This window comes from Pauljensenia sp. OF14-1SRA (assembly GCF_027694595.1).
In the GTDB taxonomy this organism is placed as follows: Bacteria; Actinomycetota; Actinomycetes; order Actinomycetales; family Actinomycetaceae; genus Pauljensenia; species Pauljensenia turicensis_B.
In genome coordinates, this window is the sequence record NZ_JAQEVQ010000001.1 from 115,343 (window position 1) to 172,326 (window position 56,984).

Here is a 56,984-nt window from a genome sequence, read left to right on the forward strand (position 1 = left end):
CTCAAGTGCCGTCTCGCAGGTGCTTGCTGATTACGCCGAAGCTGAAGACAACGAATAGCACACCATGCTTTGCGGCTGTGCGTTGAGTGGAAGAACCTCATGCCTGTAGAAGAAGCAGTTGAACTGATTCAACAATGCTCACTGAATCATGTCACCGTCAGCGTTGCTGAATCACTGACCGGCGGAAAACTGTGCTCCACATTGGTTGATGTGCCGGGTGCATCAGCTGTCCTTCTTGGCGGAGTGTGCACCTATGCCACCGAATTAAAAGCTCAAATCCTGGGTGTTGATCCCAGCCTGCTACAGTCATTCGGTCCCGTTGACCGGCGCGTTGCAATTCAAATGGCGCGCGGAGTCTGCGAGCTCACCGGTTCAGACCTTGGCATTGCAACGACGGGGGTTGCTGGTCCTGGGCCGCAGGGACTTCACCCTGCCGGAACCGTGCATATCGCTTGCGTGATGGGCGCTGTTGAGCGCCATCGCCTCTTCCACTTCATGGGGGACAGGGAATCAGTACGCAACCAGAGTGTCAGTGCCGCTCTCAGCCTTGCCCACGATGTTCTTCACTTCGCCCGAAAGCATGGGAATGATTAAACTGTCCGCGATGGAAACGAATGTAGACGAAGAATCTCAGGTAACTCTTCCGCGCACCTATGCGATTAAAACGCTGGGATGCCAGATGAACGTTCACGATTCTGAGCGCATGGCTGGCTTGCTGGAAGAAGCTGGACTCATCCCGGTTGACCGCGTTCCTGCAGCCCAGGCACGAGCAACTGATGCCGGTGACATGGGTGCCGACGTTGTTGTTATCAACACCTGTTCGGTTCGCGAGAACGCTGCAACGAAGCTGTATGGCAACCTCGGTCAGCTCGCGTCGGTGAAACGTGAACGTCCGGGCATGCAGATCGCCGTTGGTGGATGTCTTGCGCAACAGATGCGTGACGGCATTATCGATAAGGCTCCATGGGTTGATGCTGTGTTTGGAACACACAATATTGATGTGCTCCCCGCACTGTTGAAGCGTGCTGAGCACAACCGCAAAGCTGCCGTCGAAATTGAAGAATCTTTGAAGGTCTTCCCGTCGACTCTGCCCACTCACCGCGAATCCGCGTACGCTGCGTGGGTTTCAATCTCCGTGGGATGCAACAACACGTGCACCTTCTGCATCGTTCCTCATCTGCGCGGTAAAGAACGAGATCGTCGTCCCGGAGAGATTCTGTCCGAAGTTCAGGCGGTCGTCTCAGAAGGTGCGATCGAAGTGACGTTACTGGGACAGAACGTCAATTCATACGGTGTCGGTTTCGGTGAACGAGGTGCATTCGCGTCTCTCCTTCGCTCAGTGGGGCAGATTGAGGGCCTCGAACGCGTACGTTTCACATCACCTCACCCGGCTGCCTTCACGGACGATGTGATTGCAGCGATGGCTGAAACTCCCACCGTGATGCCCAGCCTCCATATGCCACTTCAATCTGGCTCCGATGCGGTGCTTCGTCAGATGCGACGCTCGTACAGGCGCGAAAAGTTCATGGGTATTCTCGAAAGAGTCCGCGCCGCGATTCCCGATGCTGCGATCACGACAGACATCATTGTTGGCTTCCCCGGTGAAACCGAAGAAGACTTCCAACAGACGCTGGACGTTGTCGAACAGGCTCGATTCTCATCAGCATTCACGTTCCTCTATTCCCCGCGCCCGGGTACGCCAGCTGCCGATCGTGAAGACCAGGTTCCCGATGATGTCGCACTGGAACGTTACAAGCGCCTCGTTGCTCTTCAAGAGCGAATTTGCGCGGAAGATAATGCTGCATTGGAAGGCACTACGGTCGAGGTCCTGATTTCTGAGGGTGACGGTCGTAAAGATGGTGAAACGCTGCGCGTTACCGGGCGAGCCCGCGATAATCGCTTGGTGCACGTTGCTTTGCCGGAGGGTATCAGCGAAGCAGATAAGCCACGTCCTGGCGACATGATGACCGCTACCGTCACTCACGGCGCCCCGCACCACCTGATCGCAGATTCGGCTCTGACAGCTGGTGGTCTATGGACTATGCGCCGTACGCGCGCAGGCGATGCATGGGAGCGTCGCCAAGCTCATGAGGAAGACGAACGCGTGTCGTTGGGTATTCCTTCGATCCGCGTGGGACGACCTCACTGAAACTGCTCGGTTCCCTATAGACGCATAGCAGGTGTGCTCCGCTCAACGAGCGATGCACACCTGCTATTTCGTTTCGCGAATCGCGCACCCATCGTGTGCGCACTGGTCAAGACTTACGCGTGTGCCAGCAAAGTCGGCATTTCGTTCAATGCCTGCAGTGTCACTCCCAGTCCGCGACGCACCATCGCGTGGATCTGACGGTCTGACATTCCCTTGCCAGCGAAGAAACGGGTCGCCAAGATAACGACCTTGCCATCTTCAGTTTCAAGAGCGAACGTGGTCGGCTGAAGATGGTCGACGTTCCACTTATTGGTGAGTTCGTTCAGGCGAGACATATCGAGCTGAGCTACTCTCTCAGCGTCGAGCTTCATGCGTGCTTCGATCTGAATCCACGGCGAATCTGCTGGTTCGCGGTGAATCTGGATGCGAGCACCCTCAACATCAGTGATAACAACGAACTCGTTTGACCCGTGGGATAGTCCGTCTCCAGCAACAACGTTTTCAATTCGTTCGATGCTCACTTCAGAAACGTCGGTGCCCCACTTTTCAGCGGCTTCATCAGCTTCCATGCCCGGTGCCGGCGTAGCGGTCTGGGACAGGTGCTGGATCGGTGACTCGGTCAGTGGCGAGGTACCGTCACCCATTGAAAATGACTTCCATTCAGGCATTGGAGGCCTCCTTTGTCCACGGGTCAACGTACATCTGGTCAAGACGGTTTTGAACCGCGATGGATGCGAGCACGAACTGCTGGACCTCTTCTGCCAGCTGCTCATCTGTCGCCCCAGCTACCCAGTTGAAGCAGTGGAAGAGGCGGATACCGATCATTCCTTGCTCGCTGGTGTAGGTTGTCGCCTTCGGCACGTATGTTGAAGCGTTCAACGTGCGCATTGTTTCAAGCAGAGCTTGCTGATGTGACGGGTGGAAGAAGCGGGGGTAGTCGACAACGCCCTGTGCTGGAGACGTGGGCGGGACGATGAATCGGATTGTACGGTTTGGAAGCAGAGCAGCAACTTGATCCTTGGACGAAATGAAGGGGAAAACGCCCATGTCTTCAAGTGCTCTTGCAATGCGGTCAATGGTGACCGGATCTGTTGTTGTCACACTCATACTGCTACCTTACGGGGTTTGGTAGACGGCGGGAAATAGGAAGTGCCATTTAAACTGAACCCATGGTTGACATTCATTCTGCAATCCCAAGCGCTGATGCGCGATACACCGTGTCTGATGCTCAAGTGGGGGATTGCGAGAGCCAGGCGATGAGTCTAGCGAATCCGTCGCAACTCATTGTTGCTGTTGTTGGACCGACAGCGTCGGGCAAGTCTGATTTGGCCCTGGATCTTGCCGAAGAATTGGGCAGGCGCTGGGAAGCAAATGGCGGTCAGATCGTGAGTGCCGATGCACTTCAGTTGTATCGGGGCATGGATGTTGGCACGGCGAAGACGCCGATGGAGGAGCGTCGCGGGATTCCTCACCATCAACTCGATGTTCTCGACATCAGTCAGGAAGCCTCGGTTGCCCACTATCAGATGCATGCGCGAGCGGACCTAGAGACGATCCACGGCGAGGGAAGCGTTGCGGTCGTTGCCGGTGGTTCGGGTCTTTATCAACGTGCGTTGCTCGATCATATTGAGTTCCCTGGAACAGATCCGAAAGTGCGCTCTGCACTGGAAGAAGAAGCGGAAGGCCCGCTGGGCAGTCGTGGGCTTCATGGCAAACTCGAGGCCCTCGATCCGGTGTCTGCTTCTCGCATTGATCCGCACAATGTTCGTCGTATTATTCGTGCCCTCGAAGTCATTGAACTGACTGGCAAACCCTATTCGTCGCATATGCCGGTCAAAGAGTTCGTGAAGCCGTCTGTGATGATCGCGATCCGCCGAGACCTCGATGAATTGGATCGACGCATTGTTCTTCGCACGCAGATGATGTTTGATGACGGTCTGATTGAAGAGACTCGCGCCCTGATCGATCAGGGTTTGCGCGATGCGAAGACGGCATCGAAGGCGACGGGGTATGCCCAGGCAATTGCGGTGATTGATGGGCAGATGACCATTGATGAAGCGAAGGAATCGATCGCTATCGCGACCAGACAGTTGGCCAGGCGTCAGATCAAGTGGTTGCGCCCTGACCATCGCGTGATCTGGATCGACGCCGAAGAAGGCACCTCGAAGAACGACCTGCTGGATCGGGCATGTGAAATCGTCCAAAAGACGGCGGACTACTACGCCGGCGCGCAGACCCACTAGCGTTAACGATATGACTCTTCTACGTCCCTCAACTCGTATTGCGAAAGCCCACGGCACCGGGAATTCCTTCGTTGTCTACACAGATGCCGATGACACGAACGATATCGATGCTGTAGAGGTGCGTCGTCTCTGCTCACCTGCGTTCGGTATCGGCGCTGATGGGCTGATGCGTGCCGTCATGAAGGACGGTCGTTGGTTCATGGACTACCGCAATTCCGACGGGTCGATCGCGGAAATGTGTGGCAACGGCATCCGCGTTTTTGTTGATCATCTGCGTCGCGAAGGCCTTATGGCCGATGAGGAAATCGAGGTGGGCACCAGAGGGGGAGTTCGCACTGTCCGCGTTATCGATCAGGGGGACGAGGCCGAGGTTCTGTACCGCGTTGACATGGGGCCAGCTCAATCCAGTGGAACGGCCGACATTGATGTGACGATCCCGGGCATTGAGAGGGCCCTGCGCGGAATATTCGTGGATATGCCGAACCCGCACACGGTTGTCGCGCTTGCGGGCGAAGAGGAACTCCAGGACATTATCTTCCCGACCACTGATGCGTCCGAAGTCCCCGAGGTCATGCGCCCCACCTATACGCCCTCGAATGAGCGCGGTACAAACCTTGAAGCCGTCGTTGACCTGACCGACCCGGAGGATCAGAGTGGCCACATTCGTCTGCGCGTCCTTGAACGCGGAGTTGGTGAGACCCTTGCGTGTGGCACGGGATGTTGTGCGGCGGCCCTTGCAACGGCTATTCGTCGAGGTGAGGGAGCGCCGGCCTCGTGGATCGTTGACGTGCCGGGAGGTCGCGTGTGGGTTGATCTGGACGGTGTCCTGAGCTGGGAGAACGGTCAGCCACATGTCACCGACGCTTCAGTGATTCTGACCGGTCCTGCGACTCGCGTCGCTACATTCGAACTCGTCTGAGCCTGTTTCTCCCGCTAAAAGGTCTGCGTCGCCCGCAAAAAGCGGGGGCGGAAGTTCAGGCGCCCGGGCGAACTTCAATAATGCGGTAGCCCTTCTTTGACGCACACTTTTCAGCGACGTATCCGCGACCGTTCAGCCATGAAATGAGGGAATCGGCGCCAAGGTTTCGCTGCACAACAAGATAGGCGACACCCGTGGGGCTCAGGCGGTCGAGCCACTGCGCCAGCAGAGCATGCAGAGCCTCTTTGCCGATACGGATCGGCGGGTTCGACCATATGACGTCAAAACGAACGTCATCGGTGGCCACGGCTGCAAGGGCCTCGTCTTCGCTCATCGCGCGCACATTGGTGCAACCGTGAGACGCGGCGTTCCGGAGCGTGAGATCAATCGCCCGATCATTCACATCAACAGCCCAGACGGTAGCCTCAGGTGCTTCCTTTGCCATTGCCAGAGCAATCGGACCCCAACCGCACCCCACATCAAGGAAAGTGCCGGTGGCGGGAAGGCAAGGAGCTTCGGCAAGAAGCTGGCGAGTTCCTAAATCCAGACGGCTGGTCGAAAACACCTTCGATGAGACGGACATGTCGAAGTCATGGCCTCGTACGCTGTAGGTCAGCTTCGATACCTCGTCGGCGCGAGCAGGACTGGACTGAGAAAAATACTGTTGATTCACGCTCTTTAGCCTAGCGGGTTGACTGCCTGGCAACGAACGCATCGAGAGGGGCGTAGGTCGCACGCCGACCGAATAGGTGCCACACTTAGAGGACACACATACGCGGAAGGAACTGAATGGGCAATCCCGGATTCTCGGCTGACGACGAATTGGCACAACAGCGCGCGAATGATGTTGTTGCACGCATTCTGGCGCGTCGAGGCACGGCGCTTGAATCCACCGCCGGCCAAGACCACTCCGCAGATGCTGGCGACCTTGAACGAGAGGCGCGTGCCGGTACCCGCCGTATCCAGGGATATGCCAACGATCGTGAGGAAATCTCCGAAGTCGAATACCGCCAGGTTCGCCTCGAAAAGGTTGTCCTTGTCGGTCTGCGGACGACGCAGACTGAAGAAGAAGTCGAGACTTCGCTACGTGAGCTTGCTGCGCTTGCGCAAACCGCCGGATCTCAGGTTCTCGATGCGGTCGTGCAAAAACGGGTGAAGCCGGATCCTGCCACCTATCTGGGGTCAGGTAAAGCGAAAGAGCTCGCGGGGATCGTGCGCGCCGTTGAAGCTGATACCGTCATTGTTGATGAGGAACTGGCCCCTTCCCAGCGACGCGGACTGGAAGATGTTGTCGACGCAAAGGTCGTTGATCGCACCGCTCTCATTCTCGACATTTTCGCTCAGCACGCGAAGTCGCGTGAAGGTAAGGCGCAGGTCGAGTTGGCTCAGCTCGAATACTTGCTTCCCCGTCTTCGCGGCTGGGGCGATTCGATGTCCCGTCAGGCGGGTGGTCGAGTCGCGGGTGGTGCGGGTATCGGTTCACGAGGTCCGGGCGAAACGAAGATCGAATTGGATCGTCGTCGTATTCGCACGCGCATGGCGAAGCTCCGCGAAGAAATACGAAAGATGGAGCCTGCCCGGCGCACTCAGCGTTTATCGCGTCGTCGCGGGACTGTCCCATCCGTCGCTATTGTTGGTTACACGAACGCCGGTAAGTCCACTCTGCTCAACCAACTGACGGGCGCAGGGGTCCTGGTTGAAGACGCTCTGTTCGCCACCCTTGATCCGACGGTGCGTCGGACCCAGACAGTCGATGGTCGCGAATACACGCTGTCAGACACGGTTGGTTTTGTTCGGAGTCTTCCCACCCAGCTGGTTGAAGCATTCCGCTCTACCTTGGAAGAAGCGGGCGAAGCCGATCTGCTCGTTCACGTTGTGGACGCCGCGCACCCCGATCCGGTGGGACAGGTTGAGGCTGTCCACCAGGTGTTGGGTGAAATTGAGGGGGCTCTCGATATCCCCGAAATCATCGTGCTGAACAAAGCTGATCTTGCATCTGCAGAGCAGTTAGCACTGCTTCGCACCTACTTCCCGTCGTCGGTAGCCGTATCCGGATACACGGGCTTTGGAGTCGATGAACTTCGCCATCGCATTGAAGAAGCTCTACCCAGGCCTCGTATTCAGATTGACTGCGTGATTCCATATTCGCGTGGCGATCTGGTCCATCAGATTCACGAGGATGGCGAAGTCGATCACGAAGAATATGTTGCCGAAGGAACGCGCATTCGAGCTCGAGTTGATGAGCACCTTGCGGCGCTCATTCGTGACGTGGCGCTACCGGTCGCTACCGAAGGTGCCCCCTATGCTCGCCAGGACAGTGGCGAATGAGCGAGGAAGTAGAACCGGGAACCTCCGAAGCCCGTAAGGCCATCGAGGTCCTCGATGCGGTGATCGAATCAATGGGGGGCACGCAGCGCGATGGCCAGCGACGAATGGTCACCGATATCAGCGAGGCCCTGAAATCTGACGGTCATATTCTGATCCAGGCGGGCACCGGTACGGGTAAGTCGATTGGCTACCTCGCGCCACTTCTCAGTCACTGCGTTGCAACTGGTGAGCGCGGCGTCGTCACCACCGCGACTCTGGCACTACAGAGGCAGATTCTGACGAAAGACGCACCCACGGTCCAAGACGCAGTCGCGAAAGTGACGGGTATTCGTCCCACTGTCGCCGTGCAAAAGGGCTGGTCAAACTATCTGTGTTTGAACCGCGTCAACGGTGGGTATCCGGACGAGGGCACACTGTTCGACCCGGCACATACCCCGTCGGTACACTCGTCGACCTCCGCGCTTGGCAAAGAGGTCCTGCGTCTTCGTCAATGGGCGAAGGAAACCGATACTGGCGATCGTGATGATCTGATCCCCGGTGTTGATGACCGAGCGTGGAGACACGTCAGCGTCGCCAAACGTGAATGTTTAGGCAAGACCTGCCCCTACATTGATGACTGTTTCGCCCAGCAGGCGCGGGAGACGGCCGCTGAAGCTGACCTGGTGGTCACGAACCATTCTCTGTTTGGCATCCATTGCACGTCGCCGAACGATCTGTTTGAAGACATCGGTCCAGTCGTTGTCGACGAAGCCCACGAACTTGCTGAGCGGGTACGAAGTCAGGCGACGATGACGCTGTCGCAGACCATGATTCATCGCGTATCACGCAGGCTTCGAACCAACGCGAAGCTTGAAACTGATGCTCTGGATGTGGCTGCAGTCGATTTTGTTGCCGCTCTGACCCCGTGCGGACAAGGGCTGATGAGCTCTCGTCCGCAGGCGCTTGTCGGCGCATTAGCGGTGCTCGATAATGTCTCGCGCGAACTTGGAACTCAGCTACAGGCGTCATCTGCTGATCAAGCAGGCAAGGTACTTGCGCGCGGGTCGCTGGACGAATTGCGGGACTTTATCGCCGGATGGAGTGAGGACCCGGCATCGATGGCGACTTTTGTGACGAAAGATGACGCGGGGAATGTGTCGCTGAATCTAGCGCCCCTTGATGTTGCGCTTCCCGTTGGGTCCAAAGGGTTCTCTGGTAGGCCGGCAATCTTGACCTCAGCGACTCTGACGTTGGGTGGTTCTTTCGACCAGATGGCACGCGATTGTGGATTCATGGTGTCGAAGCAGCCGTGGACGTCGCGTGATGTGGGCACCCCCTTCGATCCGGCGCGCCAGGGGATTCTCTATATTGCTTCCGGCTTACCAGATCCTGGGCCGGGTGGGTTGTCTGACGCTGCTACGGATGAATTGGTGGCGCTTGCCCAGGCATCCGGTGGGGGAATGCTGGCGCTGTTCAGTTCGTGGAAGGCAGCGAATCAGGGGTACGAGGCTCTGAAGGATCGGACAGAACTCACCGTGTATCGCCAGGGAGATGAAACTTTGAGCGTGCTGGTTGACCAATTCCGTAGGGAGCGCGATGCCTGTTTGGTTGGCACCTTGTCGTTGTGGCAGGGCGTTGATGTTGTGGGCGACTCGTGTCGACTGGTTGTCATCGACCGAATTCCATTCCCGCACCCCGATAATCCGGTGACGAAGGCGCTGTCCCAGGATGCCGATGCGCGTGGTATTGGAGGGTTTTGGGGTGTTTCTCTTCCCCATGCTGCGCTTCTGATGGCGCAGGGGGCTGGGCGTCTGATTCGATCGAGCTCGGACAGGGGAGTGGTGGCGATCCTTGATCGTCGTGTGGACACGAAGTCCTATGGTGGATACCTGCTGAATTCGTTGCCGAGAATGTGGGTAACACGCGATCAGGAGGTCGTGAAAGGGGCCCTAAGTCGTTTGTTAGAGGTTAGCTGTTAACAATGTTCTGAAATTGGGGCACGCAGTTACCTTGAAGCAATGCGAATTCGAAGAAAATGTGATTCAAGTTTGAGACTATGAGACCACTCAACGAGGAAGGAAGGTATCGTGCCTGGACGTGTGAATAGCTTGTATCCCCCGAAGTCATCGGGTCGTCCGTCAAAGATCGCTGTCGTGGGGGCTGGGGCTGTTGGTACGGCAGTCGCCTACGCGTGCGCAATGCGCGGCGATGCTCGAACAATCGTTCTTCAGGACATTAATAAGGCCAAGGTCGAAGCCGAAGCTCTCGACATGGCACATGGCATTCAATTCACTCCGTGTGGCAGTGTTGAAGGCTCAGACGATGTTGAAATCGTCCGTGGGTCTGACCTTGTGATCGTGACCGCTGGTGCCAAGCAGAAGCCGGGGCAGTCGCGCCTTGAACTTGCTGGTTCAACCGTTGAACTGATGAAGAAGATTGTTCCGAACCTTCAAAACGTTGCGCCCGACGCAATCTTTATGTTCATTACGAACCCCGTGGATGTTGTTACCTATGTGGCGCTGAAGCTGACCGGTCTACCACGCAATCAGGTATTTGGATCTGGCACTGTGCTTGATACGTCGCGTCTGCGCTACCTGGTGTCGCGTGAAACCGGCGTGGCTACTCAGAATATTCACGCCTACATTGCTGGTGAACATGGTGACTCAGAAGTTGCACTGTGGTCCTCCGCTGAGATTGGTAATGTTCCCCTTGAACACTGGGGTCCGACCTTGGAGGGCAAGCCGTTCGATATTGGATTGCGTAAACGCATTGCTCAGGATGTTGTTGAGTCTGCCTACAAGATCATTGAAGGCAAGGGTGCGACAAACTACGCAATTGGTCTTGCCGCATCGAATATTGCGAGTGCCGTCCTTAGAGACGAAAACCGTGTTCTTACCGTCTCTAGCCTGCTGGAGGACTGGGAAGGTATCTCGGATGTTTGCATGGCTGCGCCGACAATCGTTGGTCGTTCGGGTGCGGGTAGGGTCCTGAATCCGCCGTTGACGCTGAATGAACGCGATGGTCTGACTGCCTCTGCGACGCGCCTGCGTCAGGTGGCACGAGACTTGGGCTTCTAAGTTCTGTATCTGTCCAGTGTGGGGAGTGCTCGTTGGGTGCTCCCCACACGTGTGTGCTGTGCGCGCAGGGGGACGAGGCCGGGGCTACGCCCCGGAAATGGCTATGCCAAGGAACGCAGGACGGTGACAACCTTGCCCAAAATGGTGGCTTCATCGCCTGGAATGGGAGCGTAGGATTCGTTGCATGGCAGGAGCCAAATGTGGCCGTCTGTCTTTGAGAACACTTTGACCGTAGCTTCGCCGTCGATCATGGCGGCAACGATTTCTCCCTGGGATGCGTTCGATTGGGAACGAACAACGACGAAGTCGCCGTCTAGAATGCCAGCGTCCACCATGGACTCTCCGCTGACCTCCAGCATGAACATTTGCCCGTGGCCGGTAAGTCGAGTGGGCAGTTCGAAAACATCTTCCACGTACTGCTCTGCTGTGATCGGAGCGCCCGCGGCAATACGACCAACCAGGGGGATTGACGAATTGTCTTCGTCAACGTGTCCGGCTGGCAGGTCAATGGTGACCACGTTCGTGGCTGTTTGGGGTGCCGGAGTAGTTGGCGCGTCCATGCCGAGCTCCTGTTTCGCTGCCACGGAGAGTTCAAGGGCGCGCGGTAAGCCGGGGACTCGTTGGAGGTAGCCGGCGCGTTCCAGTGCATCCAAGTGGTACTTCACGGTTGATGGGGAAGCAAGGTGCGCGCGTTGGGCAATCTCTCTGACAGAGGGAGGAAAACCGTGCGCGCTGACCTCTTCGTGAATGACAAGAAGGATCTCTCGCTGGCGACTAGTCAGCGTTGCTTTGTCTGTCATGAGGCTCTCCGTGAGGTTGCGTGCAATTCGGTTTCTACATGGTTGCTGATGCACTTGTTAGGTCAGATTATCTGATTCTGACGCGAAAATGAAACATTTGTTCGAATAAGTCTCGACTTTCGTTTGAAGACCTGTTATCGTACAAGTGTTCGACGAACATATGTTCGATACGTTGTGAAGGAGATCCTCATGAATGCATGTGCCGGTGCTACTCTTGCCTGCGATGCTCGTCCACACCTGCACCTTGTTCAGGGGATGGCTGATGGCGCCGATGTGGTCTCGATTGATTCTGCTCCTTCCGCTCGTCGGCGTAAGGGTGTTCTTCGTCAAGATGATCCCGCAACGCGTCGTCGTCCAGCTCGTCGCCACCAAGCGGTCGGGGTTCAATCGACCATGTCGATCGGACATGTCGTTCGTGGTGTGTGTGCGACGCTCGCTCTCAGCGTTGTTGCGGGCTTGGCTGGATTCGCCCTGGCTCCCGATGTCTATTCAGGTCCGACCATTGAACATGCTGTGACCGGTGGGGAATCGGTCTGGTCGCTGGCTCAAGGTGTTGATACTGATCGCAGCCTGGAAGATGTTGTGACAGATATTCAGCGTTTGAATGGCATCGAAGGTGGCTTGCAGGTGGGGCAGAAGGTCATCCTTCCGCTGAACTAACACTCAGGTCACCAGCACCTCATGCGCGTTTCTTTTTTGTCTTTCTTATTTGCCGTGTAGCGTTAAAGGCGTGCATTGCCCTTTCTGCCATAACCCAGATTCACGAGTCGTCGATACCCGCATCGCAGATGATGGTGCCTCGATTCGTCGTCGTCGCGCGTGCACATCATGTAAGAAACGTTTCACCACGCTTGAAACATCCTCGTTCCAAGTTGTGAAGCGCGCCGGTGTCGTCGAGCCTTTCTCGCGCAACAAGGTCGTTTCCGGTGTGAAGAAAGCATGCCAAGGACGCCCCGTTTCTGACGACGATCTCGCAATCCTGGCGCAACAGGTTGAAGAACAACTCCGCTTAACCGGAGTTTCAAACGTCTCTTCCGATGAAGTTGGAAAAGCGATTCTTCCCTTCCTCCGTGACCTCGACGAAATCGCCTACCTTCGTTTTGCTTCCGTCTATCGAGCCTTTAATACCCTCGAAGACTTCGAAGAAGCCATCCGCATCCTGCGTGAGCGTAATAAAGACAATGCCTTCGCATCCACTTCGGGCTCGCACTCTTCACCCAAGACGAAAAAGGCGTCATCGAACCGAGAGATTCTGGATTCTCTACTCGACTCGTAATTAAACGTTTCGGCGTCACCGTGCACAGCTGGGCGGGGATCACTCCAGTGATCCCCGCCCAGAGTGTATCTGTCAGCTAATCGTTCTTTCGATTCGTAAACTGGCGAATTCTAGTTGTCGCAGAGTCGGCGACCTCCATTACCTGTTCGCGAACACGCTTACGCATGACCTTTCCAAGCTGGGAGCGAGGAAGCTCCGTCATTACCACGAGTTGGCGTGGTAGGGCATAGTGAGCAATAGACTTTTCGGCCCACTGGCGAACATCAGCAAGAGTGATCGAAGCGCCGGCTTCAAGGACAATTGCTGCGACGACATCTTCGCCGGTCGAGCCGGCAGGAATACCGATAACCGCTACGTCGCGAACTCCTGGCATAGAGCGAACAGCGTTCTCAACCTGGCTGGGGTACACGTTAAAACCAGAGGCGTTAATCATTTCCTTACGACGATCGGCCATGTAGATGAAGCCGTCGCGTACCTGGACAAGGTCGCCCGTACGAAGCCAGCCCTCTTCGGTGAAGATCTCAGCTGTTTCCTCCGGTTGCTCCCAGTATCCGGAGAATACCTGGGGACCTCGTGCAATGAGTTCGCCAATTTCGCCGTCTTCGACATCCTTCGTCGGATCATCTTGGTCGACAATGCGGATGTGTGTGGATGGATAGGGAATGCCAAGAGCGCCCGGGCGACGGTTCTTTGCCAGAGGGGAACCTAGGATGATCGGTGAGGCTTCGGTCATGCCATAGCCTTCAATCATCAAACCGCCAGTCTTTTTTTCCCAACGTGATGCCAAATCAGCAGACAGTGGCATAGCGCCCGAAAGTGAGAACGTCATCGACGTCAGATCGACATCCATGGTGGCTGCCGTAGCCAGCAAACGTTCGTACATTGGTGGAACACCGAGGAAGAACGTACAGGGAAGACGCTTCTGGCTGGTCAGAATCATGGTCGTGTCGAATTTCGGAAATAGCGCAATTGTGGCACCCAAACGCAATCCTGACAGCAAACCGATGGTGAAGCCAAACGCATGGAACAGGGGAAGAACGCAGTAGAACACTTCAGCGTTCTCGTGCAGGATCGGCACCCATGCGATCGACTGGGCAATGTTTGCCATCAAATTACGGTGTGTAATGCAGGCCGCCTTCGGAACACCTGTCGTACCCCCCGTATGAATCAGCAGCGCTGGATCGTCAGGATCTGCAGGGCAAGAAGTGGCCCAGCGTGGAGCCTGATCTACAGCCTGGTCCCACGAACGAGCCCATGATGGGGGACGCGTCGATAAAGCGTCACGCTTCGTGCGAGCAGACTTGATCGGAAGCTTCAAAAGCAATTGGCTAGGACCGGGAAGAGCCTTCGTCAGGTTGACAGCAAAAACCGTGGTCCCACGATCAAGGAACGTCAGCTTCGACAGGGTCTTTTCCCATGCAATGACAACGCGTGCGCCGTGGCGGTTAAACTCCTCGTGAATTTCATGGTCAGGAGCCAGAGGATTGTGCTCAACTACGATTGCGCCAAGGTGCATCGTTGCAAGAATCGCAACAACGTGCTGAGGACAGTTTGGCATCGCCAGGGCAACGCGGTCACCCTGGCGAACTCCTGCATTGGCCAACACAGTTGCTGCCCTGCGTACGCGCGTCATCAGTTGCGCGTACGTGGTTGGGCGTGAGAAGAAGTCCAGAGCAATCTGATGCGGATAACGTTTCGCTACCTCTTCAACCATCGCGGGAATGGTCTGATCCGGCACCTCAACAGTTTCAGGAACGCCGGGGGCATATTGGCCTCGAAGCTGGTCAGTAAGAGTCACGTTGTCCTCCGATTCTTTACTACCTACGATACCGTAGGTTAGCTGAGGTCAGGCCGAGGAAAGACCAAGTCAACGTTTTTCTCTACAGGGTCGTCGTAATCAGACGAATAGTGTCCTTCATCGAGCGAATCTTCTCGATCGCATCGACCGGAAGCTCGGAAGAAATGTCGGTCAGCACATAGCCGGTCGATCCTGCAGTACCCAGTATCTGACCACCAACATTCGCGCCCATTTCGGCAAAGGTGTGGTTGATATTCGCCAGAACACCGGGAGTGTTCTTGTGGATCAGACGAATCCTGTAGCGAGACTCTTGCGAAGCATTCAAGGTGAGGTTCGGCAGGTTGACCGACATGTCGGTTGAACCGGTGTCCTGGTAGTCACTGATTTTTCCCGCGACGAAACGACCAATATCGTACTGAGCCTCTTCCGTCGAACCACCGATGTGCGGAGTAAGAATAACGTTATCCAGCTTGACCAAAGGTGAATCAAAAGGATCGCCATTCTTCTTCGGTTCTTGGGGGAACACGTCAACGGCAGCGCCGGCCAAGTGACCCGACACCAGCGCATCATGCAGGGCATCAATGTCGACGATGAAACCTCGCGACAAATTGATGAACAGCGCACCGGGCTTCATCATCGCGAACTCACGAGCGCCAAACAGATTGAAATTTGTTTCCTGACCATCAACGTGGATCGACACGATATCCGCTTCGCGCAATACGGATTCCATCGTCGGCATCTGGGTTGCGTTGCCCAGAGACAGGCGCTCGGCCACATCGTAGAAGATGACGTTCAAGCCCATTGCTTCAGCAAGCACGGACAGCTGAGTGCCGATATTGCCGTAGCCAATAATGCCAAGCGTGTGACCGCGAACCTCGTGTGCACCATCAGCGCTCTTGTCCCAAATGCCACGGTGGAGGCGAGAATTCTTCACGGTCACGCGACGTGACAGGTCAATGATTTCGCCGATTGCCAGTTCCACAACGGAACGCGTATTCGAATACGGAGCATTAAAGACCGAGATGCCCAGTTCGGTGGCTGCTTCCAGGTCGATCTGGTTCGTCCCAATACAGAAAGCGCCAATTGCTTTGATCTGTGGGTTGGCTTCGAGAACGCGTCGCGTCACCTCAGTCTTCGAGCGAAGACCCAAATACTCCACGTCCTCGAGGGCTTTAATCAGCTCATCTTCGTCCAAGGCACCCGCGTGGCGAGAAACATCAATCCCGTTCTTTGCAAAAACTTCGTCAGCAACCTTATGGGGATTCTCAAGCAACAGTGCGCGTATCATGCCACCATAGTGCCAGAAAAACACCAAGCGATTGCACAAGTGTTCGCGCTACGGATAGGAACGTCTTACCACTGATCCATTCCCTTGGGCAGATCGCTCGAAGTGATAGCGACCAAATCATGCGTCGCACGAGTCAATGCGACGAACAGGTCACCAACACCTTCAGCAAAAATCTCGCCGGGCTCAACCACGATAACGGTGTCGAACTCAAGCCCCTTGGAACTCGATGCGCTGAGCAAAGCAATTCGCGAATCAAGTGCGCTCTCGCCTGTGGAATCGGCATTCCATGCGTGGCCTCGTGAATCTGAAACCAGAATCGCGACCCTGCCGCTTCCTTCACCCGAAGTGGCATCAAGTCGCTCACACGCCTGCGATGCCGCCTGAATTGCTGCCACCCACGCCGGCGAATCCTCGCGTGCGACTTCTGCCGTATCCGCTTCAACATTCACGACGCGGTAGCAGTCCTCAATGTCGCGGACCGCGCTCATCGGGTGAATGACAGGCTTACCTGCGCGTGCCATCACGGCCTCAGCGATGGCGGTCAATGTCGCCGGAGTACGGTAGGACACCGTCAGAACAAACTCATCGCTGTAGGCTCTGCTTGCCGGCCCTAAGGCTTCAACCCACGTCTTCGGACGCTTCGATCCGCGTCGCTGATCCAAGTCACCAACAATCGTGAACGACCGCGACGGACAACGACGCAACAAACTACGCCACGCCATCGGGGAGAGATCCTGAGCTTCGTCAACGACAATATGGCCGTATGCCCACTTGCGATCGTTGGCTGCCTGCTCAGCAAGGGGAGTCCACATTCGCTGAGACAATGTGGACTCGGCAAGCTGCTCAGCATTCACGATGCCTCCACCAAGCCCCTGGCCTTCGATTGCAGCTCGTGCGCGTTCAATTGCAGCACTTTCTGATTCTGAGGACTCGATGCGCGATGTGGGCATCGGTCCAAGCAATTCTTCGAGCTCGTCTAACAGGGGAATATCGGCGTCGGTCCACTCAGCAGTATGACGTTCAACGAGTGGCAACAGGCGGGGTGAAACAGGGCGACCTGCTCGATCGTTAATGTGCGCCAACAGTTGGGGGCGCGCATAGAGGCGACGAAGAAGAGTTGTGGCGGATGTTGGCATCCACGCAAGATTGATCGTGCGACGCGCATCAATGGAGTCGCGGATTTCGCTGATCCACTCCGCTTTATCCTCGTTGGAAGCCAGCACTCCACCGGCCGACGAAGCATCGGAGGCTAGGCGCTCTGCCAGAACCTCCATCAGTTCCAGAGCAAAACCTTCGCGCGCCTGATTGTGAGTGCGACGCGTATGCCGTGCATGGCGGATCGCTTTCGACACGTCATCCGGCGTCAGTGTCACCGTGCGACTCCACACCTGCAACTTGGTTGGTGCCGACAATTCGCGTGGCAACATTTTGACCGCTTGCTTTAGTAGCTGCGCCCAGCCGATATGACCTTTCGCTTGGGCAACGCCCAGTGGCTCCGTTCCACGTGCGTCTACGCCGGGCAACAGGTCGCCCATGGTCGTCGAAACGACGCCAGTTTCACCCAGTGAGGGAAGAACCTGTTCGATGTATCGCAAGAAAATGCGCGATGGCCCGACCAAAAGAACACCGGAACGCTCTAAGCGTTCACGTTCGGCATACAGCAGGTAGGCAATGCGGTGCAGGGCGACGGCTGTTTTACCGGTTCCCGGACCGCCTTGGACGACGATCGCGCCGTCGCGAGGAGCACGAATGATTGCATCCTGTTCGGACTGAATTGTCGCGACAATATCACCCATGCGACCGTCACGAGCCTTATCAAGGGCGCTCATCAACGCGCCTTCGCCTTGAAGATCCATACCTTCGGCTCGCGACGAATCCAGCAGTTCGTCCTCAAGCGCGACGACGGTGCGCCCGTGGGTTGTAATGTGGCGCCTTCGCACGACACCCTTTGGGTTGACGGCAGTTGCTTGATAGAAGGGCATCGCCACGGGAGCTCGCCAGTCGATCAGGAGGTGCTCGCCGTCGGTGGTCGATAGGGCAACGCGACCAATGTGGTGGTGGTCGCCGTCAGTCATGTCGAGACGACCGAATACAAGGCGGTCTTCAACGGCCTCGAGGCGTGCTGCCATATCACCAAGGTGAGCCGAGAGTGCTTCGCGTTCTGTCCATGCCTGAGGATTTCCTGCGCCGTGGATTGCGTGCGTTCGCGCCTGCTGGTCACGGTACTTTTTTCGAAGCTCATCCACCCTTGCATACGCAGCGTCGACATGGCGTTGCTCCGGCATGGACGCCGGCGAAGCAGAAGTCGATGAGTCAGTCATGCGCGTACTTTCGAGGAATGGACAAGATAACGACCATCTATTGTGCCTGAAAAACTGCGACCAGGTGCAACTGTCCGCGATCTGCGACGCAGGGTAGATAGATTCACGAGGCCGACTATTCTCCCAAGGCGAATATCAGTGGGCCCATCGGGCGCTCCGGCCTGTTTCCGAGTAGCGTTGATAGTACGAATTATTCGTCGAGTTGAATTGACGAGCATGGCATTGGACAGAACAGAAATGAAAGGGCATGTGAACGTAATGAAACCGAATGATGCCCTTCTTTTCGAGCGAGGGCCGGCCAGTGAAACTCATTCGCGCATCCTAGTGATGCACTTCTACGGAAGCATGGATGCTGGCGGAGCCGGTCGTATGGCAGTTGCTGAAATGCTTCGCGCCCTGCCGAATGAACGTGTTGCGACTTTTGATTCCGATCAGTTCTTGGACTACCGCTCTCATCGTCCGATCATGACGGTTCGTGATTGGGTCAGCGAAGAAATGGTGACTCATGAAATCGCAATCGACAGAGTTCGCGATGACTTGGGGAACCCGATTTTGCTTCTGCACGGTCCTGAACCGGATGCAAAGTGGGAGGCATTTGCGCGCATTGTTGCTGACTTTGTGAAGGAAGCTGGTGTTGAGATCAGCGTGTCCTTCCATGGCATTCCTTCGAGTGTTCCACATACTCGTGCAACCCCGGTTCACGTGCAGGCCACGGATGCTTCTTTGATTCCGCCTCAGCCGAAGATGGTGGGGTCACTGCAGTTCCCTACGCCGGCAAGTTCCTTCGTTCAACGTCGTCTTGCTGAACGCGGTGTGAATGGTATTGCTCTTCTTGCTGCGGTTCCGTTCTACATGGCAGAGTCTGGGTACCCGGCAGGCTCCTCTGCGCTGTTATCCAGCCTGTCTGATTTTGCCGATCTGTCGTTGCCGGTTGGTAACTTGGAGTTAGGAGCAGCTCAGGATCAGGGCACGATCGAGCAATTGATCGAAGCAAATCCAGAGATCATGGCGACCATTACGTCTCTTGAAGAGCACTATGACGCGTGGAGTCCTGGCGAATCTTCGTTTTCCCTGAACTCTTTTGGTACCCAGACTCCGCTGGGTCATACTCCTAAACAGGACAAGGACATTGGCGACGTCATTGAGCGCTACTTGGCGAACTTGTCGCAGAGTGAAACAGCATCTGACGATCAGCCGAACGCTGACGACCAGAGCGTAGAGACGGCGGAAGAAGATCCCCTGACTGCGGCCCTCAAGCGTGTTCAACTGCGTGCAACAGACCCAGAGGCCGTGCGTGCAATGACTCCTCGTCACCGTGCCGATAGCGGAGACGACGCATCACTGCATGTCGAAGAGCAAACCGCGGATGAAACCGATCCAAACGAAGAGGCAGATAGCGCAGAAACAGGCGCCATCTGAATCAGGCCTTTGCTCCAAGTTGAGCGTATTTTCGGCTTCAGCTCGCGCCAGTTTCCTTATATCCGATGTCGGCGTCGCGCAGTGCGGATGTGCCCGCACACCACTTCGTCAGATTCACACCGTGCGTCACCCGAGCGGGTAGAGGAAGGCGCCTCAGCGCGCGGTCAAGGTCTTCAACCGGATAGTCAGCTCCGACATACCCGATGACGATAACGTTGCCACGCCTACCGCTTCGCCCCACCTTCGGATCCTGGATGCTCATCACCTGGCCGAAAACCTCGGAAATAGCTGCAATCTCAGCGCGAGCATCACTGCCACCACCGTGAGCGCAGTTGAGGATATAGAGTCCGCCGTCCTTCAACTTTTCCCGCGCAATCTTCGCGCACTCGAGAGTCGCAAGATGCGCTGGAACTTGGCCGTTAGCGAAGGTATCGCGCACGATGACGTTGAAAGTGGAATCGCGGAACGAGCTCATCACTTCCCGTCCGTCTCCAATACGTATCGATAGTGCGGGAGATTTCGGCAGATCAAACACACGTCGCACCAAATCGGGAAGATCCGGATCGATCTCGACAGCGGTCTGCTTCGACTTCGGACGAAGGTAAGACCAGGCGAGCGGCAGAGTGCATCCCGCGCCACCAAGGTGGAGCGCGCGGACTGGGGCGGCCTCGTCAATCACGCAATCGAGAGCGCACGTCGCATGCTGCATGTACTCAAACTCGAGGCTGGTCGGATCGTCCACATTCGTGCACGATGACTCGATACCGTTGAAATACAGCGTAGCAAGCGCACCATCCCAACGGATCTCAACCCTCCCAGAGGGGATCTCAAAGAATTCGCTTCCGCGCGCAGTTTTTCGCCTCACGCGTCACACTGTAGTCAGTGAACGAAAGCAGAGTCGACCGCGCTCTGGCAACCTGAAGGAGGAGCAATGTCGAACGCTCCCCGCGACGGGCGTGCCCGAAAGTTCTGGGGTGACGACGACTCCCAGACTCCCATCCTGCACGTCGACATGGACTCGTTTTTCGCCCAAGTAGAGATCGCGGAAAATCCAGATTTACGAGGCCGCCCAATCATCGTCGGGCACCTCGGCGGACGAGGGGTCGTCACCAGCGCCACGTATGAGGTCCGCGCTCGCGGTGTGCGAGCCGGAATGCCGAGTGCTCGCGCACATGCGCTGTGCCCGGAAGCGACTTTTGTGTTCTCTGGTAGGGGCGTGTATTCCGAATACTCACACAAAGTGATGGCGATCCTGTCGGAAATCACTCCCGTCTTACAGCAAGTGAGTATTGATGAGGCATTCCTTGATGTGTCAGGGTCGCGTCGGCGCCTCGGGTCACCAACCGAGATTGGAAATCTGATTCGAGCCCGCATCCATGCCGAAGTCGGTTTACCCGCATCGGTTGGAATTGCAGCCACAAAGTCGGTGGCAAAAATTGCCTCGTCGAACGCGAAACCTGACGGGCTACTGCTGATTCCTCGCGATCAAACGGTCCCATTCCTGCACGGGCTCCCCGTTGGAGCACTCTGGGGAGTGGGCGGAAAAACGGGGGAGAGGCTTGCTCTCGCCGGCGTTGACACAATCGGTGATCTCGCGAACCTGGACATGACGTTCCTGACGCGACTTGTGGGCCGTGCAAGCGCGCGCCACCTGCACAATCTTGCCTGGGGCATCGACCCGCGTCCCGTTCGCAGTGATCGCGAAGTAAAATCCATGAGTACCGAACGAACGTTTGAGTCTGATATTCACGATAGGAGTGAGCTGGAGGCCTTCCTACTACAGGCGTCTCACGAATGCGCAGCGCGTTTGCGCAGAGCCGACATGGTCGCATGGGGGATCGGGCTGAAACTGAGGGACGCCTCGTTCCACACGATCGCTCGATCCGCGAAGCTACACGCTCCGACAGATGTGGGACGACAAATCTACACGGCTGCAAGCGAGCTCTTCGCAAAAGAGGCGATGCCGGCATCGGGGATTCGTTTGGCGGGCGTGAAGGTTGAAGCCCTTCAACCGCGATCGGCTGGTGTTGCGATAGCTCTTGACGATGATGGAAAACCGTTGGCTTCGGAGCGAGCAATGGACCAGATTCAGGGGAAATTTGGCAGGGATGCTCTACGGCCAGCAACTTTGTTACCGCAGGTCAGCGCGCACGAATCGCAATCTGCGCCCCCAACCCATTAGACTCGTCACTAACGGATAGCGGAAGGATGCGTCGTGGCTCTATCTGACTATGAAAAACAAGTACTAGAAGAAATGGAACAGGAGTTCCGTCGTGACGAGCCACGTCTTGTCCGTCAAATGGAGCAGGAAGAAGAAGCTCCAGCTTTGCGGCTTTCGATCCGACGCATCGCTCTTGGAATTTTCGTTTTCATCGCAGGTCTGAGTGTCCTAGTTGGCGCAGTTTCCCTTGGATACTCAGGTATTTCCATCGTGATGGGCGTGATCGGTTTTGCCATCATGGTTGGTGGCGTCTGGTATGCGATCTCTTCGCCCGAAAAGAAAGCCGCTCCGCTTACACCTGAAGAACAGCGACGAAACCTCGGTTCGTGGTCGCGTTTTATCGATGACCAAGAACAGCGGTGGGAAGAACGAAAGCGTCGTCGCGATCTTTAGAGAGATCGTCTTCCACCTCGCTTCGAAAAACGTAAAGAAAAGCCCGTGGCCGTACGCCATGGGCTTTTCTGTTGTGCCATCTCTTCGTGTCTTCTAGATGTCGGTGCCTGGCTGAATCTTTTCTGTTCCCACGTGCACTTGGTGCGACGGATGTGCGTCTAAAAGTTCGGATCTGTCGCGTTGAGTGTGGTTGGTGACGTGGTGGTGTGTGTTTGTGGTTCCCACGTGCACTTGGTGCGACGGATGTGCGTCTAGAAGCTCGGATTTGTCGCGTTGGGTGTGGTTGGTGACGTGGTGGTGCGGTTGGGGATCAAGTTCCTGCCTTTTCTAGCCGAGGGGCTTTCGATGTGGCAGGCCTCGTCCCCTCAATCTCAGATGCAGGAGTAGCGGGCAGAGACGGTTTCGCGCAGGAATAATCGGCTAGAACTGAAAATGTGCCCCACTTTTCACCACCAGATAATTTCTCGCAGAAAATCAGACTTTTTAAGAAGAAAAAGTGTCCAAAAGTGCGCCTAAATGGTACTAGAAGTAATAGATGTGGGGTAAAGTGGTGGAAGTGGGAAACAAGGAAAGGTGGTGAGACATGTTCACTGGTACGTTCGAGCCGAAACTCGACGACAAGGGACGTGTTTTTCTACCTGCAAAAATCCGTGAAGACATGGGTGAGCAACTTGTTCTCACAAAGGGACAGGACCGTTGCATTTACGTCTACCCGGTTGAAACCTTCAATGAGCGCGCGCAGTCGATCATCTCTGCGCCGACCTCGTCGAAGCAGGTTCGAAACTGGCGACGCGTTTTTATGGCGAGTGCGTTCCAAGAAGCTCCAGATCGACAGGGTCGTATATCACTCCCTGCAGAACTGCGTAGCTACGCCGGACTCGGCCGTCAGCTCACCGTCATCGGTGTAGGTGATCACGCTGAAATCTGGAATTCCGAAGCGTGGGAGGAAGTCCTCACCGTCGAAGACGACGCGTTCTCGGATACGAACGAAGAAATCTTCCCGGGAATGTTCTAGTTCGTCCCTTTTGGTCTCCACCCGAGGCCCCGACTTCACTTCCCCGATGTCGGAGATCGGTGGGGGACCAAGAGGAACGAAAAGCACTCACATCATCTGCAGGAAAGGGGGCGACATGGAGCTCGCCAAGCAAACGTCCGAGCGCCATATTCCCGTCCTCCTGGACGAATGCATGGACATGATGGCTCCTGCCCTCACTGACGATGGTGCTGTTCTGGTTGATTGCACGCTGGGAATGGGAGGTCACTCCGAAGCTGCCCTCAAGCGATTCCCGAACATTCACCTGATCGGTATCGATCGTGATCCTCAAGCAATTTCGCTTGCCTCCGAGCGTCTTGCGCCGTTCGCAGATCGTTTCACCGCGGTTCACACGACCTACGACCACGTCGACGAGGTCGTTGCGACATACGCTCCGGCAGGAAAAGCTGATGCGATCCTGATGGATCTAGGGGTTTCCAGCCTTCAGCTCGACGAAGCGGAACGTGGTTTCTCCTACTCCGCTGACGCTCCGCTCGATATGCGAATGGATCCGACTACGGGGCAGAGCGCTGCCGAACTTCTAGTCAGTGCAACTGCTCAAGAGATCGCACAGATCTTGCGCGTATACGGTGAAGAACGCTTTGCCTCTCGAATTGCGCGTCGCATCGTGGAAACGCGTGAAACGCAACCTCTGACCCGCACGGGGCAGCTTGCTGACATCGTTCGCGCATCTATTCCTGCTGCTGCGCGTCGTACGGGCGGAAACCCTTCGAAGCGCACTTTCCAGGCCCTTCGCATCGCAGTGAACGACGAACTCAATATTCTCGAACGTGCTTTGCCTGCTTGCTTTGCCAGCCTGCGCATCGGTGGCCGTTTGGTTGTTGAGTCCTACCAGTCGCTTGAAGACCGCATCGTCAAGGACCTGTTCCGACGTGCTTCTACGGTGGATGTTCCCCAAGGTCTTCCAGTTATTCCAGATTCGATGGCACCAAGCGTCGAACCCCTCACTCGCAAAGTGCGCCAAGCTGATGAAGCTGAACGCGCACACAATCCTCGATCCGCATCTGTGCGTCTGCGTGGCGCCCAGCTTGTTCGTGAATGGAAGGAACTCTCATGAGCAGTGCTGCAGCTTCCCGGCGCCCGGTTTCCCGTCCGGAACGTCACGAGTTTGAACTAAGGGAGTTCCGAGTTGTCGAGGGGAGCAAGCCCACCCGCTCGCTTCTGATGTTGGGAATCGTCTCTATCGTCGTGATCATTGCGACGGTTCTTGCTTCGATGGTTCTTCACACTCGCATGGCTCAAACGGCGTTTGAAATCCGTACTCAGCAGATTGAGCTGAATGAGCTTGAAGCTCAGGCGTGGTCGATGCAAGCCCAAATTGAAAAGGCAGCATCGGCTTCCGAACTTGAGAAAGCTGCCACCGCTCAGGGAATGGTGAAAGGTGGTCAGACTGGCTTCATTAATCTTGGAGCTGGCACTATTGAAGGCGGAACGGCCGGACACTGACAGGAGATCGTATGACTCAGCGTTTTGGGCGATCTCTTGCCATCCTCATCATTTTCTTCTTCGGTTTGATGGCCTGTGCGATCCGCTTAGTCGATCTACAGATCATCAAGGCGCCCACGCTTGCAACCGAAGGCGAGGCCGTTCGTACGTCGCAGACGGGCATCGCCGCTAAACGAGGCTCAATTACCGACGCGACGGGCACGATCCTCGCGGACTCGATTCTGACCTACAACATTGCCGTTAATCAGATCAACTTGCGTTCTTATGTCCACTCAGAAACGACGAAGGAAAACGGGGTTGAAAAGACGAAGGTTGTGGGACGAGGCCCGGTCGAGGCCGCCCGCCAGCTGGCTCCGCTTCTGCAAATGAGTGAAGCTGAGCTTGGTGGCTTGTTTTTGGGTGACTCGACCTACACGTATGTGAAGCGCAATGTTGATGCGGTGACGTATCGAGAGATTCGTGCTCTGGATATTTACGGCATTGAGTGGGAAGCCACCTACGAACGGACGTTCCCCAATGGGAATGTTGCTGCTCCGGTGATTGGTACGGTCAATGCTGAAGGCGTTGGCTCGTCGGGCATGGAATCGCAGTTCAATACGTTGCTGACGGGCACGCCTGGCTCGCAGCAGTATGAGATTGCTCCGAATGGTGCGATTATTCCTGGCGCGAAGAAGACAACGGTTGAGCCTGTTGACGGTGGCTCCCTGCAACTGACGTTGCATGCTGACTTGCAGCATCTTGTTCAAGACATGCTGGATGCTCGCGTAGAGCATCACAAGGCCGAATGGGGCACCGTTGTCGTTGAAGATGTGACGACCGGTGAAATTTTGGTGATGGCGGACTCTGAGTCGACCATCCCAGATAACGCGAATCCTCAGCCTGTGGCTTCGGTGCAGTATGCGGTAGAACCTGGTTCAGTGGGCAAGGTGGTGACGTTCGCTGCCGCGTTGGATGCGGGGACGATCACTCCCACGTCGGTCTTTAACGTGCCCTATTCTTTGGATCTTCTAGATGCGGGTGGTCCGATTACAGACTTCCACGAGCACGATGGTGAAACTCTGACTGCGACGGGTATTTTGGCTGAATCGTCGAATACTGGCACCGTTCTGGTTGGTCAGACTCTGTCGAATGAACAGCGCTACGACATGATGAAAGCCATTGGCTTTGGTGAGCTGACGGGCGTGGAGCTTGCTGGCGAAACGACAGGTATTCTTCGTCCTCCAAGCGAGTGGGCGGGCCGTGATCAGTATGTGTCGATGTTCGGCCAGTCCTATTCGGTTTCACCGCTCCAAGAGACCTCGTTCATGGCCACAATCGCGAACGGTGGAGTCCACATTCCCCCCCGACTGGTCAAGTCGTGGACGAACGCTGACGGGACCGTTGAAACCCCCGAAGAGCCCAAGCCAACGCAGGCCATGAAAGCCGATACGGCGCAGAACCTGATGCTGATGATGGAGTCCGTCGTTGAAGATCATCTAGGTACTGCGGGGGCTGCGAAGGTTGACGGGTATCGCGTCGGTGTGAAAACCGGTACGGCAGATATCGTCGTCAACGGTCAGCACGGCATTGTGTCGACGACCGCCGGCCTGCTTCCCGTTGAAGCGCCTAGGCTTGCTATCTCTGTTGTGCTTTACAATCCTACGGTAGCCTACATTTCCTCTGATTCCTCGGCGCCACTGTTCGGTGAGGTCGCGCAAGCGTCAGTGCGTAATCTAGGTATTCCAGCTTCGACGACACCGGCAACGTTGTTCCCGACGACGCCAACTAACTGAGACGATGAAGTGAAGTCGTATGAATCGTAGAGGAAATGGCATGTACAGGTTAGCTGGGTGGATTGCTGAAGCAGTTTCAGGAACCCTGAACGGTGCTGACCGTCGGGTTGTGATGAACCGTGTCGTTACAGATTCACGCTCGGCGTCAGCTGGTTCGGCGTATGTTGCACGAATCGGCGAGGCCACCGACGGGCATAACTACGTCAAACAGGCCGTTGACAATGGTGCGGTTGCACTGATCGTTGAACACCTCGTTGATGTTCCCTCGTCCATTGCGCAGATTGTTGTCGAGGATTCGACCTACGCTTTGGGTCGCCTTGCCCATGCTCACCTTGAAGACTTGCGTGAGCGTTTTGGGCTGGATGTTATCGCGATGACCGGCTCGGCTGGGAAGACGACAACGAAGGATCTGCTTTTCCAGATTATGAGTACTGATGCTCCCAGCGTTGCCCCTCAGCTCTCGTTCAACAACGAGGTCGGACTTCCTCTGACGGTTCTTCAAGCTGATGAAACAACCCGCCATCTGGTTCTTGAAATGGGTGCGTCCGGCATCGGACACATCAAGTATTTGACAGATATTGCGTCGCCGGATGTTGCCATTGAACTGATGGTTGGTCACGCTCACCTCGGTGGCTTCGGCGGAGTCGACGGGATTGAAAAGGCGAAGGGGGAACTGATTACAGGTTCGCGCCCCGGTGCTCCAGTGGTCTTGAACTACGACGATCCGCGCGTCATGAATATGACGAAACTGTCGACAGGTCCGATTACGACATTCTCCCCATCAGGCAAAGAGGGAGCCGATTTCCGTGCTCTTAACGTGGACGTTGACCACCTTGGCCGCGCACACTTCACGCTTGAAGCCCCCGGCGGTCGTGGCCTCGTGAATCTGAATATCGTTGGCGTGCACCACGTGGCGAACGCACTGGCCGCCATCGCCGGCGCGGTGCAGCTTGGTCTTGAACTCGATCAAGCGATTCGTGCGATCAACGAGGCTCGGGCGCTGTCTCCGCACCGAATGGATGTCGTTGATTTACGCATTGACGGTATGAAAGTCACGATGATTGACGATGCCTACAATGCGAACCTCGATTCCATGAGAGCCGCTTTCGCTGCGCTCAATTCGATTGGTGATGGGCATACGAAGATCGCTGTTCTTTCCGAAATGCTTGAACTCGGCGACGAATCTGCTGACATTCACCGCCAGGTTGGTCTGATGGCGAAAGAAGCCGGAGTCGAGTCGCTGATTCTGCTAGGCAAAGACGCTCCCTATTACGCCGAGGGTGCCGGTGACACCATCGATGCGGAACACATCGGTAGTGTTGATGAGGCTGTTACGGCTGTGTGTGCGAAACTGAAAGACGATTGTGTGATCCTTGTGAAGGGATCCTTGTTCTCATATTCGTGGAAGGTAGCGGACCAACTCCGCGAGAAGGGAGTCCAGCGATGATTGGCCTTATTGTCGCCTTCGTCATTGCACTGGTGATTTCCCTGTTGGGAACCCCTTTGCTGATCCGATTCCTGATCGCTCACCAGTACGGGCAGTTCATCCGTCAGGACGGACCGACCCAGCACTTGACGAAGCGCGGTACACCCACAATGGGTGGTCTGGTCTTCATTCTGGCAACCATTATCGCGTGGGTGATTGGGGCGTCGATCGCAGGATCCGGACCCTCGTGGTCCGGATGGACTCTGGTTGTTCTCTTCGCAGGTCTTGGCTTTATTGGCCTTTTGGATGACGGCATCAAGATCATGCGTCAGCGCTCTCTTGGTCTGCCTCCGACCGGAAAAATCATCGGTCAGATCGCGGTTGCCGCAGTTTTCGCGTGGATGTCACTGACCCGCCCCAATGCCTATGGGACAACGCCGGGCACGCTTCACCTGTCCTTCATTCACCTGTCACCCATCACGCTCGGGTTTGCTGGTCTCGGATTGGGGGTCGTCCTGTATTTCATCTGGACGAACCTGATTGTGACCGCCTGGTCAAACGCAGTGAATCTAACCGACGGTCTCGATGGCCTTGCCACGGGCTGTTCCATTTTCGTTTTCGGCGCATACACGTTTATCGCCTACTTCCAGAGGATTCAATCCTGCTTCCCGCAGGGGCATGCGACAACTCTCTGCTATCCGACGCGTGATCCTCTGGACCTTGCAGTTTTCTGCGCCGCGATCATCGGTTCGCTTGCTGGCTTCCTCTGGTGGAACGCTTCGCCCGCTCAGATCTTCATGGGGGATACGGGCGCGCTGGCACTCGGTGGTGCGATCGCTGGCCTGTCGATTCTGACGAACACCGAGTTCATCGCAATCGTGATTGGTGGACTCTTCGTTGTCATCGTGATGTCCGACGTCATCCAGATTTCGGTCTTTAAGGCAACGCATAAGCGTGTCTTCCGCATGGCACCGTTGCACCACCACTTCGAGCTAAAAGGCTGGCAGGAAATCACGATCGTGATTCGCTTCTGGCTGATTGCCGCGTTGTTTGCAGTCGCCGGTGCGGGCATTTTCTACGCTGACTGGGTGACAACGCTGTGAGTGATCGTTACGCCGTCATCGGCCTGGGCAAATCGGGCAAAGCATCAGCAAAAGCTCTGTTGAAGCGCGGGCACGAGGTTCTTGCTTTCGACCAGCGTTCCAATACTCCCACAGACGAATTAGGTATTGATGTTCATGTTGTTCCCGATGCCAGGGATCTCGCCTGCGCCGTTATTGACGCTGGTGTTGACACGATCATCGTGTCTCCAGGAATTCCTGCGCATGCCCCTATCTTTGAACGCGCTCACGCTGCCGGGATCCCGATCTGGGGTGAAGTTGAACTGGCGTGGCGTCTTCAAGAGCAAGGCCCTCATGCTGGTCGCCCCTGGCTGACCGTGACGGGCACGAACGGTAAGACAACGACGGTGGGCATGCTTGCGTCAATTCTTCGGGCCAACGGTGACGACGTTCTTGAGGTTGGCAATATTGGCACCCCCATCACCGAAGCAATCGACTCAGATGCCAGCGTCTTCGCTGTTGAACTCTCCAGCTTCCAACTCCATACCTCCTACACGATTTCGCCTTTGGCGTCCTTGTGCTTGAACGTGGATGCTGACCACCTGGATTGGCATGGAAGCGAAGAAGCATACGCTGCTGATAAGGCGCGCGTATACGAGAACACTCAGGTTGCCTGCATCTACCCGGCCAATGACCGAGTGGTTGAAGAGATGGTTGAAAACGCAGACGTTGTGGAAGGGGCGCGTGCCATTGGGATCACGCTGGGCTCACCTTCGGTGTCGCAACTGGGCGTCGTCGAAGGTGCGCTTGTTGACCGCGCCTACGTTGAAAACCGGCACCGCGAAGCTGCCCACTTGGGTGATTTGAGTGATTTGAGCGCGATCTATGGGGCGAGTCTTTCCCCGGCTGTTGTGATGGATGCTCTTGGTGCGGCAGCACTTGGACGCGCATACGGTGTGCGTCCGCATGCGGTTCGTGATGGCTTGCGCGCATTTTCTCCAGCAGGACATCGCAGAGCCGTCATCGGGCAAGCCGCTGATGTTACGTGGATCGATGATTCGAAAGCGACGAACGCCCACGCTGCCAAAGCATCCCTATATGGGCTTCCTCCTCACTCGGTTGTCTGGATCGTTGGCGGGGACGCGAAGGGACAGGACTTTACCGACCTTATTCGCGACGTCGAGCCGGTTCTGCGTGGTGCGGTGATCATCGGAGAAGACCGTTCGGACCTACTTAAGGCTTTCGTTGCAAGCGCACCCAATGTTCCGGTCGTTGACGTCGATGGCCATGAGGATTGGATGTTCTCCGTCGTCAATGAGGCTGTCGCTCTTTCACGCCCCGGTGATTTTGTTGTTCTTGCTCCGGCCTGCGCGTCGTGGGATCAGTTTGATAACTACGGTCAGCGTGGCGACGTGTTTGTGAACGCTGTTGACCGTTTGCGTGACCAGTGGAGCGCAAAGTAGATGGCGAAGATCAAGAGCGCCATTGATAGTGCGATCCGTCATCTTCCGCGTTTTGTTTTTGGTGCGGATGATGAACACTATGAGATTCAACCGCTGACGACGTACTACATGATCATCGTTCCCACGATAGTTCTGACTATTTTTGGTTTGATGATGGGCTTTTCAGCTCAATCGGTGACATCAATCGCCAAGGGCGCCAACCCGTACATGGCGTATTTGCGTCCCAGTGCCATCATTGTCTTCGCCCTGATCATTGCCTTCGCTGTTCATAAGATTCCTCGCCATTTTTTTGTCCGTTTTGCTCCCTATGCTTTCGGGCTGGGATTGATTGTCCAGGCGATGGTCATTACCCCTCTTGGCCGTTCTGAAGGTGGCAACGCGAACTGGGTGTACCTTCCCGGTGTTCCCGTCCTTGTTCAGCCGTCAGAGTTCTTGAAACTCGCTTTGATCGTCTTTCTTGCTTTCATTTTGACTGGACCGAATAGGGATTTTTCAAACTGGCGTCAGATGAGTGTTCTTGCGGGCCTACCCGTGGTTGTCACGCTGATTGACGTCATGCTGGGTCATGACTTGGGTACGGCAATGATCGTGACGGCCGCTGCCATGGGAGCATTGTGGATTGCTGGCCTGCCGAAGCGCTGGTTCGGATATGCGTTCATCCTAGCTGTTCCGCTTCTGGTTTTCTTGGTCATTCAGAACCCGACGCGTCTTCGTCGAATCTTGGTTGTTCTTCCGGGTTTTGCTCCCAAGCGTGATTTGTCTGCCCCCGAACAGATTGATCATTCGCTGTGGGCTTTTGGCTCCGGTGGTGTTTCTGGACTGGGTCCGGGTGCCTCGCGTGAGAAATGGAATTATCTGCAGGCGGCACACACGGACTTTATTTTCGCCATCGTTGGTGAGGAGTTCGGGTTGATGGGTACGTTGGCAGTGCTCACGGCTCTTGCTCTGTTGGTGTGGGGAATGTTCCGAGTGGTTCGTTCAACGTCCGACCCGTTTGTCGCTATCGTCGCTGCCGGTGTGGCAACGTGGATCGGCTTCCAGGCTCTCGTGAATATTGCCTCGGTTACTCAGCTCGGCCCGGTTATTGGTGTCCCACTGCCTCTTGTGTCCTATGGTGGATCATCGTTTCTGTTCACCGCGCTGGCCATCGGCGTTGTCGCGTCGTTTGCGCGTAGTGATGCTGGTATGACTATGTGGGGATATTCTGATCCTGCTACTCGTCGTCGTGATCCTCGGGTTACTCCGAAGCTTCGACGAGCAGGTGGATCCAAAGCTCGAAAGTAGGCAACATGTTGGGCAAAGTTGTTTTGGCTGGTGGCGGCACCGCTGGGCACGTGAATCCGCTGTTGGCTACGGCGACGGTTCTTGCCAAACGTGGATATGACGTCGAGGTCCTTGGAACAGCTCAGGGCTTGGAATCAGATTTGGTTCCCTCTGCAGGGTTTCCTCTTCATGTGATTGAAAAGGTTCCTTTCCCGCGCCGGCCTTCCCTTTCGGTCTTCACTTTCCCGTTCCGCTGGCGTAAAGCAGTGAATCAGTGCCGTCTGGCGATTCGTGATGCTGATGTGGTTGTCGGCTTTGGCGGATATGTTTCAACTCCCGCGTACCGGGCTGCACGAGGCGCCGGCGTCCCGATTGTCATTCATGAACAGAATGCCAGACCCGGATTAGCAAATAAGGTGGGGGCGCGCTACGCCAATGTTCTTGCGTTGACGTTTGCGAATACTCCGTTGAACGCACGCAAGGGCATCACACAAGTAACGGGTCTTCCTTTGCGTCCTGCTATCGAAGAGCTTGCGTTGGCGCGCCAAGATACCGACGGTGCCCGTGTTGCGCGCGAGCGTGGGGCGAAGAATTTGGGCGTAGACCCCAAGAAGACGACGCTTCTCGTTACCGGCGGATCTCTTGGAGCTCTCCACCTGAACGATGCCATGATCGGTGCGCTTGGCGACTTGCCTGACAATGTGCAGGTAATCCACTTGACCGGCAAAGGCAAAGACGCCCCTGTGTGGAGCAAGGTTGAGAAGTGTTCGGTGGGCGATCGCTACCTGGTTCTGGATTATCTGACGACCATGGAAGATGCTCTTGCCTGCGCAGACTTGGTTGTCTGTCGTTCGGGTGCAGGAACGGTTGCCGAGATGACGGCTCTGTCGTTGCCGTGCGTATATGTTCCGCTGGCTATCGGTAATGGTGAACAGAAACTGAATGCGCATGACCATGTTGCCTCTGGCGGAGCGCTCTTGGTTGATGATGCGTCATTCAACGCAGATACGGTGCGACAGAAGGTTTTCCCGCTACTGACTTCACCTGAACTCTCCGCTATGGCGACAGCATCGGCAGGATTAGCAAAGATCGATGCTGCCTCGCGTTTAGCTGACCTGGTTGTTTCGCAGATCGCGCGCTAGGGGGGGGGAAGAACGTGGAACCTATCGAAGGACACTTCCATTTCATCGGTATCGGTGGGGCGGGAATGAGTGTTGTTGCTGAACTGCTTGCTGCGCGTGGCGCGCGGGTGACTGGTTCAGATCGTGCCGATTCGAATGTTCTTGCGCGTTTGAATGAAAAGGGAATTCGCGCATTCGTCGGCCACGATGCCACCCATGTTGATGATGATGCGACGGTTGTTGTTTCAACTGCGATTCGTGAGTCGAACCCAGAGCTGGCCAGGGCGCGTGAATTGGGGTTGGATGTCATTCATCGTTCGCAGGCGTTGGCGCTTGCTGCCAGTGGAATGCGTTTTGTTGGTGTTGCCGGCGCCCACGGGAAGACGACTACGTCTGGGATGATTGCGGTTGGTCTGTGTGCAGCTGGTCTAGATCCGTCGGTCGCGGTGGGTGGAATTGTTCCGCAGTTCGGTTCCGGTGCGCATTTGGGCACGTCGGACGTGTTTGTTGCCGAAGCTGACGAGTCTGATGGCTCGTTCTTGAATTACACTCCATCGATCGAAGTTGTCACGAATGTTGAGCCCGATCACTTGGATCGCTATGGGACGCGCGAAGCGTTCGAAGCTATTTTCGTTGACTACGCAAAGCGTCTGGTTCCGGGTGGTCTTTTGGTGTGTTGCGCTGAAGACGCGGGGACTGCCCGCCTGAGCGAGTCGGCGCGTGAGCTGGGTATTCGCGTGGTGACCTACGGGCGCCCCGATAAGTCCGTGGTGGATGCTGACGTGACGATTTGCGATGTAGAGATGACGCCTTCTTCATGTCGTGCACGAGTCAGCTACGGCGATATCAGCGCGGAGCTTTCCTTGGGTGTTTCGGGCGTGCATAACATTCTTAATGCTGTTGGCGCGTGGATTGCCGGCGTGGAGCTCGGCGTTGAACCTGGCCTGATGGCTTCGTCACTTGCTGGTTTTACGGGGACAGCTCGCCGTTTTGAGCTCCGTGGAACCGTGGGGGACAGGCGCGTTTTTGATGATTATGCGCATCATCCGACAGAGGTTTCTGTCGCGATCGAACAGGCGCGATTGGTTGCCGATGGCGCTGATGTGACCGTGGTTTTCCAGCCTCACCTGTATTCACGTACGCGCTTATTCGCAGATCGTTTCGCCAAGGCGTTGTCGGGCGCGGATCATGTGGTTCTTGCGGATATTTATGCTGCTCGCGAGGATGAAGATCCCGCCGTGACTTCTGGTCTGATTGCGGATCAGATTGAGGGCGCTGAGTGTGTCCACGATATGCACGAGGCTGCTCGAACCGGAGCGCGTCTGACTGGTTCGCGGGGCGTTCTGATCACGATGGGTGCTGGTTCAATCACCCAGTGTGCAGATGATGTTATCGATGAGTGGCAACGCATGGATGCCTCGTGAAGCCACCTCAGCCGCGTCGAACGCCACTCGGATCGACTTCTACGCAACACCAGGCGACGTCTGCTTCTAGCTTGTCGTCAAAGGGATCTGCTACCCAAAAGTCTTCCTCTGAAAAACCTCCATCGCGTCCGGTTGTTGTCCGCCCAAAGCGACCGCATAGGAATACTCCAGAGTCTGGGCAACCCCCAGAGTGTCAACAGGCAGCACACAAGCGAGGGTCAAGGAAATCTTCGTTGCGTTCTGCTCGTATCAAACTTGCCCGGCCGGTGGGGCAGAAGGATGCCGCTGTTCTCTTAGGTGGCAAAAAGCGCAACGAGCGTTCTGAGTTTGATCTGCGTCGCCAAGAGCGAGCTCGAGCGCGTCGGATTCTCTACATCAAGACGATGGCAATGATTGCTGCGGGACTAGCGTTTATCGGTGGTTTGGTGTGGGTATTGCTGTTTTCGCCGTTGTTTGCTTTGAGCGCGTCATCGGTGCACGTTGAAGGGGCAGATGAAACCTTGATCACCGCGGAATCAGTTCTTTCGTTAACTGCGCCGTACGTGGGCACCCCGTTACCTAGGGTTCCGACTGCGACGATCGCTGAATCCATCGAATCGAATGTTGTTGTCGATTCAGCTGAAGTGGAGCGACAGTGGCCGACGGGTTTGGCAATCACAATTGCTTTGCGGACTCCCGCGATGATCGAGGGAAGTGCGGGCGCGTTCCGTCAGGTTGACGATGAGGGAGTGAGTTTCGCTGATGCTCCTACGTTGATCGAGGGGCTTCCATTGGTGAGCCTCCCAGAGAGTGATGAAGAACGAGCCGAAGCGGCCTCGGATGTTCTTTCCTTGTGGTCAAACCTGTCTGAGGCAACAAAAGCGCAGGTTTCGGGTGTGAGTGCCGATGGTAAAACTCTGTCGTTTACGCTGACCAACGGTGCCCAAGTGAAGTGGGGAACTCCGGATGATGGGGCGCTGAAAGCGCAGGTTTTGGACGTGCTGTTGGCTCAAAGGAGCGCCCGTGTGTATGACGTTTCATCGCCGACTCATCCTGTCACGTCATAGTCGACTGTTCGTTCAGCGTGTCGCCTTGAAGAAGGTCTACTCAATCCCTAGCTTTCTTCCGAACGAGAGCAGGGTGAAGTTGAACCTTCAACCTGAAGTTGAGGGTTTGATATAGAAAGAGTGACCAATGGACGAACCTCAGAAGAACAAGGCCATCATCAAGGTCGTTGGCGTCGGCGGTGGCGGCGGAAACGCTGTCGATCGCATGATCGAAGCTGGCATGGGTGGTGTCGAGTTCATCGTTGTGAACACGGACGCTCAGGATCTTCTTCTGTCGAACGCTGATATCAAGATCGATATCGGTCGCGAAATTACCCACGGCTTAGGTGCAGGTGCTGACCCTGAGGTCGGACGTAAAGCAGCCGATGACAACGTTGACCTGATCGCTCAGGCTCTCGAAGGCGCTGACATGGTGTTCGTTACCGCAGGTGAAGGCGGTGGCACGGGCACCGGCGCTGCTCCAGTTGTTGCGCGTATTGCTCGCGAACAGGATGCGCTGACCGTGGCTGTCGTCACCCGCCCGTTCTCTTTCGAAGGCAACCGTCGCGCATCCATGGCAAACAAGGGCGTCGAAGCGCTTCGTGAAGCCGTCGACGCTCTGATCGTCATCCCGAACGATCGTCTACTTGAGATTCAGGACGAAGATTTCCCGATCACTAAAGCGTTCGAAGCAGCAGATCAGGTTCTACACTCGGGTGTTCAGGGCATTACCGATCTGATTACCATCAACGGCATGGTCAACGTCGACTTCAACGATGTGAAGTCTGTGATGAAGGATGCCGGCTCTGCCCTCATGGGTATTGGCCAGGCAACCGGCACAGATCGCGCAGTCGATGCAGTCGAGCGCGCAATCTCCTCGTCGCTCCTCGAATCGACAATCGATGGTGCGCGTGGCGTCCTCCTGTTCTTCCAGGGTGGCTCGAACCTGTCCCTGCAGGAAACCGCACGCGCATCGAAGCTCGTTCAGGAATACGTCCACCCCGAAGCCAACATCATCTTCGGTGCGGTCATCGACGAGACACTGGGCGACCAAATCATCGTCACCGTCATCGCCGCTGGCTTTGACGAGCAGGATCAGCAGACCGACATCGCGTCGCGTCCCAGCGTTATCGGAACCCAAACTCCCGCGCAGTCCACGGCACCTGTCGCTACCCCGGCTCCCGTAGCCGCTCCGCAGGAAACTCGCGCGCTCGGTGAGGTTCCGTCCGCTCGCCCAGCCCATCGTGCAACTGTCCAGGTGCCGACCCGTACGGCAACGATTCCAGTTGCTACCCAGCAGCCGGTGCAAGAAGCTCCCTCCGTCGCAGAGGAACCTTCTTTGGAAGTTCCTCGTATCTTTGATGAGGAATCTGAAAGCGCAGCGGATCTGGATATCCCGGACTTCCTGCGCTGAGCGATGCTCACCCAGCTTGGCGGTGCCTCGATCCGCCTCGTTCAGGCGGGTCGAGGCACCGCCTCGTTAAGGAACAATGTTGCGCACCACGTGGGTGACGACTTTCAGCTGGTGAAGGAGCGGAGGCAGTTTCTTGCCAGCGAGTTTGAGCGCCCGATCCTCTGGATGAATCAAACCCACTCTCATGTGATCGGCCTCGTCGTCATGACAGACGGGCACCCAACGTTGAACCTCGATGCCCACGCGTCGACGCTGAACCTCAGCGACCCGATGGACACTATTGAAGCCGATGGCGTCATCATCGATGCGCGAGGCTGGCAGGACGCTCCCGGGATTGCTGTCATGACAGCGGACTGCCTACCGATTGTCTTTTCAACGGCGGACGGAACGATCGTGGCAGCCGTGCACGCCGGAAGAAAAGGCTTGTTCGACGGCATCATTGCTCGAGCAGTGACTCTCATGCGTCGTCTTGCTCCACGCCATGACATTGAGGCGTATATTGCTCCCGCAATCTGTGGTGACTGCTATGAAGTGCCCGCCCAAATGCGTGACGAGTGCGCCGTAGAGCGCCCTGAAAGTGCCTCGCGTACATCGTGGGGAACGCCCGCTCTTGATCTTCCACGCGCAGCTCAAGCAGAACTGCGAGCGCTTGGGTGTACCCGCATTGAAATTGACCCGCGATGCACTCTCGAAGACCCCACGTTGCACTCCTATCGGCGTGATCGTGAGTGCGGTAGGAATGCCACAATCATTTTCCCGGCGTAGCGCATGTGTTGACCGGCGCAGACAGTGGCATGTCGCGCGGTGATAAAAGGCTGTTGAGTCCCTTACAGCAGGGGAGCAATCAGATTTTTCCACTCTGTTTTTTCGACATACCGGCAGGGTTGCGCCGTAACGGACAGCGCGGGCATTAACGTTGCAGAGCCGACACAATCAGGAGGAAACAATGGCGGATGGTTTCGGAGCTCGAGCCCGTAAGTTCATGGGATGGTACCCGGCTGACGAAGTCGAGGATGAAGCCCAGGATTTTGATCTCTACGAAGACGAAACTACGTACGAGACTGAAATTCCGCAGGAAGAGATTTCCTCCGTCGTCACCCCTCTGCACCGTGAGGACCTTGAAGTGAAGACAACGTCTGACCTTTCGCGCATCGTCACCGTCCACCCGACCGCATACTCGGATGCCAAGACGATCGGCGAAGCCTTCCGCAACGGAACGCCCGTTATCATGAACGTCACCGATATGCGCGAAGAAGAAGCACGCCGTCTGATTGACTTCGCAGCCGGCTTGACCTTCGCTCTTCGCGGTGGTTTTGAGCGCGTGACCAACCGCGTTTTCCTGCTGTCGCCCGCAACCGTAGAGGTTACCGGTGATGTGATTGGAAGCCGTCGCGGAACCCTGTTCAACCAGGGCTGATGAGCTCTCGATGACAGCACTTGTATACGCCGGCTGGGCGATTTACTGGCTCGCGAGCATCTACCTACTGTTCGCGTTCATTCGACTGGTCTTTGATTGGCTTGAGTTTCTTCTGCCGAACTTTAGACCGCGTGGAATCCTGCTTGTTATCGCGAATTTCGTGTACGTGCTGACTGATCCGCCGATTCGGTTCCTGCGTCGAAGAATTCCGCCGCTACGCATCGGTGCCGGTTTGTCGCTGGATCTTGGATTCTTGATTGTTTTTGTCGCACTGATCGTGTTGCAACGAGTAGGAATTTCTCTGGCAACAATTGGCTGACTTCGTGGGTTAAAAGTCGCTAATGTTGCTGCTCAAACGCTGTTATTTGACCGCAATGGTTCCTTTTGAGCCGTTGGAGAGGTGCATGACTGGCCAAATCTCACACGTATAGATTGTGAGTAATGTGTCATGTCAAGTGTTCATTGTTGCGCGTGTGACTATTGAGTCAGATATGATAATCCGTGATGTGTCGATGGACAGTTGTCCGACGACTGTCCCGATGCGCAACCGACGTCAATCGCTTGGGATCGCATCGACCCGACGATATTGAGAGGCGAACACATGGCCCTGCTGACTACAGAGGACGTTCTTAACAAGAAGTTCCAGTACGTAAAGTTCCGCGAAGGTTACGACCAGGTTGAGGTTGACGAATTCCTTGACGAAGTCGTTTCGACGATCTACACCCTGAACGTCGAGAATCAGGATCTGAAGGAAAAACTTGAAGCGGCCGAGCGTCGTATCGCCGAGCTCTCCTCCGGTGCTGAAATTGTCGAGACTCCGGTTGCCCCGGCAGTCGCGGCCGAAGAAGAGGCTCCTGCTCCGGTTGAAGAGACCGTTGAAGAAACTCCTGTTGAGGAAATTGTTGAACAAGCTCCGGTTGCAGCCGTCGTCGAGACCCCTGCCGAAACCGTAGCGCCCGTCGACACCGAGTCGGCTGCTTTTGCTACCAACATGCTTGCACTTGCTCAGCGTGTCCACGACGAATATGTGCGCGACGGCAAGGAAGAATCCGAGCGCATCATCGCCGAAGCTCACGCCAAGGGCGACGAGATCGTTGCAGACGCTCAGAACCAGCACGAAACCATCCTTGCGAAGCTTGATGAAGAACGCACTCGCCTTGAGGGCACCATCAACGAGCTCCGTTCCTTCGAGTCGGATTACCGCTCGTCGATCCGTGGCCACCTTGAGACCCTGCTCTCCCAGGTCAACGCGGACACCCATCAGGACTGATCTTTTCATCAGATCTGATCTTCACATCGGTTAAATGGCGGTGGTACCTCTCAGGGCCACCGCCATTACCATGTGAAAAGCTAAGAAGCATCATCTTTGGCTAGCACATAGAGCCTTGGGGTGTGTTCGCTACGATAAGGAAAACACAAAGGACCCAGAAAGGAGAACCTGACATGGATACTTCCCAGTCAAAGTCTCGCTATGTCATCGCGGGAGCGATTGCGATTGTCGCAGTGGTCCTCGATCAGGTGACGAAGTTCTGGGCGTTATCAGCATTAGCTGATGACACTCACCCGATTCCGATTATCGGCTCGTTGCTTTCATTCCAGCTGCTTCATAATTCGGGTGCCGCGTTTTCTTTGGGAGAAACGTCCACGTGGGTTTTCACCGTTCTCTCGGTTGTCATCATTGGTATCCTGATTGTTGGACTGAGTCGCTCTGTGCGTGTGAGCGCGGCGGTCTGCCTTGGTCTTCTGGGGGGCGGAGCGATCGGTAACTTAATCGATCGTCTGATTCAACCCCCGGGCATCGGCGTTGGACACGTCGTTGACTTCATCAACTACAACGGCTTTTTCGTTGGCAATGTGGCTGATATTTGGATTGTGGTTGGTGCAATTTGGCTGGCGTGGGAGTTTTCTCGTGATGGAGCGTTCGCCGGTGAAGACAACGCAAATGATGCACCTGTCGTGAATTTATTGGGTGACGAGGTCGCGCATGAGTGATACGCGTTTGCTTCCTGTTCCTGACGCGCTGGTAGGAGAACGTGTTGACGCGGCTCTTGCTCGCATGCTCGGGATGTCGCGTGCGCAGTGTGCGGGGCTTGTTGAAGACGGAAATGTCCTGATTAACGGCGTGGTTCCTTCAAAGTCGACCAAGCTCGGTGCGATGGATCTGATTGAAGTCACTATCCCAGCGCCCGATACAACCCCACCACCGGTTACCGGCATGGACATTCTTTACGACGATGATGACGTGGTTGTCGTTGATAAGCCCGTGGGGGTGGCTGCCCACACCGGACCAGGCTGGAGTGGCCCGACGGTTCTTGGAAACTTGGAAGCGGCCGGTTATCGCATTACCTCGTACGGTCCTCCCGAGCGCCAGGGGATTGTGCATCGTCTCGATGTGGGAACGTCGGGGGCGATGATGGTGGCGAAGTCAGAGCTTGCCTATTCGGTGATGAAGCGTGCGTTCAAAGAACGAACCGTGACGAAGATTTATCACGCGGTCGTTGCCGGTCATATGGATCCGCCGTCGGGCACGATTGATGCTCCTATTGGTCGCCACCCGTCGCGGGAGTGGCGCATGGCCGTCATCGACGGTGGGAAGCATGCGGTGACGCACTATGACACGTTGGAACTGATGGCGGGGGCATCTTTGCTGGAAATCCATTTGGAGACCGGGCGAACCCACCAGATTCGTGTCCACACCGCGGCAGTGGGGCATCCGTGTCTCGGAGACGTTTTCTATGGGGCTGATTCGAAGAAGGCCGAAGAACTGGGCCTCGTGCGCCAGTGGTTGCATGCCGTTGAACTGACGTTTAACCACCCGCGTACCGGTCTGCCCACAACTGTTCGCTCACCCTATCCCGCTGATCTGCAAGCGGCTTTGGAATCGTTGAGGGCCGCCAACTGATACCGCAATCGGCGTAGCGGGCACCGGCAAACCGCGCCGACGTGTTGTGTACTGAAAGTATGTCCATGCATCCCTCACAGGTGGGCAATCTTTGGTCGCGTGATGAAGAACGCAGGCGCGTCAATACGTCGAAAACCACTGGTCGAGCTTGTGAATCTGCGTGATTTCAAGGAAAGCTCTCAAGCTCCTTCGGGGGTGCTTAATCACCCGATGACGGCTACCATCGAGACCATGGCTGATTCCTTCGTTCACTTGCACAACCACTCCGAGTACTCGATGCTTGACGGCGCAGCAAAGACGAAGGCGATGGCTGAAGAAGCGGCTCGTTTGGGTCAGCCCGCTATTGGCTTGACCGATCACGGCTACCTGTTTGGCGCATACGACTTCTACTCGAACTGTAAGAAGGCCGGGGTCAAGCCGATTATTGGTTTGGAAGCCTATGTGACTCCCGGTACGTCGCGTTTTGACCGTCAAAAAGTGCGATGGGGAGAACCCTGGCAAAAGAACGATGACGTGTCGGGGTCCGGTTCATACAACCATCTGACGCTGATCGCCTATTCAACCGAGGGCATGCATAACCTGTTCCGCCTCGGCTCCTATGCCTCAACTGAAGGACAGTTTGGTAAGTATCCTCGCGCGGATAAGGAACTACTCTCTCAGTTCCACGAGGGCTTGATTGTGTTTACCGGGTGTCCTTCGGGTGCTGTTCAGACGCGTATGCGCCTTGGCCAATGGGACGAGGCAGTCCGTGAAGCAGCCGAGCTCCGCGATATTTTTGGTGCAGAAAACTTCTACGTTGAGCTCATGGACCACGGCATCGAAATGGAACGTCGCACCCAGCTCCAGCTACTGGAATTGGCGAAGTTGATGGATGCTCCGCTTGTCGTGACGAATGACGCCCACTATGTGAAGAAGGAAGACCGTAAGATCCAGGACGCTCTTCTCTGCATCAACTCCGGCTCGCGTATTTCTGACCCCGATCGATTTAAGTTTGATGGCGACGGCTACTACATTCGTCCCAGTGAAGAAATGCGCGAGCTGTGGAAGGAACTTCCACAGGCATGCAACTCGACTCTGGAAATCGCTGAACGTTGCGAGGTGCACTTCACGACCACCGATGATGGCGCAAACTACATGCCCGACTTCCCGGTGCCCGAAGGTGAAGACAAGACCTCGTGGTTCATCAAAGAGGTTGAAAAGGGCCTCAACTATCGTTTCCCGAACGGTATTCCCGACGACGTCCGTAAGCAGGCGAAATACGAAGAAGACGTCATTATTTCGATGGGCTTCCCCGGTTATTTCCTGACGGTGGCAGACTACATTAACTGGGCGAAGAGCCAAGGTATTCGTGTCGGACCTGGTCGTGGTTCGGGCGCAGGATCAATGGTTGCCTACGCCATGAAGATTACAGAGCTGAATCCCCTTGAACACGGTCTGATCTTCGAACGCTTCTTGAACCCAGAACGTATCTCGATGCCCGACTTCGACGTCGACTTCGACGAACGCAGGCGCGACGAGGTCATTCAGTACGTCAAGGCCAAGTACGGTGAGGATCGTATTTCGCAGGTTGTCACCTACGGCACGATTAAGACAAAGCAGGCCCTGAAAGATTCTGCCCGTATCTTGGGTAAGGACTTCAAGGTGGGCGAGCAACTGACGAAGGCCCTACCACCGTCCATTATGGGCAAGGACATTAGCGTTCACGGCATCTTCGACAAGGATGACAAGCGTTACGCCGAAGCTGTCGAGTTCCGTAAGTACTACGAAGAAAACCCGGAGACTCACGAGGTCGTTCAGTACGCGCTCGGTCTTGAAGGTTTGACCCGCCAGTGGGGCGTTCACGCGTGTGCGGTCATCATGAGTTCGCATGCGCTGACTGACATTATTCCGATTATGAAGCGTCCCCAGGACGGCGCGATCATCACGCAGTTCGACTATCCGACGTGTGAAACACTCGGCCTGCTGAAGATGGACTTCCTGGGGCTTCGTAACCTGACGGTCGTCTCGGACGCGCTGGAAAACATTGCGCTGAACGGTAAGGAAGAACCGGATCTGGAACACCTGGAGTTCAACGATCCGAAGACATACGAACTCCTGTCCGCCGGCGAAACGCTGGGCGTCTTCCAGCTTGATGGTGGCGGTATGCGCGACCTTCTGAAGCTGATGAAGCCCGACAACTTCGAAGATATTTCCGCTGTCGGTGCCCTGTATCGTCCAGGTCCGATGGGCGCGAATTCGCACACGAACTACGCACTGCGTAAGAACGGGAAGCAGGAAATTACGCCGATTCACCCCGAATTGGCTGAGCCACTGGAATCGATTCTGGGTACGACCTACGGCTTGATCGTGTATCAGGAACAGGTCATGCAGATTGCGCAGAAGCTTGCGGGCTACTCACTTGGACAAGCAGATATTCTGCGTAAGGCAATGGGTAAGAAGAAGCCCGAGGTTCTGGCAAAGCAGTTCGAGGCCTTCCAGCAGGGCATGTTGGACAACGGCTATTCGAAGGAATCAATCCAGGCTCTCTGGGATGTCGTTGTTCCCTTCTCCGCCTACGCATTCAACAAGGCACACTCGGCCGCATACGGTTTGGTGTCCTACTGGACCGCGTTCTTGAAGGCGAACTACAAGACCGAGTACATGGCGGCCCTGCTGACGTCCACGAAGGACAACAAGGACAAACGTGCGCTCTACTTGGCTGAAGCCCGACACATGGATATCACGGTTCTTCCCCCCGACGTCAATGCGTCGCAGGGTAACTTCGCGCCAGACGGTGAAGCGATTCGTTTCGGTCTGAACGCGATCCAGAACGTGGGAGCGAACGTGGTTGAAGCCATCGTTGAAACCCGAAAGGAAAAGGGTCCGTTTACTTCCTTCCAAGACTTCTTGGACAAGGTGCCTCAGGTTGTGTGCAACAAGCGCACGATTCAGTCGCTGATCCGTGCGGGCGCGTTTGATTCGATGGGCTACACGCGTCGTGCAATGCTGTCGTGTTGTGACGAGGCCGTTGAAGCAATCACCGATGTGAAGCGTAACGAAGCGATTGGTCAGTTCGACCTGTTTGGTGCGTTGGGTATGGATGCCGGCGCTGATAGCGGTTCACATGCCCTGGGGGTCACTATCCCGGATATCCCTGAATTCGACCGCAAGTTCAAGCTGTCTCAGGAACGCGAGATGCTTGGCTTGTACGTGTCGGATCATCCACTGCGTGGCATTGAAGGAGCGCTGGCTCGCTATCAGGATCACGAGATCGCGCAGGTTGTCGGGTCTGAGGATTCAATGTCGAATCAGACGGTGCGTATCGCGGGTCTGATTTCGAATGTTCAGACGAAGGTGACGAAGCAGGGGAGTGTTTGGGCCGTTGCAACCCTCGAGGACCTATCGGGTTCGGTTGAAGTTCTCTTCTTCCCGCGTTCTTACGAGACGATTTCAACGCATCTTGCGCAGGACATTGTGGTTCAGATTGAGGGTCGCGTGAATGTCCGCGATGAGGGCATGTCGATTTACGGCCAGTCGATGACGATCTTGGATTTGCGTGAGGACGGCGATACTCCGCTGGAGCTTCAGCTTTCTGCAACGCGGTGCACGGCGGAATTGCTGGGCGAGTTGAAAGATGTCCTTCAAGCGTTCCCAGGTGATTCTCCTGTCCGTTTACATATCCGCGAGCGCACGGGCACGACGATCGTTGAGTTGGACCAGCGTTTGCGCGTGTCGCCGACGGGACCGTTCTTCTCACATGTGAAGGCTATCGTGGGCATCGACGGAGTCCTGAGCGCGCACTGAGCTACTTCGGGGGCCTGGTGTTAATGGGACGAGGCCGACCAGCGTTGTTGGTTGCTTCTCGTGTGTCGGGGTCGAATGCTGGGATGGCGTGGCTTTCGTCGTTGCGCCTCAGGCTTAGTCGATCTTTGCGACGATGGCGCCATCTGATCTCATGGGGGAGTCAACCTCTACGACGTCACCGTCTGCGAGCTGACGACCTCGCCTGGTTTCAACTTTGTGGTTGACGTACACGTCGCCACCCTGGATGAGTTCGCGTGCGAGTCCCCCGTCTTCGGCAAGGTTGGCGAGTTTGAGGAACTGTCCGAGTCTGATGACTCCGCTGACTTCGATGGTGGGGAAGTCTGACATGGACGTTTCCTTTCTGGCGTCTACGATCTTGGGGTGAGTTGTCCTCATTGTGTGCTTCTATGTTCGCGCGTTGGGCGCCGAAGAACCAAATGGGTGTGCCCGCCTATGCTTGGAGTATGGATACTCTGATGCAACGACTGGATCTTCGTGGAACTGTTCTTGAAACGACAGATCTTGCTCATGCGTTGCCTCGTGCTGCGCTGGATACGTCGAAGGCTGCAGATCAGGTTGCTCCGATTGTGAAGCGTGTTCGTGAAGAGGGCGCGCCGGCGCTGTACGACTTGGCTGAAAAGTTTGACCGCGTTCGCCCGGCTTCGCTTCGTGTTCCGCTTCAGGCAATTGCTGATGCTTTGGCGAATCTTGACCCGAAGATTCGCGAGGCGCTTGAGATGTCGATTGCGCACAATCGTATGGGGCATACTCAACAGTTGCCTGCGCCTGCTCAGGTGCAGATTATTCCGGGCGGAACCGTATCCCAGCGTTGGATCCCAGTTGGACGTGTGGGCCTGTATGTTCCCGGTGGTTTGGCTGTCTACCCGTCGTCCGTCGTGATGAACGTGGTGTGTGCGCAGGTTGCGGGCGTGGAGTCTATTGCGTTGGCGTCTCCTCCTCAGTCAGAGTTCGGCGGTCTTCCTCACCCGACAATTTTGGCGGCGTGCGCGTTGCTGGGCATTGATGAGGTCTGGGCGATTGGTGGAGCTCAGGCGATTGGATCCTTTGCCTACGGCGTGACCGATGGTGATGACGTCTTGAAGCCCGTCGACGTGGTGACCGGACCGGGCAACATTTTCGTTGCCGCAGCCAAGCGCCTTGTTCAGGGAAAGGTCGGCATTGACGCCGAAGCGGGAACAACCGAGATCGCAATCCTCGCCGATTCCAGTGCTCACCCGGCATTCGTTGCCGCCGACCTGATCAGCCAGGCGGAACATGACCCGGCTGCAGCATCGGTCCTCGTGACCTCCAGCGAGGAACTGGCTGACGGAGTGGAAGCAGAAATCAAGGTGCAGGCGCAGGCGACAACGCACACCGAGCGTATTCTTACCGCCCTGTCAGGCCCACAGTCCGGTATTGTCCTCGTCGATGATGTGGAAGATGGACTGACTGTCGTGAACGCGTACGGCGCAGAGCACCTGGAAGTCCAGACCGTGAACTCCCGCGATGATGCACTGAAGGTGAAGAACGCGGGTGCCATCTTTGTTGGGTCGTACACGCCGGTTCCGCTCGGCGACTACATTGCCGGCTCGAATCATGTGCTGCCCACCGGTGGCACCGCGCGCTTCGCATCGGGATTGAATGTCACGCAGTACCTGCGTTCCCAGCAGGTCGTGGAATACACGGCCGAAGCACTGGATCAGTTGAGCGACAATCTGAACACGCTTGCGATCGCGGAAAACCTGCCGGCACACGGTCAAGCTGCCCTGATTCGCCGCACAGCTGCCAAAGACGGAGAGTGACACCATGACGATTCTTCCGATTCGGTCCGATCTTAAAGGGCTCTCGCCTTACGGTGCTCCGCAGCTCAACGTTCCGGTGTGTCTGAACGTCAACGAGAACCCGTATTCGCCCTCCGAAAACGTGATTGCCGATATCGCTGAGTCCGTTGCCAAGGTGGCTGCGGGTCTCAACCGCTACCCGGATCGCGACTTCATGGAACTACGTGGCGCGCTCGCGGACTACCTAGAAAAAGAATCCGGTGTTCGTCGTCGTCCGGAACTGATGTGGGCAGCGAACGGCTCAAATGAAGTGATGGTGCAGATCCTGGAAGCATTCGGTGGCCCTGGCAGGACGGCCGTCAGCTTTGCTCCGACGTACTCGATGTACCACGAGTACGCGCGCGACACGAATACCGAGTGGGTGCAGGGGCGTCGCGATGATGACTTTACATTGAACCGCGCGCTCGTCGAAGAAACACTGAAAGCGCAGCGTCCTTCTGTTGTTCTGCTGGCCAGCCCGAATAATCCGACGGGCACAGCGTTGCCGTTCGAGGACATTGAGTGGATCCTGGATATCGCGCGCGAAAGCGGCCCAGAGATTGACGGCCAGACGTCTGCGTCGATCGTCGTCATTGACGAGGCCTACGGTGAATTCCGCAGAACCGGTACACCGTCATCTCTTGAACTCTTGGACGCGAACGAGCACCTCATTGTCAGTCGCACAATGTCGAAGGCTTTCGGCATGGCGGGCCTGCGCCTCGGCTATATGAGCGCCTGCCAAGAAATCATCGACGCGATCATGTTGGTTCGCCTGCCGTACCACCTCTCAGCTCTCACGCAGGCAACGGCGCTTGCTGCTCTGCGCCACACGGAGGAACTGATGGCACAGGTGGCCTCGTTGCGAGCCGAACGTGACCAGCTGGTCACGTGGCTGAAAGACAAAGGCTTCGACGCTGTCGATTCGGATGCCAACTTTGTCCTCTTCGGACGCTTTGATGACCGCGAAGCCATCTTCCAGGCTCTGCTTGATCGCGGAATTCTGATCCGAGTTGTCGGGCCTGAGGGCTGGCTTCGTGTCAGTATTGGAACACCTGAAGAAATCGCCAGCTTCAAAGCAGCACTTGAGGAGATCACGAAATGACGAACACCTTTACTACTCCGCGTACCGCCGTCATTGACCGCGTGACGTCTGAGTCCTCAATCCACCTCGAGCTGAACTTGGACGGAACGGGAAAGAATGACATTTCCACCTCCGTTCCTTTCTATGACCACATGTTGACTGCGCTGTCGAAGCACTCGCTGATTGACCTGACGGTGAAGGCGACGGGCGATATTGATATCGACGTGCACCACACGGTTGAAGATACGGCGATCTGCCTGGGTCTTGCGCTGAAGGAAGCGCTGGGGGACAAGCGCGGTATTCGTCGTTTCGGCGATGCGACTGTTCCGCTCGACGAGGCGCTGGCTCACGCGGTTGTTGACGTCGCGGGACGTCCCTACATTGTGCATATGGGTGAACCTGCCGGTCAGGAATACCACCTGATTGGTGGCCACTACACCGGTTCGATGACGCGTCACGTCTTCGAATCCCTGACCTTCAATTCCGGAATTTGCCTGCACATGAACGTGCTTGCTGGTCGCGACCCGCACCACATCGTCGAGGCCCAGTTCAAGGCGTTGGCACGAGCTCTTCGTGCGGGCGTTGAGCCGGATCCTCGCGTCGACGGAATTCCATCGACCAAGGGTGCGCTCTAAGCCGAGTCGAGCGTAGGTAGCAGGGGAGAGTTATGTCGCGTCGTGATGACGACTTCGATGCCGAGTTCGCGGATCTTGTCGCGTCCCTTGACAGCGAAGATTTAGGCAAGGAAACGCTTGACGGCGAAGTGTATGCCGACGATGTACTGGCGGCACATAATCTGAGAGAAAAGCCCGCTGGCGCAGATACGACGAGCGAGACAGACAACAGGGACGCATCGACCAAGGCGTTGAAAGACCCTGACGATGTTCCGGTTGATGAATCCCTCCATCTTGACGGTGGCAAGCTGTCAGTTGGTTTGGTTCTGGCCCCGATTCCATCGCCTGGCGCGCTTCACTCTCTTTTGGCTCTGTCTGGTTTGAACCTCAGCGTCGTCCGTTTGAAGCCATGGACGGCGATCTGGCAGCGCGTGGAAACTCAGCCGACTGACGAAGAAGAGTTGGATGCGTTGCTTTCCGGCCAGCGTCCCATGCCCGCTCCCATCGACGAGGCCGCCCGCGTTGTTTCACGCCTGTCCAAATATGGGGCGGTTGCAATCATGTCGTGGCTGGTTGAAGGCGATGGGGTTGAACCCGGTGTTTCTGGTCGGATTACAGCCCAGCGTTATGTGAACGGACAGCCGGAAGAGACGATTCCTGCGGGTGTTTTACTTGGTGCAATGCCACAGGCAACCGAGGATCTACTGCTTGGACGTTCGACCCCTGAAGATTACGAGGACTCCGTGTCTGCGGATGGGACGAGCCGTAAGCGTCCGGGCGGTTTCTTTGGCGGATTGTGGAAGAAGTAGACGATGACGCACGTAGTTGTTTTTGATTATGGTTCGGGCAATGTACGCTCTGCGTGCCGAGCTTTGGAACATGTGGGCGCCGATGTTGAACTGACTGCAGATCGTGAAGCAGCATTGAATGCTGATGGCTTGCTGGTGCCTGGCGTGGGCGCGTTCCATGCGGTGATGCGCCAGTTACGCGTAGCTGACGGCGAAAACATTATTGACATGCGTCTTGCTGGCGGGCGCCCGGTGATGGGTATCTGCGTTGGCCTGCAGATCATGTTCTCTTTGTCCGAAGAGAAGGGCGAAGGCGAGGGCCTTGGCCAGTGGCCGGGCGTGGTGAAGCGTTTGGACGCTGAAGTGGTTCCGCACATGGGCTGGTCACCGATTGAAGTGGCTACCGGTTCGAAGCTATTCGCGGGAGTCGAAGACCAGCGCTTCTATTTCGTTCACTCCTACGGTGTCCATGACGATCCGACCGCGGCGTTTGCTGGGGGAGTGACCACCCCACCGTTGACGTCCTGGGCGCGGCACGGAAATTCCCGCTTCGTTGCAGCCGTAGAAAACGGCCCATTGAGTGCAACCCAGTTCCACCCGGAAAAGTCAGGAGATGCCGGTATGACGCTACTGGCAAACTGGCTTGACACACTGAAGTAACTTCACGCAATAAACGATTAAAGGATTTCCATGAACGACCTGATTCTTCTTCCCGCCGTTGACGTTGTCGACGGACAAGCCGTTCGCCTGACCCAGGGTGAAGCTGGTACGGAAACACACTACGGTCACCCGATGGACGCTGCGCGCTCTTTCGCAGATGCTGGGGCAACGTGGCTGCACCTCGTCGATCTGGATGCCGCGTTTGGACGTGGGTCGAACGCTGCGCTACTTGCTGAGATCACCGCGAACGTGGATATGAACGTCGAACTGTCCGGTGGCATTCGCGATGATGAGTCGCTCAAGCGCGCTTTGGGAGCCGGTGCCCGTCGCGTGAACCTTGGTACTGCAGCTTTGGAAAATCCAGAGTGGACCGAGCGAGTCATTAAAGAATATGGCGATCAGATTGCTGTCGGCTTGGACGTGCGTGGAGATACCTTGTCTGCCCGCGGATGGACCCGCGATGGAGGCAATCTTTGGGAGACAATCGAACGCCTGAACAAGGCTGGTTGCGTGCGCTACGTGGTCACTGACGTGACGCGCGACGGCATGCTGTCGGGACCGAACGTTGATCTGCTTGCCCGCGTCTGCGACGCAACCGACGCTAGAGTTGTAGCATCCGGTGGCGTGTCAACGCTGGACGATATTGCCATCCTGCGAGGCCTCGTTGGCGCTGGCGTCGAAGGCGCGATCGTCGGCAAAGCCCTCTACGCCGGCGCATTCACGATCGAAGAAGCCCTGAAGGTTGCGCGGGGACTTTAAACGATGAGCAAAACCACGGATGCACGCCCAATTCCAATTCTCGATGATGCGCAGAAGAGCCGGCTTGCTGCTCGATTGAAGATGATGAATCGCAATCGCGGCGATTCGGGTCAGATTCTCGAAGCGACGAGGCGTGCGCTGGCTCTTGAAGCGGATAGTGATAATGGCGCAGCCAGATTGGAAGCCCTCGCCGATGCTTTGACTCATGATCGCGTGATTGTCCCGATTGCTGTTGAAGAGGATCCACGAGCCACCGGAGGTCACACAGGGCTTGACGGCGACGGGCAGACGCCGACGGACTTTGTTCGCGTTGACTGCCTGGCAGGCAAGGCGATTGCCGTATTCTCTTCGGCCGATCAACTTCGGGCTTTCGATGCTTTAGCCAGACCCACCGCTCTCGCATTCCGAAGCGTTGCCCTTGCTGCGCTGGTGGAAACCGGAGGTCGAGTTGTCATGGATCCTGCCGGGTCCAACGTTGTGATACCACGTCCCGTTGTCGCGGCACTTGCGCAGGGAGACACGTGGTTGCCAGCGTGGAAAGACCAAGAACTCGCCGAAGAGTTGAAGGTGCTCGCGCAGGTAAGCCATAACGGAACCTCGCCGATCGTTGACGTGCAGCTGACCTGCGGGGCAGTCGGAAACGTGACTGTCACCCTGTTTGTCAATGCCAATGCTGATCAACGCGGGCTTAAAAAGTCGCTGATGGAAGCGGTGTCTGCTATCGGAGATTCACAACGTCTTCAGGTATCAGCCGACAGGATTGAAATCGTTCCACGTTGGGTGAGCGTCGCATAGCCCGCACGTCGCATAGCGCGCATGTGAGCGATCCCATCTGCACCGAAGCTACTGAAATTGGTGCGCTATCAGCGCAGATGTTAAAGTTGAGGCAACCGTCTGGGCGAATGCCTGGAATGCAAGCGGAGTTTCCTCCCACCTGGATGCCCGCCTTGGCTTGCCAAGGTCCACGCAATTGGCGTGATGTGAAAGGGGATCGGGTTCTTCGGTAGACGTTTCGACGTCCGCCAAATGGGCTGGCCTCCGTGCGCATGAAGTGCAACGGAGGCCATTTTCGTTGCTCTTCACGAAGTACCGTGGAAGGAGCCACTCATCAGCGAGACTCGCATTAACGAGCGTATCCGAGTTCCTGAGGTTCGCCTTGTGGGACCCGGAGGGGAACAGGTCGGCGTCGTTCGTGTTGAAGACGCCCTGCGCCTGGCCGAAGAGGCCGGCCTTGACCTGGTAGAGGTTGCACCCGACGCTAAGCCGCCGGTTGCCAAGCTCATGGATTACGGCAAGTTTAAGTACGAAGCCGCCCAGAAGGCTCGCGATGCTCGCCGTAATCAGGCGAACACCCAGCTGAAAGAGATCCGCTTCCGCTTGAAGATCGACGACCATGATTTTGGCGTTAAGAAGGGACACGTTGAGCGTTTCCTTTCCCAGGGCGACAAGGTCAAGGTCATGATCATGTTCCGCGGACGTGAGCAGTCCCGTCCTGAAGCTGGCGTTCGCCTGCTTCAGCGCTTGGCCGAAGAGGTTGGTGAGCTCGCAACAGTCGAGTCCATGCCTCGCCAGGATGGTCGCAATATGACCATGGTTCTCGCGCCCACGAAGCGTAAGTCTGATGCTTTGAACGAACAGCGCAAGCGTCGTGAAGCAGAGCGTGAAGAACGACGCGGTAAGCGTAAGGAACGCGCAAGCAAGGACCAGGCACGTAGCGCAAAAGCGGGCACCACGGACAAGACTGACATTGACGTGTAAGCGTTGATGGAACAAAGAAGGAATAGCAAATGCCGAAGAACAAGACGCACTCCGGTGCGAAGAAGCGCTTCCGCGTGACCGGCTCGGGCAAGATCATGCGCGAGCAGGCCGGTGCGCGCCACCTGCTGGAGCACAAGTCCAGCCGCAAGACCCGCCGCCTCGCTACTGACCAGGTCCTTGAGAACGCAGACGTCAAGCGCGTCCGTCGTCTCCTTGGCAAGTGAGCTTCGCAAAAGGAGATTTGAAACATGGCACGTGTCAAGCGTTCTGTTAACGCCAAGAAGAAGCGTCGTACAGTCCTCGAGCAGGCGTCCGGCTACCGTGGTCAGCGTTCCCGCATGTACCGCAAGGCCAAGGAGCAGGTCACTCACTCCTTCGTCTACTCCTACCGCGACCGCAAGGCCCGCAAGGGCGACTTCCGTCGCCTCTGGATCCAGCGCATTAACGCTGCATCGCGCGCACAGGGCATGACCTACAACCGTTTCATCCAGGGCCTCGGCCTTGCTGGTGTTGAGGTCGACCGTCGTATGCTCGCCGAGCTCGCCGTCAACGACATCAACGCATTCAACGCGCTGGTGCAGGTTGCCAAGGATGCTCTGCCGGCAGACGTCAACGCCCCCAAGGCCTGACATACGGTGACTGTGAAGTCCGAGCGCCCGTCCATGCTCGCCAATCCTCACGCTGAACGCGTGAAGAAAGTGGCAGCGTTGGCCGGGCGCTCGGCACGTCGTAAGACGAATCTTCTGCTTGTTGAAGGGCCACAAGCAGTCCGCGAGCTTCTGGCTTTTAGTGGCCAGCATGTTCGCGATGTTTACTTCACTGAAGGTGCAGCGAATCTGCATTCCGACGTGCACGCCCTTGCTTCTTGTGTGACCCGCTGGTGCCATACGGTGACCGATGAGGTCGCTTCTGTAATGAGCCCTGATGCTCAGGGCATTATTGCCGTTGCAACACGTGACGCATTGATGTCCAAGTTGCCAGATAGTGCGCCCCGGCAGACATATGTTGTGCTCGCCCAGGGACGCGATCCGGGCAACGTTGGTACGATCATTCGCACCGCTGATGCGATGGGATGCGCCGGTGTCATCGTCGTTGCGGGCACCGTCAATGTTGCCAGCCCAAAGGTTATCCGTTCCTCCGCAGGCAGTGTCTTCCACCTTCCGCTCGTTGGCGTTGCCTCGTTCGACGAGGCCGCCCAGTTGCTCAAAGCACGTGGTGTGCATCTGCTAGGCACCAGTGGCGGAGTGGGCATCGAAGACCTTGGTCAGGCGATGACTCAGGCAATCGTTGAGGGAACGGGTCCTCTTGCCTCATCTCATGCGTGGGTCTTCGGCAATGAAACGAAGGGCATGAGCCAGGCTGAACTCGATGCGTGTGACACCCTTGTCCGCATCGACATGACCGGTCAGACCGAGTCCCTGAACGTGGCCTCAGCAGCTTCAATGTGTCTTTTCGCTTCTCAGTGCGCGCGCTTGTCCAATGAAGCGCTGAAATAGTGTGCGCGGCCTCGTGAATCAATGAGTGAATCAGGCACCAGCTGTCCTTTCGTCTCTACGAACCAACTAGGCTTGAACCATGACGTTGGTAAGTGAATGCTCGGAATCTGAACTCATTCGTCGCTATCAGGAAGTTCTTCCCGTTGGCGAACGCACCATGATCGGAATCGGCGACGACTGTGCGCAGATTGCAACCCCTGAAGGATCGTTCGTCGTATCGACGGATGTCATCGTCGAAGACCAGCACTTCCACCGGTATTGGTCCGACGCTTACCAGATTGGTGCTCGTATTACCGCGCAGAATCTTGCGGATATTGCCGGTATGGGTGGGTACACCTCATCGATCGTTATCTCTGTTGTGCTCACTCCTGACACCGAAGTCGAATGGCTGATCGACTTGGTTCGAGGTATCGGTGATCGTGCCCGCGAAGTCGGTGCCGGCGTCGTCGGCGGTGATATGTCGGCGGGAGAAAAGATGGTGCTGTCGATGACCGTCATGGGCTGGTGCGAAGGCGATCCCGTGGTGCGTTCGGGAGCGAAACCCGGTGATGTGATCGCGGTGAGTGGTCGAGTTGGCTTCTCGCACGCCGGCTTGGATCTGTTGCTGGGCGAGCACATTGACCCTGCAATTCGTGACGACGAGTCAATGGGGATCATGGCTGAAGCCCTCAACATGTATCGCGCTCCTGAGCCACCGTTGGAGACCGGGCCAGCTGCTGCGCGCGCCGGTGCCCACGCAATGATGGACCTATCTGATGGCATTGCTATGGATGGCACGCGTATGGCGAAAGCGTCTGGTGTGATCATTGACCTCGACCCGACTGCGTTGGAACGCGAAGCAGAACCGTTGCGTCAGCTCGCCGAGATCTGCGGTGTGAACCCGGTGGAATGGGTCGTCTTCGGCGGTGAAGACCACGGCATGATCGCTGCTTTTGGGCCAGATGCGACCATTCCCGAAGGATTCCGCATTGTGGGGCACGTCCGCGAGGTCGGTGAAGGGGAAAACGCGAATATGTTCCTGAACGGCCACGCCTTGCGTGGGAAGTGGGATCACTTCAAGAACGAGTAAGAGGCGTTCGAGGTGAAAAAGTCTGGCTCGCAAGGACATCCTTGCGAGCCAGACTCATAAAGTGTGGTGACCTTTTAACGGTCATCCAACAGGTGCGGGGCTATCAGATAGCGCGCTGAACCTTGTCGGACTTCAGGCACTTGGTGCACACGTTCAGGCGCTTCGGGGTGCCCTCAACAAGGGCGCGAACGCGCTGAATGTTCGGATTCCAGCGGCGGTTGGTGCGAACGTGAGAGTGTGACACGCTCTTGCCGAAGCCGGGTCCCTTACCGCACACGTCACAAACGGCAGCCACGATGATCTCCTCGGTTGTCAAATAGGTTATTCCCGTTTTCACAGGACAGTATTGAGCGGTGTAGTCCACCGCAGGCAACTATGAAAGACTAACGGATTAACGCCTTCAACTCCAAGTTTTGCACCCTTTGTGGGCTGTCAGGTAGCCCACATTCGTTGATAGATCGCGGATTGTGTGCGGCTCGTGGCAGTGTGCGTAGCGGGTTGAAGGCCAGAGCAACGCTTGCAGAATCCTAGCGCGCAGTTTGGTTTCTACATGTGGTTCGTTCTCACCTAGAAATGCGATCAAGAAGCTCAGCGTGAGCCGTGGAATACGAAGCGATAAAAATGCAACGATTGTCGGGCTGAGATGTGTCTGGCGCGCCGAACGCTGATCCCTGAACGATAATGAACGCAAAGCTAAACGGATGGAGCAAGAGTGGAACTGAATGCTGGGACTGTCGCCTCCCTGTTGCGAGTGGCAGCAAATGAATCTGCCACGCTTGCTCAGTTCCTGAACGACCTCGACGGGTGGGACGGCTCAGACTGCGATACTGGCACGAACGCTGCACATACGCTGGCCTCCATGGCAAGCGCCGTCGAACGTCTAGATCCGGTTTCGTCGTTTGCTTCCGGGCTTGAAGCCGGTGTTGACGCTGGCATCGTCCTTGCCCAAGGGCATATTGGCGTCATCATTACTGCTGTTCTTTCCGCATGGTCCAAGGCCCTCAATGGTCCAGGTCAGATCACGCCGATTCAGCTTCGTCGCATGCTGTGTGCACCAAATGCGATCCAATCCGATTCCCATGTCACTGACGTTTTGCGTCGAACCCACCTGTCGAATGCGATCGTGACGGTCTTGGATACAGCCAGAACCGCCGCCACTGATTTGGGCGACACGATTGAATCAAACGAATACCTGGTTTCGTGGTACTCACTCGCAGCTCAAGAAGGCCTGATTGGCGCCACAAATGAGAGAACAGGGCGTATCGACGCAGGCGCATCCGTCCTGACCATCCTCTTCGCCTGCTTTGACTCGGTTGTTTCAGGACAAACATCAGTACTCGAGTCGCTGGCTCATATGCTCAGCGAATTAGCGGAAAACAACGGTGATATCCCCAGTCAGAACGTTCCCGCCCCGAACCGCGCATTCAGTGTCGATATCGTCTGGCAGGCGACTGCAATAGACGCAGACCACTTTTTTACTTCCATTGAGCTCATGGGAGCACGCCTTTCCTGCGTTGGAATGCTTGACCCATTCGGCGTAGGAATGTGGCGCCTACACATCGACACGTCCGCCCCTCTTTCAGTACGCCCCAAGACTGGACGCCTTATCAGATTCCAAGTCGCTGACGCGCGTCCAGATGAGATGCTCGGCGTCGACGAGCTCGCCGAAGAAGGCATTACCCACCGCGGTGTTCGCCTTCTCGAACGGCGACCCATGCGACGAGTCGAACGCGCCCGAGTCCTTGTATGCACCCGAGCTCCCGGATTGATTGAAGATGTCGCCAGAACAGGTGCAATCGTTCTATACAATCCCAGCGCCGAAGACGGGGCGGGAATCATGGAGATTGCCACGTCCTCATCGACGGGCGTCAGTCTGTTCGTGCCGTGCGACGATGAGTCTTCAACACTTGGCACTATGCTTGCCTCTCGTCTGAACGCCCCCCAATCCCTGTTTGACCCCGAGCCTGCAGACGCCACCTCGTCAACCGACTCCATCATTGTGGTGGCGCAGTCGAACGATGAACTGTCAGCGTTCTACGTCGCGCACACATGCGCCGGCTACTTCGTTCCGCAACCCGGCGGGCACACAGTGGGGCCAACAATGGAACGCCTGCTCACCCAAGGGGCGAGCCAAGCGCTTGAAAACCAGGTGACCTA

General features: G+C 56.3%; 55 protein-coding genes (2 of these 55 running past the window's edge). 45 read left to right on the forward strand and 10 right to left on the reverse strand.

The window, feature by feature from the left end:
- The 3 genes in view from PG731_RS00495 to miaB are tightly spaced (at most 41 nt apart) and all read left to right on the forward strand, a layout consistent with a single transcriptional unit that may run on beyond the window.
- A protein-coding gene (locus PG731_RS00495; protein ID WP_101627321.1) for a regulatory protein RecX crosses the window boundary here: on the forward strand, positions 1 to 58 show its end. Its footprint begins 545 nt before the window's first position; the window shows 58 of its 603 coding nt (coding positions 546-603); its start codon lies beyond the left edge, outside the window; its stop codon occupies positions 56 to 58.
- A 41-nt stretch (positions 59 to 99) separates the two neighbouring features.
- Positions 100 to 594 carry a CinA family protein gene (locus PG731_RS00500; RefSeq protein WP_270771451.1) on the forward strand — a complete coding sequence of 165 codons (495 nt, stop codon included), beginning with the start codon at positions 100 to 102 and terminating at the stop codon, positions 592 to 594.
- Positions 595 to 604: 10 nt separating this feature from the next.
- A complete protein-coding gene (miaB, locus tag PG731_RS00505; protein ID WP_270771453.1) occupies positions 605 to 2,149 on the forward strand; it encodes a tRNA (N6-isopentenyl adenosine(37)-C2)-methylthiotransferase MiaB in 1,545 nt (514 codons plus the stop codon).
- Positions 2,150 to 2,262: 113 nt separating this feature from the next.
- On the opposite strand, the gene PG731_RS00510 is transcribed toward miaB, so the two are convergent.
- A complete protein-coding gene (locus tag PG731_RS00510) occupies positions 2,263 to 2,817 on the reverse strand; it encodes a YbjN domain-containing protein (protein ID WP_101627319.1) in 555 nt (184 codons plus the stop codon).
- Positions 2,810 to 3,256, reverse strand: coding sequence for a YbjN domain-containing protein (locus PG731_RS00515; RefSeq protein WP_270771454.1), 447 nt, complete (start codon positions 3,254 to 3,256; stop codon positions 2,810 to 2,812). The genes PG731_RS00510 and PG731_RS00515 overlap by 8 nt, the downstream gene beginning before the upstream one ends.
- Positions 3,257 to 3,405: 149 nt before the next feature.
- Here PG731_RS00515 and miaA point away from each other — a divergent pair, with 149 nt between their 5' ends.
- Both miaA and dapF read left to right on the forward strand, forming a co-directional pair.
- Entirely contained in the window at positions 3,406 to 4,392 is a 987-nt protein-coding gene (miaA, locus tag PG731_RS00520) for a tRNA (adenosine(37)-N6)-dimethylallyltransferase MiaA (RefSeq protein ID WP_270771659.1), read from the forward strand.
- A gap of 10 nt (positions 4,393 to 4,402) precedes the next feature.
- A complete protein-coding gene (gene dapF, locus PG731_RS00525; protein WP_270771455.1) occupies positions 4,403 to 5,311 on the forward strand; it encodes a diaminopimelate epimerase in 909 nt (302 codons plus the stop codon).
- 55 nt (positions 5,312 to 5,366) lie between these two features.
- On the opposite strand, the gene PG731_RS00530 is transcribed toward dapF, so the two are convergent.
- A complete protein-coding gene (locus tag PG731_RS00530; RefSeq protein ID WP_270771456.1) occupies positions 5,367 to 5,984 on the reverse strand; it encodes a class I SAM-dependent methyltransferase in 618 nt (205 codons plus the stop codon).
- Between the two features lie 116 nt (positions 5,985 to 6,100).
- Here PG731_RS00530 and hflX point away from each other — a divergent pair, with 116 nt between their 5' ends.
- From hflX to PG731_RS00545, 3 genes are all read left to right on the forward strand, one after another.
- On the forward strand, positions 6,101 to 7,639 hold the full coding sequence (hflX, locus tag PG731_RS00535; RefSeq protein ID WP_270771457.1) for a GTPase HflX: 1,539 nt from the start codon (positions 6,101 to 6,103) through the stop codon (positions 7,637 to 7,639).
- Positions 7,636 to 9,597: an ATP-dependent DNA helicase gene (locus tag PG731_RS00540; RefSeq protein WP_270771458.1), complete on the forward strand. Its 1,962-nt coding sequence runs from the start codon at positions 7,636 to 7,638 to the stop codon at positions 9,595 to 9,597. The genes hflX and PG731_RS00540 overlap by 4 nt, the downstream gene beginning before the upstream one ends.
- A gap of 108 nt (positions 9,598 to 9,705) precedes the next feature.
- Positions 9,706 to 10,695, forward strand: a complete 990-nt coding sequence (locus tag PG731_RS00545; RefSeq protein ID WP_006681701.1) for an L-lactate dehydrogenase — start codon at positions 9,706 to 9,708, stop codon at positions 10,693 to 10,695.
- 101 nt (positions 10,696 to 10,796) lie between these two features.
- Here PG731_RS00545 and lexA read toward each other — a convergent pair whose 3' ends face one another.
- Positions 10,797 to 11,495: a transcriptional repressor LexA gene (gene lexA, locus PG731_RS00550; protein ID WP_270771459.1), complete on the reverse strand. Its 699-nt coding sequence runs from the start codon at positions 11,493 to 11,495 to the stop codon at positions 10,797 to 10,799.
- Between the two features lie 189 nt (positions 11,496 to 11,684).
- Between lexA and PG731_RS00555 the strand changes: the two genes are divergently transcribed.
- Together PG731_RS00555 and nrdR are read left to right on the forward strand one after the other, a co-directional pair.
- On the forward strand, positions 11,685 to 12,155 hold the full coding sequence (locus PG731_RS00555) for a LysM peptidoglycan-binding domain-containing protein (protein WP_270771460.1): 471 nt from the start codon (positions 11,685 to 11,687) through the stop codon (positions 12,153 to 12,155).
- Positions 12,156 to 12,225: 70 nt separating this feature from the next.
- Entirely contained in the window at positions 12,226 to 12,771 is a 546-nt protein-coding gene (nrdR, locus tag PG731_RS00560) for a transcriptional regulator NrdR (protein ID WP_270771462.1), read from the forward strand.
- A gap of 76 nt (positions 12,772 to 12,847) precedes the next feature.
- On the opposite strand, the gene PG731_RS00565 is transcribed toward nrdR, so the two are convergent.
- From PG731_RS00565 to PG731_RS00575, 3 genes are all read right to left on the reverse strand, one after another.
- Positions 12,848 to 14,569 carry an AMP-binding protein gene (locus tag PG731_RS00565; RefSeq protein ID WP_270771463.1) on the reverse strand — a complete coding sequence of 574 codons (1,722 nt, stop codon included), beginning with the start codon at positions 14,567 to 14,569 and terminating at the stop codon, positions 12,848 to 12,850.
- Positions 14,570 to 14,651: 82 nt separating this feature from the next.
- On the reverse strand, positions 14,652 to 15,857 hold the full coding sequence (gene serA, locus PG731_RS00570) for a phosphoglycerate dehydrogenase (RefSeq protein ID WP_270771464.1): 1,206 nt from the start codon (positions 15,855 to 15,857) through the stop codon (positions 14,652 to 14,654).
- Positions 15,858 to 15,922: 65 nt separating this feature from the next.
- Positions 15,923 to 18,178, reverse strand: a complete 2,256-nt coding sequence (locus PG731_RS00575; protein WP_270771465.1) for a HelD family protein — start codon at positions 18,176 to 18,178, stop codon at positions 15,923 to 15,925.
- A gap of 258 nt (positions 18,179 to 18,436) precedes the next feature.
- On the opposite strand from PG731_RS00575, the gene PG731_RS00580 reads away from it, so the two are divergent.
- The gene (locus tag PG731_RS00580; RefSeq protein WP_270771468.1) at positions 18,437 to 19,597 is read left to right on the forward strand and encodes a PAC2 family protein; all 1,161 of its coding nucleotides are present in this window, start codon (positions 18,437 to 18,439) and stop codon (positions 19,595 to 19,597) included.
- A gap of 37 nt (positions 19,598 to 19,634) precedes the next feature.
- On the opposite strand, the gene PG731_RS00585 is transcribed toward PG731_RS00580, so the two are convergent.
- A complete protein-coding gene (locus PG731_RS00585; protein WP_270771471.1) occupies positions 19,635 to 20,462 on the reverse strand; it encodes a spermidine synthase in 828 nt (275 codons plus the stop codon).
- A 66-nt stretch (positions 20,463 to 20,528) separates the two neighbouring features.
- On the opposite strand from PG731_RS00585, the gene dinB reads away from it, so the two are divergent.
- The 21 genes from dinB to dnaE all read left to right on the forward strand — a co-directional run bounded on the left by dinB (position 20,529) and on the right by dnaE (position 44,782).
- Positions 20,529 to 21,779: a DNA polymerase IV gene (gene dinB, locus PG731_RS00590; protein WP_270771473.1), complete on the forward strand. Its 1,251-nt coding sequence runs from the start codon at positions 20,529 to 20,531 to the stop codon at positions 21,777 to 21,779.
- 33 nt (positions 21,780 to 21,812) lie between these two features.
- Positions 21,813 to 22,211, forward strand: a complete 399-nt coding sequence (locus tag PG731_RS00595; RefSeq protein ID WP_270771474.1) for a DUF3040 domain-containing protein — start codon at positions 21,813 to 21,815, stop codon at positions 22,209 to 22,211.
- Positions 22,212 to 22,794: 583 nt separating this feature from the next.
- The gene (gene mraZ, locus PG731_RS00600; RefSeq protein ID WP_006681690.1) at positions 22,795 to 23,226 is read left to right on the forward strand and encodes a division/cell wall cluster transcriptional repressor MraZ; all 432 of its coding nucleotides are present in this window, start codon (positions 22,795 to 22,797) and stop codon (positions 23,224 to 23,226) included.
- A 115-nt stretch (positions 23,227 to 23,341) separates the two neighbouring features.
- On the forward strand, positions 23,342 to 24,322 hold the full coding sequence (gene rsmH / locus PG731_RS00605) for a 16S rRNA (cytosine(1402)-N(4))-methyltransferase RsmH (protein ID WP_270771476.1): 981 nt from the start codon (positions 23,342 to 23,344) through the stop codon (positions 24,320 to 24,322).
- Positions 24,319 to 24,711 (forward strand): hypothetical protein, encoded by a 393-nt coding sequence (locus tag PG731_RS00610; RefSeq protein WP_270771477.1) that lies wholly within the window; start codon positions 24,319 to 24,321, stop codon positions 24,709 to 24,711. Before rsmH ends, PG731_RS00610 begins: the two co-directional genes overlap by 4 nt.
- 68 nt (positions 24,712 to 24,779) lie before the next feature.
- Entirely contained in the window at positions 24,780 to 26,483 is a 1,704-nt protein-coding gene (locus tag PG731_RS00615) for a peptidoglycan D,D-transpeptidase FtsI family protein (RefSeq protein ID WP_270771661.1), read from the forward strand.
- A gap of 40 nt (positions 26,484 to 26,523) precedes the next feature.
- The gene (locus PG731_RS00620) at positions 26,524 to 27,930 is read left to right on the forward strand and encodes a UDP-N-acetylmuramoyl-tripeptide--D-alanyl-D-alanine ligase (protein ID WP_270771478.1); all 1,407 of its coding nucleotides are present in this window, start codon (positions 26,524 to 26,526) and stop codon (positions 27,928 to 27,930) included.
- A complete protein-coding gene (gene mraY / locus PG731_RS00625) occupies positions 27,927 to 29,012 on the forward strand; it encodes a phospho-N-acetylmuramoyl-pentapeptide-transferase (protein ID WP_270771479.1) in 1,086 nt (361 codons plus the stop codon). The genes PG731_RS00620 and mraY overlap by 4 nt, the downstream gene beginning before the upstream one ends.
- Positions 29,009 to 30,433: a UDP-N-acetylmuramoyl-L-alanine--D-glutamate ligase gene (gene murD, locus PG731_RS00630; RefSeq protein ID WP_270771480.1), complete on the forward strand. Its 1,425-nt coding sequence runs from the start codon at positions 29,009 to 29,011 to the stop codon at positions 30,431 to 30,433. The genes mraY and murD overlap by 4 nt, the downstream gene beginning before the upstream one ends.
- A complete protein-coding gene (locus tag PG731_RS00635) occupies positions 30,434 to 31,717 on the forward strand; it encodes an FtsW/RodA/SpoVE family cell cycle protein (protein ID WP_270771482.1) in 1,284 nt (427 codons plus the stop codon).
- 5 nt (positions 31,718 to 31,722) lie between these two features.
- Positions 31,723 to 32,838, forward strand: coding sequence for a UDP-N-acetylglucosamine--N-acetylmuramyl-(pentapeptide) pyrophosphoryl-undecaprenol N-acetylglucosamine transferase (locus tag PG731_RS00640; RefSeq protein WP_270771483.1), 1,116 nt, complete (start codon positions 31,723 to 31,725; stop codon positions 32,836 to 32,838).
- Positions 32,839 to 32,903: 65 nt separating this feature from the next.
- Positions 32,904 to 34,241, forward strand: coding sequence for a UDP-N-acetylmuramate--L-alanine ligase (murC, locus tag PG731_RS00645; RefSeq protein ID WP_442952631.1), 1,338 nt, complete (start codon positions 32,904 to 32,906; stop codon positions 34,239 to 34,241).
- Between the two features lie 233 nt (positions 34,242 to 34,474).
- Positions 34,475 to 35,287: a cell division protein FtsQ/DivIB gene (locus PG731_RS00650; RefSeq protein WP_270771485.1), complete on the forward strand. Its 813-nt coding sequence runs from the start codon at positions 34,475 to 34,477 to the stop codon at positions 35,285 to 35,287.
- A 127-nt stretch (positions 35,288 to 35,414) separates the two neighbouring features.
- Complete coding sequence (ftsZ, locus tag PG731_RS00655; protein WP_270771486.1) at positions 35,415 to 36,680, forward strand: cell division protein FtsZ; 1,266 nt, start codon at positions 35,415 to 35,417, stop codon at positions 36,678 to 36,680.
- Between the two features lie 3 nt (positions 36,681 to 36,683).
- Entirely contained in the window at positions 36,684 to 37,445 is a 762-nt protein-coding gene (locus PG731_RS00660) for a polyphenol oxidase family protein (RefSeq protein WP_270771487.1), read from the forward strand.
- Positions 37,446 to 37,626: 181 nt separating this feature from the next.
- The gene (locus tag PG731_RS00665; RefSeq protein ID WP_101627294.1) at positions 37,627 to 38,097 is read left to right on the forward strand and encodes a cell division protein SepF; all 471 of its coding nucleotides are present in this window, start codon (positions 37,627 to 37,629) and stop codon (positions 38,095 to 38,097) included.
- Between the two features lie 10 nt (positions 38,098 to 38,107).
- Complete coding sequence (locus PG731_RS00670; RefSeq protein ID WP_006681676.1) at positions 38,108 to 38,416, forward strand: YggT family protein; 309 nt, start codon at positions 38,108 to 38,110, stop codon at positions 38,414 to 38,416.
- Positions 38,417 to 38,698: 282 nt separating this feature from the next.
- Complete coding sequence (locus PG731_RS00675) at positions 38,699 to 39,367, forward strand: DivIVA domain-containing protein (protein ID WP_270771488.1); 669 nt, start codon at positions 38,699 to 38,701, stop codon at positions 39,365 to 39,367.
- A 173-nt stretch (positions 39,368 to 39,540) separates the two neighbouring features.
- A complete protein-coding gene (gene lspA, locus PG731_RS00680) occupies positions 39,541 to 40,089 on the forward strand; it encodes a signal peptidase II (protein WP_270771489.1) in 549 nt (182 codons plus the stop codon).
- Entirely contained in the window at positions 40,082 to 40,999 is a 918-nt protein-coding gene (locus tag PG731_RS00685) for an RluA family pseudouridine synthase (RefSeq protein ID WP_270771490.1), read from the forward strand. Before lspA ends, PG731_RS00685 begins: the two co-directional genes overlap by 8 nt.
- 231 nt (positions 41,000 to 41,230) lie before the next feature.
- Entirely contained in the window at positions 41,231 to 44,782 is a 3,552-nt protein-coding gene (dnaE, locus tag PG731_RS00690; RefSeq protein ID WP_270771663.1) for a DNA polymerase III subunit alpha, read from the forward strand.
- A gap of 114 nt (positions 44,783 to 44,896) precedes the next feature.
- On the opposite strand, the gene PG731_RS00695 is transcribed toward dnaE, so the two are convergent.
- Positions 44,897 to 45,130, reverse strand: coding sequence for an RNA-binding S4 domain-containing protein (locus tag PG731_RS00695; protein ID WP_270771491.1), 234 nt, complete (start codon positions 45,128 to 45,130; stop codon positions 44,897 to 44,899).
- A gap of 116 nt (positions 45,131 to 45,246) precedes the next feature.
- Between PG731_RS00695 and hisD the strand changes: the two genes are divergently transcribed.
- From hisD to thiL, 12 genes are all read left to right on the forward strand, one after another.
- Complete coding sequence (gene hisD, locus PG731_RS00700) at positions 45,247 to 46,584, forward strand: histidinol dehydrogenase (RefSeq protein WP_270771493.1); 1,338 nt, start codon at positions 45,247 to 45,249, stop codon at positions 46,582 to 46,584.
- A gap of 4 nt (positions 46,585 to 46,588) precedes the next feature.
- Positions 46,589 to 47,704, forward strand: a complete 1,116-nt coding sequence (locus PG731_RS00705) for a histidinol-phosphate transaminase (RefSeq protein ID WP_270771494.1) — start codon at positions 46,589 to 46,591, stop codon at positions 47,702 to 47,704.
- Positions 47,701 to 48,318 (forward strand): imidazoleglycerol-phosphate dehydratase HisB, encoded by a 618-nt coding sequence (gene hisB / locus PG731_RS00710; protein WP_270771495.1) that lies wholly within the window; start codon positions 47,701 to 47,703, stop codon positions 48,316 to 48,318. The genes PG731_RS00705 and hisB overlap by 4 nt, the downstream gene beginning before the upstream one ends.
- A 32-nt stretch (positions 48,319 to 48,350) precedes the next feature.
- Positions 48,351 to 49,106, forward strand: a complete 756-nt coding sequence (locus PG731_RS00715) for a hypothetical protein (protein ID WP_270771496.1) — start codon at positions 48,351 to 48,353, stop codon at positions 49,104 to 49,106.
- Positions 49,107 to 49,109: 3 nt separating this feature from the next.
- Positions 49,110 to 49,745 carry an imidazole glycerol phosphate synthase subunit HisH gene (gene hisH / locus PG731_RS00720; RefSeq protein WP_270771497.1) on the forward strand — a complete coding sequence of 212 codons (636 nt, stop codon included), beginning with the start codon at positions 49,110 to 49,112 and terminating at the stop codon, positions 49,743 to 49,745.
- A 30-nt stretch (positions 49,746 to 49,775) separates the two neighbouring features.
- Positions 49,776 to 50,504: a bifunctional 1-(5-phosphoribosyl)-5-((5-phosphoribosylamino)methylideneamino)imidazole-4-carboxamide isomerase/phosphoribosylanthranilate isomerase PriA gene (gene priA / locus PG731_RS00725; protein ID WP_270771498.1), complete on the forward strand. Its 729-nt coding sequence runs from the start codon at positions 49,776 to 49,778 to the stop codon at positions 50,502 to 50,504.
- 3 nt (positions 50,505 to 50,507) lie between these two features.
- Complete coding sequence (locus PG731_RS00730) at positions 50,508 to 51,299, forward strand: SseB family protein (RefSeq protein ID WP_270771499.1); 792 nt, start codon at positions 50,508 to 50,510, stop codon at positions 51,297 to 51,299.
- Positions 51,300 to 51,662: 363 nt separating this feature from the next.
- Positions 51,663 to 52,262 carry a translation initiation factor IF-3 gene (gene infC, locus PG731_RS00735; RefSeq protein WP_243381049.1) on the forward strand — a complete coding sequence of 200 codons (600 nt, stop codon included), beginning with the start codon at positions 51,663 to 51,665 and terminating at the stop codon, positions 52,260 to 52,262.
- 29 nt (positions 52,263 to 52,291) lie between these two features.
- Positions 52,292 to 52,486, forward strand: a complete 195-nt coding sequence (gene rpmI, locus PG731_RS00740) for a 50S ribosomal protein L35 (RefSeq protein ID WP_006681662.1) — start codon at positions 52,292 to 52,294, stop codon at positions 52,484 to 52,486.
- Positions 52,487 to 52,510: 24 nt separating this feature from the next.
- Positions 52,511 to 52,891 (forward strand): 50S ribosomal protein L20, encoded by a 381-nt coding sequence (gene rplT / locus PG731_RS00745; protein ID WP_006681661.1) that lies wholly within the window; start codon positions 52,511 to 52,513, stop codon positions 52,889 to 52,891.
- A 33-nt stretch (positions 52,892 to 52,924) separates the two neighbouring features.
- A complete protein-coding gene (locus PG731_RS00750; RefSeq protein ID WP_442952632.1) occupies positions 52,925 to 53,758 on the forward strand; it encodes a TrmH family RNA methyltransferase in 834 nt (277 codons plus the stop codon).
- Between the two features lie 79 nt (positions 53,759 to 53,837).
- Positions 53,838 to 54,827, forward strand: a complete 990-nt coding sequence (gene thiL / locus PG731_RS00755; RefSeq protein ID WP_270771502.1) for a thiamine-phosphate kinase — start codon at positions 53,838 to 53,840, stop codon at positions 54,825 to 54,827.
- A 103-nt stretch (positions 54,828 to 54,930) separates the two neighbouring features.
- Here thiL and rpmB read toward each other — a convergent pair whose 3' ends face one another.
- Complete coding sequence (gene rpmB / locus PG731_RS00760; RefSeq protein WP_006681658.1) at positions 54,931 to 55,122, reverse strand: 50S ribosomal protein L28; 192 nt, start codon at positions 55,120 to 55,122, stop codon at positions 54,931 to 54,933.
- Positions 55,123 to 55,539: 417 nt separating this feature from the next.
- Here rpmB and PG731_RS00765 point away from each other — a divergent pair, with 417 nt between their 5' ends.
- Positions 55,540 to 56,984 carry the 5' portion of a DAK2 domain-containing protein gene (locus PG731_RS00765; RefSeq protein WP_270771504.1) on the forward strand. It continues 223 nt past the right edge of the window, so 1,445 of the gene's 1,668 nt are visible here — the first part of the coding sequence; the start codon lies at positions 55,540 to 55,542; its stop codon lies off the right edge, out of view.

What these genes read in the sequence shown, in the direction of transcription:
- PG731_RS00500 (WP_270771451.1), top strand. Translation starts at nt 100, where the DNA reads ATGCCTGTAGAAGAAGCAGTTGAACTGATTCAACAATGCTCACTGAAT.
- miaB (WP_270771453.1), top strand. Translation starts at nt 605, where the DNA reads ATGGAAACGAATGTAGACGAAGAATCTCAGGTAACTCTTCCGCGCACC.
- PG731_RS00510 (WP_101627319.1), bottom strand. Translation starts at nt 2,817, where the DNA reads ATGCCTGAATGGAAGTCATTTTCAATGGGTGACGGTACCTCGCCACTG.
- PG731_RS00515 (WP_270771454.1), bottom strand. Translation starts at nt 3,256, where the DNA reads ATGAGTGTGACAACAACAGATCCGGTCACCATTGACCGCATTGCAAGA.
- miaA (WP_270771659.1), top strand. Translation starts at nt 3,406, where the DNA reads ATGAGTCTAGCGAATCCGTCGCAACTCATTGTTGCTGTTGTTGGACCG.
- dapF (WP_270771455.1), top strand. Translation starts at nt 4,403, where the DNA reads ATGACTCTTCTACGTCCCTCAACTCGTATTGCGAAAGCCCACGGCACC.
- hflX (WP_270771457.1), top strand. Translation starts at nt 6,101, where the DNA reads ATGGGCAATCCCGGATTCTCGGCTGACGACGAATTGGCACAACAGCGC.
- PG731_RS00540 (WP_270771458.1), top strand. Translation starts at nt 7,636, where the DNA reads ATGAGCGAGGAAGTAGAACCGGGAACCTCCGAAGCCCGTAAGGCCATC.
- lexA (WP_270771459.1), bottom strand. Translation starts at nt 11,495, where the DNA reads ATGACAGACAAAGCAACGCTGACTAGTCGCCAGCGAGAGATCCTTCTT.
- PG731_RS00555 (WP_270771460.1), top strand. Translation starts at nt 11,685, where the DNA reads ATGAATGCATGTGCCGGTGCTACTCTTGCCTGCGATGCTCGTCCACAC.
- serA (WP_270771464.1), bottom strand. Translation starts at nt 15,857, where the DNA reads ATGATACGCGCACTGTTGCTTGAGAATCCCCATAAGGTTGCTGACGAA.
- PG731_RS00575 (WP_270771465.1), bottom strand. Translation starts at nt 18,178, where the DNA reads ATGACTGACTCATCGACTTCTGCTTCGCCGGCGTCCATGCCGGAGCAA.
- PG731_RS00580 (WP_270771468.1), top strand. Translation starts at nt 18,437, where the DNA reads ATGAAACCGAATGATGCCCTTCTTTTCGAGCGAGGGCCGGCCAGTGAA.
- dinB (WP_270771473.1), top strand. Translation starts at nt 20,529, where the DNA reads ATGTCGAACGCTCCCCGCGACGGGCGTGCCCGAAAGTTCTGGGGTGAC.
- mraZ (WP_006681690.1), top strand. Translation starts at nt 22,795, where the DNA reads ATGTTCACTGGTACGTTCGAGCCGAAACTCGACGACAAGGGACGTGTT.
- rsmH (WP_270771476.1), top strand. Translation starts at nt 23,342, where the DNA reads ATGGAGCTCGCCAAGCAAACGTCCGAGCGCCATATTCCCGTCCTCCTG.
- PG731_RS00610 (WP_270771477.1), top strand. Translation starts at nt 24,319, where the DNA reads ATGAGCAGTGCTGCAGCTTCCCGGCGCCCGGTTTCCCGTCCGGAACGT.
- PG731_RS00615 (WP_270771661.1), top strand. Translation starts at nt 24,780, where the DNA reads ATGGCCTGTGCGATCCGCTTAGTCGATCTACAGATCATCAAGGCGCCC.
- PG731_RS00620 (WP_270771478.1), top strand. Translation starts at nt 26,524, where the DNA reads ATGTACAGGTTAGCTGGGTGGATTGCTGAAGCAGTTTCAGGAACCCTG.
- mraY (WP_270771479.1), top strand. Translation starts at nt 27,927, where the DNA reads ATGATTGGCCTTATTGTCGCCTTCGTCATTGCACTGGTGATTTCCCTG.
- PG731_RS00635 (WP_270771482.1), top strand. Translation starts at nt 30,434, where the DNA reads ATGGCGAAGATCAAGAGCGCCATTGATAGTGCGATCCGTCATCTTCCG.
- PG731_RS00640 (WP_270771483.1), top strand. Translation starts at nt 31,723, where the DNA reads ATGTTGGGCAAAGTTGTTTTGGCTGGTGGCGGCACCGCTGGGCACGTG.
- murC (WP_442952631.1), top strand. Translation starts at nt 32,904, where the DNA reads ATGAGTGTTGTTGCTGAACTGCTTGCTGCGCGTGGCGCGCGGGTGACT.
- ftsZ (WP_270771486.1), top strand. Translation starts at nt 35,415, where the DNA reads ATGGACGAACCTCAGAAGAACAAGGCCATCATCAAGGTCGTTGGCGTC.
- PG731_RS00660 (WP_270771487.1), top strand. Translation starts at nt 36,684, where the DNA reads ATGCTCACCCAGCTTGGCGGTGCCTCGATCCGCCTCGTTCAGGCGGGT.
- PG731_RS00665 (WP_101627294.1), top strand. Translation starts at nt 37,627, where the DNA reads ATGGCGGATGGTTTCGGAGCTCGAGCCCGTAAGTTCATGGGATGGTAC.
- PG731_RS00670 (WP_006681676.1), top strand. Translation starts at nt 38,108, where the DNA reads ATGACAGCACTTGTATACGCCGGCTGGGCGATTTACTGGCTCGCGAGC.
- PG731_RS00675 (WP_270771488.1), top strand. Translation starts at nt 38,699, where the DNA reads ATGGCCCTGCTGACTACAGAGGACGTTCTTAACAAGAAGTTCCAGTAC.
- lspA (WP_270771489.1), top strand. Translation starts at nt 39,541, where the DNA reads ATGGATACTTCCCAGTCAAAGTCTCGCTATGTCATCGCGGGAGCGATT.
- PG731_RS00685 (WP_270771490.1), top strand. Translation starts at nt 40,082, where the DNA reads ATGAGTGATACGCGTTTGCTTCCTGTTCCTGACGCGCTGGTAGGAGAA.
- dnaE (WP_270771663.1), top strand. Translation starts at nt 41,231, where the DNA reads ATGGCTGATTCCTTCGTTCACTTGCACAACCACTCCGAGTACTCGATG.
- PG731_RS00695 (WP_270771491.1), bottom strand. Translation starts at nt 45,130, where the DNA reads ATGTCAGACTTCCCCACCATCGAAGTCAGCGGAGTCATCAGACTCGGA.
- hisD (WP_270771493.1), top strand. Translation starts at nt 45,247, where the DNA reads ATGGATACTCTGATGCAACGACTGGATCTTCGTGGAACTGTTCTTGAA.
- PG731_RS00705 (WP_270771494.1), top strand. Translation starts at nt 46,589, where the DNA reads ATGACGATTCTTCCGATTCGGTCCGATCTTAAAGGGCTCTCGCCTTAC.
- hisB (WP_270771495.1), top strand. Translation starts at nt 47,701, where the DNA reads ATGACGAACACCTTTACTACTCCGCGTACCGCCGTCATTGACCGCGTG.
- PG731_RS00715 (WP_270771496.1), top strand. Translation starts at nt 48,351, where the DNA reads ATGTCGCGTCGTGATGACGACTTCGATGCCGAGTTCGCGGATCTTGTC.
- hisH (WP_270771497.1), top strand. Translation starts at nt 49,110, where the DNA reads ATGACGCACGTAGTTGTTTTTGATTATGGTTCGGGCAATGTACGCTCT.
- priA (WP_270771498.1), top strand. Translation starts at nt 49,776, where the DNA reads ATGAACGACCTGATTCTTCTTCCCGCCGTTGACGTTGTCGACGGACAA.
- PG731_RS00730 (WP_270771499.1), top strand. Translation starts at nt 50,508, where the DNA reads ATGAGCAAAACCACGGATGCACGCCCAATTCCAATTCTCGATGATGCG.
- rpmI (WP_006681662.1), top strand. Translation starts at nt 52,292, where the DNA reads ATGCCGAAGAACAAGACGCACTCCGGTGCGAAGAAGCGCTTCCGCGTG.
- rplT (WP_006681661.1), top strand. Translation starts at nt 52,511, where the DNA reads ATGGCACGTGTCAAGCGTTCTGTTAACGCCAAGAAGAAGCGTCGTACA.
- PG731_RS00750 (WP_442952632.1), top strand. Translation starts at nt 52,925, where the DNA reads ATGCTCGCCAATCCTCACGCTGAACGCGTGAAGAAAGTGGCAGCGTTG.
- thiL (WP_270771502.1), top strand. Translation starts at nt 53,838, where the DNA reads ATGACGTTGGTAAGTGAATGCTCGGAATCTGAACTCATTCGTCGCTAT.